This is a genomic window from Kiritimatiellia bacterium, from assembly GCA_025054615.1.
Classification (GTDB): Bacteria; Verrucomicrobiota; Kiritimatiellia; order CAIVKH01; family CAIVKH01; genus JANWZO01.
In genome coordinates this window covers 163,128-209,070 of the sequence record JANWZO010000002.1, presented here as the reverse complement: position 1 = coordinate 209,070, position 45,943 = coordinate 163,128, and the positions used below count along the sequence as shown (strand labels likewise).

Genomic DNA, 45,943 nt, shown 5'->3' with positions numbered 1-45,943 from the left:
CCGACTGGTATTTTGAGCATCCGTTCCAGCATGAGACCATTGTGGTGGAAGATGGCACACTTCGGCTGGCGGGCGGTGCGACGATTAACGCCAGCAATCGGCTGCTGGTGGCGGAAGGCGGCAATGCGGTGTTTGACATCAACAACCGGCCGGTGACGGTGGCGAGCCTGCGGGGCGGCGGTCGGATCGAGCTGGGCAGCGCCGGCTCGCTGCGGGTGGCGCATCGCTTCTCCATGTACAACATGACGCAAACGATTGAGACGATTTTGATCCCGTCGCGTTGGCGGGGCACGATTGCCGGGGGGACGGCGGGAGCCACATCGCTGGTTTTCAGCGCTGGGCCAAACTCGTTCCATACCTGGCTGGGCGGCAGCAATGCGCATGCGGGGGTTACGCTGATTGAGGATGGCATGCTACAGGTTGCACACAGTTGGGCGCTGGGGCAGCGAGGGGCGGGCAACGAAACGCTAGTACGCACCAATACGTCGTTGCGGCTGGTGGCGGGGGGCATGAATGTGCCAGAGGACCTGATTCTGCTGGCCTCCGGCAATGGGCGGCCGTTGGTGAACGCGGAAGGTGACAACGAGTTGTCGGGCACGCTTCGGATCACAACGGTGACGACCGGCGCGAATGTGGACATTTACCTGGCTAATGAGGCGTCGAATCGGCTGTTGCGCTTTAGCGGGGTTTTGACAGGGATGGACAACCCGTCTGAGACGAACCTGCAGGCGCGAATTTTCCTTGTTGCGGCGCCGGGGGCGACGGTGGAGGTGTCGGGAGCGGTGGCGAACTTTACCGGCGGCGTGACGCGACTGTTTTTGCGGCGATCGAGCAATGACGCGCCATCGCGAGCGACATTCCGGCTGTCGAGCACGAACAGCACATTTGACGGTGGGCTGACCCTGCTGAACGGGACCCTGTTGGTGGGGGCGGACGCGCTGGCGAGCGGGCCGGGTGCGTTTGGGTCCAACAATTTGGTAGTGGGGGCGTCGTGGGCGGCAGTGGCCAACGAGAATCTGGCGGTGTTGATTGACGGGCCGTACACGGTGGGTCGGAACCTCACCGTGAATAATGTGAATACATCCGGGATCACCACCTTGGGGGGAATCGGAGCGCATACGTCGGTGTTGTCTGGGACGGTGACCTTTGGGGGCAGTCGGGAAATTCGGCTGACGGCGGGCAGTGGGGGATATGTGCGGATTACGGGTCGGCTGAACGATGGGACCAACACGGTGTCGTTGCGGAAGGTGGGGGCTGGGGTTGTTACGCTGGAGCGGGCGGCGGGCAACGACGTGGACGGGTCGGTGATCGTGGAGGAGGGAACCCTTCTGGTGTCCAACACATCGGGGTCTGGGACGGGGACGGGTCCGGTTCAAGTCCGGACCAATGGGTGGCTGGGTGGGACGGGGATCATTACGGGGTCGCTGTCGGTTGCGGGAGGGTTGACGTTTGAGCTATCGACGCCGCCGGCAAGCCATGATCGGCTGGATGTGCAGAGCGGACTGGTCTTTTCGAATGGGGCGAAGGTGCGGGTGGCAGTATTGGGGGGAGCAACGACGGGAACGTATGTGTTGGCGAATGCGGTGGGGGGGGTGAGCGGTCCGTTGCCGGCGCTCGAGCTGACGGGGACGAGTTGGAGCGGGGTCCTGAGTATGGCGGGAACAGAATTGCGGCTGGAGTTGATGGGTGCGGGGGGCGCCCCGCTCACACCGTATCAGGCGTGGGCCCAGGCGCGAATCACCAACGGGCTGACCAACGAGCTGGATGATGCGGATGGCGACGGAGTGGCCAACTGGGAGGAGTGGGTGGCCGACAGCGATCCGATGGTGACAAACGCAGCGTTTGGGGCAGTGGGGATTCAATTGGATGGTGGGAACCTGGCGGCCTTGTTCATCAGTTCGACGCAGCGGTTGTATACGCTGGAATACACGACGAGCCTGGAGGGGAACTGGTGGTCGAATGTGCCGGGCCAGGTGGACATTCCGGGCTCTGGCGGGGTGACGAATCTTTCGATGCCAGCCGTGACTAACGCCGCCTTCCGCCTCCGCGTCCGCGTACCGGAGAACTAGGCAACGCTGAATGGTTGGCCTTAAGTGCAGATAGTCGGTCCCTGAAGCCTTCGCGGATCGGCGAATTCATCGAGTCATACCCCGCTTTTTTTTGACACACCCTCGAGTGTGGCGCATAGTGTTTGAGGTTGCGAGGGCGGATGAGTACGACCAATGTCATCGAATCGGGGTTGAAAGATACGCGTCAGCGGATTTCGCGCGCCCTCGAAAACACGGTCTTGCGCAAGTTGACAGACGACCCTGCCGGTCTGATCGCCGGGGGGAAGATGTTACGTTCGCGCCTGATTTTTCACGTCGGACCCGCCGCAGGGGTACCGCACACCACACTGGTCAGCGCGGCCGCAGCGGTTGAACTGGTGCACGGCGCGAGTCTGCTCCATGACGATGTGATCGACGGCGGATATCTTCGCCGCGGTGCACCTACCTTCTGGGTCGAACGCGGAATTCCCGCCGCCATTCTTGTCGGCGACATGTTGCTCTTCAAAGCGGTCGAGGTGATTTGCGAGGTCGAAGAGGGACGCCTGACGCCGCTCTTGGTCAAACTGACCGGTGAAGTTTGCGATGCGGAATCCGAGCAGGAGCTCCTGTTGCGCGGCGCTCCGGCGACCCTTGAAGCCTGCTTGCGCATCGCGCGGCGCAAGACAGGTGCCCTTTTCGCCTTTTCCGCCGGGGTGTGCGGCGGTTTTGACCCCGAGTTGACGGCCGCCCTAATCGAGTCGGGCTATGCCGCTGGCACCGCTTACCAGTTGGCCGACGATATTTTGGACTTCAATGGATCCGAATCCGAATCGGGCAAGAGCCTTGGCAGCGATGAGGCCCGCGGAAAAACCACGGTCGGCGCCCTTCGTCCTCAGGAGCAGTCAGAAGCCATGGCTCTGATTGACTCCCTGTGCCGTCAGTCCGAAGAATTATTGCGCTCTTGGCCGTCGGTTTATCAAGCTTGGAGGGCGTTCATGGATTCTGACATGCGCCCCGCCCTGAAGAAGAATCTTTCCGTCGCTGTAAAGTGACGGCCAGTCGCGGAATCCTATCGCGAGCTTCACCACAGCAGTCTTGAACACCCTGCTCTAGTGGGCCGCTAAGGACCCATTGAAGATCTGCAGCAGGGCGTTCTGCCGATAGACGAATATGTCGCGAACATCCTTTTTCACGAACAGGCGATGAACCCATTCTCCCCCGGGAACTTTGTAGTCCACCCGATCCCGGCACAAGGTTCCGCCATCGCGCTCTTCAAAGGTGTGTTCGTGAATCCACTGGCGATAAGGTCCTCGTAGCTGCGTATCCACGAACCGAAATGGCGGTTCCCATATGGAGATCTCCGTTCGCCATCGAATCGGCAGGCCTCGGAGACGGATCCTGTAGTCAATCAACGTCCCACGTCTCATTTCGATCGGCCGGGGCGTGAGAATCTCAAATCGCAGATATGGCGGGGTGATTCGCTCCAGATTTTCGGCGCTCGCAAAGAACGGGAATACCTCGTTCACCGGCCGAGGCAACCACAGCTCTGCGAGCAGCGTGTAGCCTCCACTCGGATTGCGTGCAATTTCAACGTTCATGTCTCGCTCCGGACATCGCTTGAATTTCGCGAGCGCATCGTGTTACCTTTCAACAAACAAGGGACTGTTTATGAATTTTCTCCGTCGATCGTTCACCATCATGTTCGCATGTTTAGCGGGATGGCTTTCGGCTCTCGAGGCCCCAGGTTATACCCTCCTCGTCGCGCCAGCCCGCTATTCGGTCATCCAGGTGGCGCAGGATGTCTTGCAGCGCGTGCCCGCCGTTTTGGTTGCCTACCAAGGCAATGCGACGACAGCGGAGCCGATCCTGCACGCTTGGAATGGTACGGAGTGGGTCCCGATCACGCTCAAAGATTTTCGAGAAGTGAATTTCCTCCAGAAAATGCCGTCCAGAACGATATTGATCGGCAGTGATGATGTGCTTCCGAAAACCCTCATGGAAGCTTCCTCCTGGTCTCCCCGACTCGACCGAATTACCGACATGACGACGGGCGCGCTCATAAACGATTTGGGCCGGCTCCTCGATTGGGGCGAAGATAACTGGGTATGGTTCGCGCGGAGATACAATCTGACACTGGTTGACGAGGCGGCGCCAAGGCGATCGCGCAGTTGGTTCGATCAGGCAGGTCCCTTGCCTGACCGGCCCCGTCTAGGGCCAATCCCCGGAATTCGGCCGGTCAAACCGGTGGCATCCGAGCCCGCTGAACCACCGCCCGCACCCGTCGCTGATGCGCCATCCACTGAACCGGCCCCCTGAAAAGTCGGTGGCCGTCCTTTTCGCCGCCGCGTACTTGGCCTGTCTGCTGCCTATAGCGGGTTGTAAAACCGTGCGGGTAGAGGAGCAGCCCTACTCCGCCGTGACACTCATGGTGGCACGGAATCCGGATGAGGCAGTTCTGACCTGGTCCTCGCGCAAAGGTGAAGTGTACACCATTTTATTTGCAGAAAGCCGAGGTTCAGGCGCCCGCTGGCAACCTCTCCCTCAGGCCTCGCGTGTCATCGGGACTGGTGAAACAATCACTGTTCGCGACCGGATCCCCGCCGATCAGCCGCGTTATTATCGGATTCTGGCCCGTCCGGCATCTGGTCGGCGGCCTTGAACACCGCGACAACGGGCCGGTGGTCGGAGCCAACCAACATCCCCGGCACTCGTGGCAGGTAAGACTTTTCCGCAACCCATTCGGGCCGCATCGCCGCGCTAACCAGAATGTAGTCGATGCGCGAGTACGTCTCCTGAAACTCCCAGAAATGGGTCCATACGTCTCCCAAGGCGTCAGCGGGTCGTGTGTCGCTCAGATACGGCGGGCTGCCGATCACCTCGCGCAAGGTGGATGATTGAACGCCGTCATTCAGATCGCCTACGACGACGAGGTTCAGATTGCGGTTCCGGTCCAGCATGCGGCGCACGTGCTTGTTGAGCAGTCGGGCTTCATTCCGTCTCATTTCGGACTGTCCTGCGGGGTGAAAGCGCTTCGACTTGAGATGTGCATTGATGAGCCGGAATGTATACTGAGGATTTGCCTGGAGATCGACGACCAGAAAACCGCGCTGAACCGGCAGTGTCTCGCCGCCGACGGTATAGGTTTCGTTGGTGATATGCATCCGCCGGACAATTGGAAAGCGGGACAGCAAGCCGAGGCCTATTGTGGCATGGGGAAGAATGAAATAATCCGTGTGCGGATACACCAAGCCGGCGTCTGACAGGCGGCGTCGCAAGATGTCGAAGGAGTCCGCATCCCCCACCTCTTGGACGGCCAGCACGTCGGGATTGACGTGCGCAATGACGGATACGACCGCGGCAATCTGCTCTTCCGGTTTGAAATTATCGCGCTGGCCGTCTTGATCGCGGTCTTCGTAAGAAAACCGCATCAGATTGTAGGTCATCAGTTTAAACTCACCAACAGAGCCAGCGGGACCGGCCCATACCCCATCCACCCCGCCAACCAAAACGACCAGAAGTGCGCAGATGAACCACCTGCCGGCGCGGGGCGATCGCACGGTCGCGCCGTTCATGAGTTTTTGCGATAAGTTGATTCGATTTTTGCCGCGACGTCTCGGTAGCCGATGTCGACGGCATAGATTTCCTTGAAGTAGGAGAGCGCCCGGTCCCGGTTGCCAAGCAGCTCGTGGAGCGTGCCGAGCTCGTACAGGACATCCTTTTTCGTTTCGTCCATAACCTGTAGTTCGCCGTTCGCCTTCTCGAGCTGCTCGGCCGCGATGTCGTACTGGTTTTTTTGCTTGAAGCAGAGGGCCAGATAATACAGCGAACGGACACGGCGCTGAGGGTGCTGCTGGGCGCGCTGGAATTGCTGGATAGCCTCGTTCAGCATACCGCGCTCATAGAGCAACACCCCGTATTCATACTTGAACTGCAGGTCGTTAGGATAGCGGTGCACGCGCTCTTCCGCGTCCTTGAAGACGAAATCCGCCCGCTCTTTGCGCTTGGCCTCCGCGCCCGCCTCGTCGCCGGCGGCCACAAGCGCGGCGATTTCACGATCAAATTTGTCGAGACGGATCTGGCTGGCCAGACGGGCCAATTGCGGGTCGGCGCCGCCGGTGGCCTGCTGCGCTTCTATCAACACGGCGATGGCCTCGTCGTGCCGCTCGGCCTTGGCGAGCAATTCCGCCAGCGATCTCTTGTAATTGATGTTCTGAGGCTCCCGCTCGATTTTCTCCCGCGTCTCGGCGATGAGGTCTTCGACATCGCGTGAGGTTTTGACAGCCTTTGATTGCTGCTCCAGAAGGATGGCTTCCTTCTTGTCCTTCATCACATCGCGGTACGATTGCGCTTCGGTCCACCCGCCCCGCTGCATCGTATCCAGCGCCGTCGCATCTTTGAGTTTCTTGATCGCCTGCTGGTCGTTGGGACGGAGCCGGACCAATTCCTCATACATCATCCGAGCATCGTGGAATCGTTTGACCTCGGTGTACAGCTCGCCGAGCCACTCGACGGTTTTTGCATCCTTCGCGCCGTGCTCTCGAGCGATTTCCAGGTTCATGATGGCTACTTCGGGATACCCTGCGGCGACGGCTGCCTGGCTGGCGATGTTGATAAACGTCGGGTTGAGGGGATCCTTGCGGAGCAAGTCCTCCGCCTCGCGCATGGCACGCTCTGGCTTGGTTTTGATCAGCGACTGGATTTTGAGGAGGGTGCCGGAGCCGCTCAGGGTTCCCAGGGCGCGGCTGAACACGTTGGATTTCTGAGATTTCGCCTTCGCGATTGCCGCGGCCCGAAAAAATTTTCGGGCGCGGAGCAGTCCGGGGCATGCATCCAGCGCGAGAAGAAACATGTCCATTGCATAATCAAAATTTCCCCTCTCAAACGAGGCCATGCCCTTCTCGAAATGTTCCCGCGCTTTCCGCGGCGCCTGCTCCAAAGAAACTTCTGCCATAGAGTGTCGTAACTCCGTGAAGATCTAACACTAGTATCTCACAGCCGGCGGGTCAAGGCAACCATCGGCGGATGTGATCCTGCCTCCATAAAGTGTCCCCTTGCTCATTCGAAAGAAGTTCGCCTCATAGCAAATGGAGAACTGTCGCGATGAGAGAATTTCAAAGGATTCAAAATGAGCCCACGAAACTGGTGATCAAGGCGCGGGTCCAGCGGAATATGGGCCGAGGCGACGCGGATGGGCGAGCGTCAACAGTAACGGCAACGATTGTGGAGGGCGTCGTTCCACCGGCACCAGTTTCAATTCCCTTGGAGAGCCCGGTTCCACTCGGGCCATTACCAGTCGGGATGGAACCTGAGCCCGCAAATGTTGAATTGGTCGGGGTGGAACCTGTCACTCCAAATGCGGTCGACGTGGAAGTCGGCCCTCGAGCGAGACTGTAGGGCGCGGTTCCACCTGCGCCAACGATTTCGGACCGTGTATAACCTGCCCCACCGGTTTATAAAATTCGCGATCACCCGGGCGCGGGATCGCACAGGGCCGGAGCAGCAGTCCCATGTTAATCAAGAGCTACGGAGCAAAGGCGGGCGCTCGCAATACGGATAGAAACCTCGTCGTTGAGTGAAGGAGCGATTAACCAACACACCGCATGCAACGAGGCAAAGCGATCGGAAATTCCCCTGGCGGCCGCGCGGCTGGGCTGAGGGCTAAGCCTCGCTCTGGACTACACTCGCCGGCGTTCTGAAAATTGCATCGTTCCTGAAAATTTTGAATCTCAACCTTCGACGCTGCGAGTGGATCGTGGAGATGACGGAACGGATCAGTCGAGGGAAGCGGATCGCCACCAGACGTGGTATTTCTCGTCCAGCTCGTCGGGCGAGGGAAATTCGTAGAATTTGACGCCGCTCTGATCCCCAACGAAGAATCCGCGACGTATGGTCCGATAGAACGCGATCAACTTGGGATTTCGCTCAACTGTCTTCGCGCCCTTCTCCGCCACGGCCACATCGTTTATGCAGTCAACAATGTGGTCCGGGTTGGTATAGGGCAGATAACCTGCGAGACGACCGTCGGGCTCGCGGTCGAGAAGGGAGTCGACGAAAAAGATGCGCGGGACGTGGACCGGGTTCTTCGGGTCCGTGATGAATTTCACGAATTTTCCCGGAGGCAGGAAGGACACCACGCGGGGCGTAACCGGGGCTAGCTCGGTGTAGAAATTCGGACCCCGATGCTCGGGAGGATCGTCGTAGGGTCGGCCGTCCAAGCCCATCACGCGGCCATCTCGCGTCACCAGGTACAGTCGGCCGAGAGAGGCCAGCGGCAAGTGCTCCAACACGCGGTAAATGGATAGGTATTTGCTGCGCCGAGGAGAGCCATCCGGGTGGGGAACGCACCGAGCTTCCATTTCAGCGACCACGGGCATCGTCCTTACGGCCTCAGCCGGGTCAACCTCAAAAAAGATCACATTCCCGGACGTGTGTTTGCGCGTGCCCACGGCCATATAGGCCCCGAACGCGTCCGGATCCAGGTGCGAAGCGACGAGCGCTTCCGTCTGGTAGCACATAAAATAGAGATGCGTCTTCATCGAGCCCGTCCTCCCGTCAATGGCCGAGATTCAACCAATGGCCGATCGCCGGCGCATACTTCACTATGAGCCCCGCGAACACGATGCTGACCATGGTCATCAATTTGATCAATATGTTGAGCGAGGGACCGCTGGTATCCTTGAAGGGATCGCCGACCGTGTCCCCAACCACCGCGGCCTTGTGGGCCAGCGATCCCTTCCCGCCCAAGTGACCCGCCTCAATAAATTTTTTCGCGTTGTCCCAGGCCCCGCCCGCGTTGGCCATGAAGACGGCGACCGAAAAGCCCGCGCACAATCCGCCGACAAGGAGTCCCAAGATCCCGGACACGTTGAGGAGCAGTCCGGTCAAGACGGGCAGCGCGATCGCCAGAATCGATGGCAGCAGCATCTCCCGCTGAGCTCCCGCCGTGGAGATGGCCACACACCGCGCGTAGTCTGGCCGCTCGGTTCCCGCCATGATCCCAGGACGCTCGCGGAATTGCCGGCGCACCTCCTGCACCATCGAGAATGCGGCTCGGCCGACCGCCTTCATCGTCAGGGCGCTAAACACGAACACCGCCAGAACACCGATAAAGACCCCCACCAGTACCTTTGGGTTCATGAGGCTCACATCATAGAGCGACATGAAATCTTTCAGGGAGGCCTTCTTCTCTGCGAGTCGCCGCCCCCGAAGATCTGTGGCAGGATGCGATTTGACCAACTCGCCGATCTCGTTGATGATCAAGCTCCGTTCGACGCCTTCCTCATCCACTAGCAGCACCGCGTTTGGCCCATTTCCCTCGAATGCGCTCATCGTGTGGAACGCCTTGGATTCGCGGTCTTTCGGATCGGCGCCCGGAAAAAACAGCGCCCATTTTCGGTTGTAATCCGCCCCGATGCTCTTGAGAACGAAGGGTGCACTTCCCGATGGCGAAACGTACTCCGCCGCGGCCTCTCGGTGAATGCCGATCCGGACCTCCTCGATGTAGCTGGCTAGCAGTGCGAGCGCGGTCAGCGCAGCCGAGCCGATGGCAAAACCTTTTCCGATGGCTGCCGTCGTATTGCCCAGCGCATCCAGCGCATCCGTGCGCCGGCGCACCTCCTTCGGTAGCTCGCTCATTTCCGCATTGCCACCGGCATTGTCTGCGATCGGGCCGTAGGCATCGGTCGCGAGTGTCAAACCTAGGGTGGACAACATCCCAACGGCCGCAATTCCCACGCCATATAGCCCGGCGAGAAGGTCGGCAAACCCGTCCATGACGGCAAAACTCAGCAGCGTACCCACGCAAACTGAAACCACCGGCACCCAGGTTGAGAGCATGCCCTCCGCGATTCCACCAATGATGACCGTCGCCGGACCTGTCGCCGCCTGATCCGCAATGAAACGCGTCGGCTTATAATCCGCCGCAGTCGCCCACTCCGTACCCTTCCCGATCACGATCCCCAGCACCACCCCGATGAAAATCGCCCAAAATACGCCGATCGGCATGTTGAGAAGCTTCACGAGACCGAACGCGCCGACGATGATCAGCGCACTGGAGGCATAAATGCCGCGGTTAAGGGCCGCTAACAGGGTTTTCATGGAGGCGTCCTCCCGCGTGCGGACCAAGAAAATCCCGAGAATCGAGAGTATGATGCCGATAGCGGCAAGTAACATCGGCGCGGCAAGAAACGCGAACATTTTGTCCGCATTCCACCCCCCCACCGTGGCGGCAGCCACTCCGAGCGCTGCAGTCGCTAGAATCGAACCAGCATAACTCTCATAAAGGTCCGCGCCCATCCCCGCCACGTCCCCCACATTATCGCCGACATTATCTGCGATCGTCGCGGGATTGCGGGGATCGTCCTCCGGAATCCCGGCTTCGACTTTGCCGACGAGGTCCGCGCCCACATCGGCGGCCTTCGTATAGATTCCACCGCCCACGCGCGCGAATAACGCCTGCGTGGAGGCGCCCATGCCGAAGCACAACATCACCACCGTGATCGTTTCCAGGTTCATCGGGTGGCCGCCGACTAGCTGATGGTGGAATTTGTAGAGGTAGAGAAACCAGGCGGTGATGTCGATGAGAGCCAGACCCACGACCGTAAGGCCCATGACCGACCCTGCCCGAAACGCGATAGTCAGTCCTCGGTTCAGCGATTCGCTGGCACCCTGCGCGGTCCGCGACGACGCCATCGTCGCCGTTTTCATCCCGATAAAGCCGGCCAAGCCGGAAAACAGCCCCCCTGTGAGAAAGGCAAATGGGACCAACCGGTGCTGTACGCCAAGGACAAACGCCATGTACGACAACAACACGACCAGCACGAGAAATACGATGCCGACCACCTTGTACTGACGCTTGAGATAGGCGTACGCGCCTTCGCGGACGTAACCGGCGATTTCCCGCATGCGCGGCGTGCCCGGGTTCGCCGCGAGGATCGAACGGTAGAAGAAAAAAGCCGTCGCCAGGGCGAGAACCCCAGCCGCCGGCGCCAACCACCACCAGCCCGGCAGTGTGCGCTCGGCGTCCAGTTCAGACGCTTCGGCCAATCCGGCCACCACCGTCAACAAACATGTAACGAGAAACCCGGAAGATGCCCAGCGGCGCCGAAGGCCCTTTGCTAGTGTCTTCATGGACAATCACCTCAATTGCCGAATCGATCCGGCATTTGGACGCCATGATCACCAATAGACTCTCCGCGATTCAATGGCGAAGGCCGCTTGGAATTCATTTTCAGGTTTTCCCCGATCTTTTAATCAGGGACTGCCTTAACCGCATGACAAATCCGTAAGTCCGAATTCGAAAACCCCGTAGTCCTGCGATCTTCCAGATCCGGCTCCCGAAATACCGCCCTTGCCGGAGCATGAATTCGCCATACCTTGATAAGCGGGGAAATCCGGGATTCGTTCGTCCTACATCAGATGCTCTCATATTTGCAGAATCCTTTGTAGAGAATCGGCCTCCTTGATGGCTTTATGATCGTAAGGTTTTTATGCAAGCAAGCGACTTGGGCGAAGCTTTAGCGTTTTCAAAATTCGATTAGGTCCGCCGTCATGATGACTCGACAAACGGTATAGCGAGATCCAAAGGTTTATGTTCCCGCATTGCGTACCTATTATCGGGCACGATCACTACGATCTAATACATCTCCCTCAGCCATCGCTAATAAGATCTACGGATCTCCCATTACGGCTGCTGTTTGGCATAATTTCAGCGCAAGAGCCTTGACGGCAACCTTTAGGGTCGTACGCAATTTTCTCGTGTAGCGCCGGGGAAGAATCGTTCAGATCGTGAAGTTGGTTTTCGGACAGCTCAAACAAATCGCCGTCCCGATGGGGGTTGTAATTGCGCCTATCCGCTTGGGGAAGACGCCGTCGAAATCCATTTCCATTATGTAGCGTAGAACTTCTTCAAATGCTGAAATCGGAATTGCCGATTGCCTTCCTTCCGTGCGTCATCTCCTGATATGCGCATGGCCTGACTGAATATGATCAAATACTGGATTTCCCTTCTTTGCGTAGTTGTCGTTTTTTCCTCGGCGGAATGGCTCGCGCGCCACATGCTGCCGACGGTTCCCCGCTCCGAGGACGTTCCACGCAATCCGTATCGGTTTCGCGGGTGGCCGGAATTTACCCGGCTTGGGCCAGCCCCCGACAACCATGCGCGGATCGTTTGGCTATCGAATTCTCAGGCCTATGCGGGTGAACTGCCGGCAAACCGCATATATGTCGACAAACTCGAGCGAGCGCTCACGAAGGACCATGTTGGCGGCTTCAAGAAAATTGAGGTGCTCAACTGGTCATTCGACGGCGTAACATCCCTCGAGTTGACAATTCTGGCGGCTTATCTTCATTCCGCGTCGCCCGATCTGGTGGTTGCTGCTGTTGGAGCTGCTGATTTTAGTTCACTGAATTTCCACCGCCCGATCTCGGAAGTACGGACAGACATCCCGCGGCTGATCACAGATTCCGCGGTTAGGCGCACACTGCCCCCTTCATTCCGAAGACGTCACATGCCATGTAAAGATGTTCTGACCGAATGGGCAAGGGACCGCTGCGCGCTGCTGCGATTCCGTGAATTCGCATGGTCGTGGTTGGATCAGCGATGGAGTGGGCTACTCGTGGGCCTCTACGCTCCATCGCTCAACTATCATCCGTGGAAATTGGATCGCGTTTCACGCCGCGCCTCTCTCGGCTCGCCCCCCTGGCGAAAGCGCATGCCTTATCAGATCGATTATGGCATCCAGTCGCGGGAACTCCTTGCGGAGTTTCTCGATTTGTTCGCGGCGATTCCGGCCCGAAACCACTTGGTGATTTTGACGCCGCGATTTCTCGAGCATTCGGATCCAAATCTGGCGATGGACATTGCTTTCGGTCAGGATATCCAAGTGATAGCGCAACACCGTGGGATACGGGTGTGGGACGATCGACACCTTTTCGGTCGCGAGGCGTTTTTTGACGGTCTACACTTTCACCCGCCCTTTCATCAGGAATATTGCGACCGCCTGATGAGGGATCTTCCTTCTGTGCTTCAGTAGAGCCAGGGCTGAACTTATGTTGTTCCACACCTACACATACGCTGTTTTCCTGCCGATCGTGCTCGCGCTTTATGCGGCGCTCAATCCGCGCGGTCGACAGATAATGCTTCTGGCCGCTAGTTATGTTTTTTATTGCTGGGTAACCCCATGGTACGGATTTTTACTTTTGGGCTCGACCTTATTGGATTATTACGTAGGGCTCCGTATCGAACAATCCCACCATCTCAGAAGGCGCCGATGGTGGCTGATGGTAAGCCTCGTCGGGAATCTCGGTGCGTTAGGATTCTTCAAATATTCTAATTTTATCGGGGAAAACGTTTTTGCCCTCGCCTCCTTGATGGGCAGCCCTCGGCAGTGGGAACCCCTGGATATAATCCTGCCGGTCGGCATATCGTTTTACACTTTTCAGACCATCAGCTATTCGATTCAGGTCTATCGGCGGCAATATCCCGCAGAGCGGGATTTTGTCGCATTTGCCCTTTACGTCTCCTTCTTTCCTCAACTAGTGGCGGGACCAATCGAGCGCGCCACTAATCTTCTGCCCCAGCTCAAGCGCTTTGAGCCTCTTCGGTGGGACAATATTCAGGCGGGTCTCGCGCGAATTACGATCGGTCTGTTTCGCAAACTTGTGATCGCCGACCGCATGAGCATCGTAGTCGACGGAGCATTCGGCGATCCGGCCTCCTGCTCACTAGGCGTTGTCTGGCTCGCCCTCTTTTGTTTTTACGGGCAACTCTATTTCGATTTTTCAGGTTACGCAGACATCGCCATTGGTTCTGCCCGCCTTTTGGGCATTCGGCTGCAGGAAAATTTTCGGCGGCCGGTCGCCGCATCCAGCGTCATCGACTGGTGGAATCGCTGGCACATGACGCTGACCGGCTGGTTTCGAGACTACCTCTTCACCACCCTTGGCGGATTTAAACGCGGTCGTCTCCGCGCAGCACTCAACGCCGCCGTGGTGATGGCGCTATGCGGATTGTGGCATGGCGCTGCATGGCACTTCGTCCTCTGGGGACTTTGGTGCGCTCTGTGCATCTCAGCAAACTATGCCGTTCGGACGTATTTCCCTAAGCGAAGCGACTTACGCGCAAACATATTCATCCGTGCTTCCCGGTTCATAGCGGCGAATGCACTCGTAAATCTTCTCGTCATCATAGCGTTGTTATTGTTTCGATCTCCCGACTTTGAAACGATGCTTACCTTTGCGTCTGCAATGATAGATTTCAATTCTTCGGGGAAAACATTTCCACCCTACTTATGGATTTATGTTGCGTTCCTGTTTGTATGGTATGCGGTCGAAATTCTGCTCGATCGCACCTCAATAGCGAAAATCTTGACGCGTCTCCCCCTTCCCATCCGAGCCATCGGCTGGGCTCTGCTCGTGATCGTAATCGCGCTAGGCTCCGTAGACCTAAGGACTCCCTATCTCTATTTCAAATTTTGACCGATTCCCGAATTCAGACAGAGGATCCCTGCGAATTTAAGAGATCGACATTTGCTCGCCAGAAGCCGTGATACCAGCTTGAGCCACTGGCAAAGCCCATCGTCACTCATTCGAGAGATCCTGGTATGGATCCATCCATGCACGTCCGGGCCAAAGGGAAAGCCTCAAAATATTGATAACGGATCCATTTATCGGTGCGATTCCCTTTTCGGCTCTTTCTCTGCACCCCAATTCCCCTCGCAGCGTCAAATCCATTCGACCTAAATTGATAACGCATACGGCCACGAATCGACTTTCGCATATGACATCAAATTCGTGAGCGCGAACGTCATCGATTCGATCGCCACTCGTTTCCCGCACCGAGTGTGCAGGGGGCGGCTCAAGGGGGTTCGGCGGTCACTCTCAAAAACAGCACTGGGCCGGTAACACCCGATAGGTCATAAACATTCGTGGGTGGAGTTCCGGAGAGGTTCGTCGTCAACGGCCACCACGACGACGATCCCAAGGCTGATGCACCTTCGACGCGATACCACACATTCGTCTGGCTTTCCCACCGGAGTCGCCAAGTTCCGGATATATGTTCGAATCCGGCGATCTGCGGCGGCTCAAGGGCCGAGGGCGCCGTCACCACCGCCAGCGTGTTCGAGAACCCCCCAGAGATCGTCCTAACGCGCGGGAGCCAAGACGGCACATCGCGTTCGCCCCGGCCGTTAGAGCCCCATCCTCGCACCGTATGATTTGTAAGAATTGCCCATGTATGGTACTCCCCCGCTGCCAGTCCGATCGCCGGCTCCAGATCGAGCGGCACGTTGGACTGCCCTTCGTTCGAGCGTCCCCACGCCACTACCGCGCCGTCGCTTCGCAATGCGGCGCTGTGAAGGCCGCCCGCCGCGATGGCCACCGCGCCTGTCAACGAGGAGGGCACAGTGGATTGGCCGAATGAATTCTCTCCCCACGCATAGACGACCCCATTGGACGTCATCGCAAGCGAATGAAATCTTCCGGCCGCGATCGCGACAACCTGGCTAAGGCCCGAGGGCAGAGTGCTTTGGCCATAATGATTCCACCCGGATGATCCATTCGTCCCCGCGCCCCACGCCACGACAGTGCCATCTCCTTTGAGCGCCATGGAATGAAATCCGCCGGCCGCTATGGCGACAACTCCGGACAACGAGGGAGGAACCGTACTCTGTGCGTAGTGAGGCCAAATGTCCTGTTGCCCACCACTGCCGGCACCCCAGGCAACCACCGTGCCATTTGCGCGGAGTGCAAGGGTGTGGTAGTCGCCGGCCGCAATGGCAATGACATTCGTCAGGTCGGATGGCACATTGGTTTGCCCATAGAGGAAGTCACCCCACACCATCACTGACCCGTTTGCGCGCAAAACGGCAAAGTGCGCGCCTCCCGCCGAAACGGCCACCGCATCCGTCACCGAGCCCGGAATGAAGACCTGCCCGTGCGTATTCCATCCCCATGCCACGAGCGAACCATCCGCTCGAAGCGCCACGCTGTGATCATCGCCTGCTGCAATACGGACGACATTTGAGAGAGTCGGCAACACCTGCGATTGCCCAAACAATGATCTCCCCCAAGACACAACGGTCCCATCGGACTTCAAGGCCAAGGAATGATAACCGCCCCCTGCGATATCGACCACGTTGCTCAAGCCGATCGGCACGGTACTCTGCCCGTAGTTATCGGCCCCCCAGGCCACGACGGTTCCATCAGACCGAAGAGCCAGCGTATGATTGCCGCCCGCCGCGATTTTCACGACGGCGGTCGCCGTCGCTGGCACGTTGGTCTGGAAAAACCAATTATTTCCCCACACGAGCACAGTGCCGTCGTAGCGAAGTGCCACCGAGTGATTGGCCCCGGCGGCGATTGCCACGGCGTTCGTCAAGCCCGGCGGAATTGTACTTTGGCCCGAAAAGTTGGCTCCCCACCCCACGATTGTGCCGTCTGAGAGGAGCGCCAGCGAATGATGATGACCTGCAGCAACCGCCACAGCATTTGTTACGCCGAACGGTACCGTACTCTGGCCATAAAGATTGTCTCCCCAAGCCAAGACCTTGCCATTGGCCTGAAGCGCCAACACGTGGTGGAGTCCAGCCGACACCGCTACGACCTGTGTCGCGGATACAGGAATCTCACATTGGCCGAATCCATTATTGCCCCAGGCAGCGATGCGCCCATCCCGCGTGAGGACGACGGTGTGCGAGCCACGCGCTGCGACATTCGAAATCTCCCCAACACTCAGAGGAAGGATTCGATTCCCCCAAAAAACCATCACGCCGCGATTGGTCAGAGGCAAACGCCAGTATGGCAAACCCTCCTGAGCGATTGCTGAAAACGACAAACACAGAATGATCGCACAAACAGCCCTGATCCATCGAAAGCCAGATTTCACACAATCCCCCCTCGCGCACGCGAATCTTCCGCAACTTAGCCGCTACTAAAAATTACTAACTTGTCTACAGGGATAAAGTCAACATCGTAGCTACCCAAACGACCAAAAGTTGTCCGTCGCCTGATCAGATTACTGGCTTTGTGCGAGGATTGCTTTATCGGTATCCGATACCCCTAAAATGCGAGCTTGGAAAAACCCGCCCCTTCTGATATCAAGGTCCGCTTCGCATGTCTTCGACGTTCGCCATTCGAATTGGACCCGTTGAAATCGGAGGGGGCGCCCCGTTGGCGTTGATCGCCGGACCCTGCGTAATTGAAAGCCGAGGGGGATGCCTTTCCCTCGCCAAGCGGTTGGCAAAATTGGCGGAGGAGGAAAAGATCCCTCTCATCTTTAAGGCCTCCTATGACAAGGCAAACCGTTCGTCGGCAGCGTCGTTCCGAGGTCCCGGACTGGAAAAAGGGCTCGAAATCCTCGCCGAGGTGAAGGAGACCACCGGCCTGCCGGTTCTCACCGATGTCCATGACCCTCTTCAGGCCGAGCGGGCAGCAGACGTGGTTGATGTCCTCCAGGTGCCAGCGTTTCTGTGCCGACAGACAGACCTCCTGCTCGCGTGCGGTCGAACCGGACGGGTAGTCAACGTGAAAAAGGGCCAATTCCTTGCGCCGGAGGACATGGCCAACGTCGTTGCCAAACTGGAAGGCACCGGAAACCGGCAGATCATGCTCACTGAGCGCGGCACCACCTTTGGTTACCATAACCTCGTGGTCGACATGCGGGCGTTGCCGGTGATGCGGGCGTTCGGCTACCCGGTCGTCTTCGATGCCACGCACAGCGTTCAGAAGCCGGGCGGCGGCGGGACCTACACGTCCGGAGATGCATCGATGGCGCCTGTGCTCGCCCGCGCAGCAGTCGCCGCCGGGGTAGACGCCATATTCCTGGAAACGCACGTGAATCCCCAGAAGGCCCTTTCAGACAAGGACAACGCGATCCCTTTCTCCCGGATCCGAGAGCTTTGGCGGGTGTTGAGGAGGGTCCATGACGCGGTCGCCGGAAGCTAAGGCCGCAAGGATCGAGGCCATCGCCTTCGACGTTGATGGTGTCCTCACCCGTGGCGAACTCGTTTACGGGCCGGAGGGCGAATTGCTGAAAATATTTGACGCGCGCGATGGCCTCGGGTTTACGCTGGCGCGGGACGCCGGAATTCGGCTCGCGATGATTTCCGGCCGGACCGGCCCTGCCCTTCGCCGGCGCGCCGACGACCTGAAGGTCGACCTGCTCATCGAGGGCGCTCTGCAAAAGGCGGACGCGCTGCTTGAATTTTGCGAAAAAATCGGTGTCGAACCAGATCGGGTCTGTTATGTCGGCGATGATCTCATCGACCTACCCGCAATGCGGGAAGCCGGGCTTGCCGTGGCCGTCGCAGATGCCGCCCCGGAAGTCCGCGCGGAGGCCGATTGGGTGACTGAGCGGCCCGGCGGCGCCGGTGCAGCGCGGGAAGTGATTGAACTCATTCTCAAAGCGAAGGGCATGTGGGACCCGATTGTCCAAAAGCTGGCGAGGGGAGAGGAATGAAGCGAGTCCGGAAGCAGTTCGCCGGAATCACCGCTTGGGCGCTTATCCTGGCGGTCCCGTCATCAGGACAATTACGACAGGCGGAAGAGCAAACCATCACCGGATTCCGGGTGCCGACCTACGACCGGGAGGGCAACATGACCTCCCAGGTATTCGGCGACCGCGCGCGAATCCTGCCGAACGGCCTCGTCGACATCGTTGAGCTGAAAATGGAATTCTATGGATCCAACACCGCAGGGACAACCAATCGCAACGTGGAGATGCGAATCTCCTCTCCGCGCTGCCTGTACCACCGCGGGACGGGCATTGCGACTTCCGATGCCCCCGTCCGGATCGCCCGCGAAAACATGGTCGTCACCGGTGTCGGCTTCCAATGGTTCGGCGATGCGCAGCGCCTTGAGATTTACAATCAGGCCAAGGTAGTGTTGAAGGACATCCGGCGCGGAGCCGAGACGGAGCTGTTGCCATGAAGCGGATTTGCCCGCTGTACTTGATCCCCCCCCTCGTATTTGCCCTCGCCACCGGAGCATTTGGTCAAACCGCGCCGGAGGCCGAGGACAATCTCACGGTCATCACCTCCGACCGACTGACGTTCGACTACCAAAAACAGTTCGCCCTGTTCGACAAGAACGTCGTGGTCGTTGACCCCGAAATGCGGCTTTATGCCGACCGGTTGACGGTGCGTTTCGGGCCGGACAACAAAGCGCAGGAGATCAAAGCGGAAGGCCGAGTCCATATCATTCAGGCCGACAAGGAGGCCCGCGCCGAGATCGCGATCTACAATTTGATCCAGGGCGTCATCATTCTTACCGGAAAGCCCCAGATCACCCGCGGCAAAGACGTGTTGACCGGCGAAAAGATCACTTTCTGGCGCGACCAGAACCGTTTGCTCGTTGAGCCGCGGGCCCGGTTGATCCTCCAGTCCGAGCCGGGCCAGAACCGTCCCAATTTGTTAGACGAGGCGCTCCGTGGTCGCTGACGCGCTCGTTCGAACTGAGGATCTGGTCAAGGCGTATGGCGGCCGGAAGGTTGTCAACGGCGTCAGCATCGAGGTGCGCCGCGGCGAGATCGTGGGGCTGCTCGGACCCAACGGCGCTGGCAAGACGACCAGCTTTTATATGACCATCGGCTTGGTGAAGCCGACGTCGGGGCGCGTGTTTTTCCAGGGCCGCGATGTGACGCGGGAGCCCATGTATCGACGCGCAAGAATGGGCATGGGGTACCTTTCCCAGGAGCCTTCGATCTTTCGCCGGCTCACCGTTGAGGAAAACGTCCTGGCCATTCTCGAGACCCTGCCCCTGACGCGCCGCGAGCGGCGAGCCCGCCTGCACGCCCTGCTGGATGAGCTGAAGATTAGCCATCTGGCCAAACAGAAGGCCTACACGCTCAGCGGCGGCGAACGCCGGCGGCTCGAAATCACGCGCGCGCTCGTCACAACCCCCTCCCTAATTCTGCTGGACGAGCCGTTCAGCGGCGTCGACCCCCTCGCGGTATACGACGTCCAGCAGATCATCATAGAGCTCAAGCAGCGGGGCCTTGGAATCCTGATCACCGACCACAACGTCCGGGAAACACTCGCCGTGGTGGACCGCGCCTACCTGATCGCCGAGGGAAAGGTCCTGCGCGAAGGGACCAGCGAGTTTCTGATCAACGACGAGGTGAGCCGCCAGCTTTATCTGGGACCTCGTTTCAGCATGTGAAAGGATGGCGCTGGCGCCGACAGCCCCACCGCCCAACTGACCGACTGACATGTCCATCACCGTTCGACAATTTTTTGAAGCCGGACGAGAAAGCCTCGAGCTGGAGATCGAGGCAGGCGCGGAATACCTCGACACGCCGGTCACGGAGGCAGCGCTGAATCGCCCCGGCCTCGCACTCGCCGGCCACTTCCAGTATTTCCCGGTGCACCGACTGCAGGTCATGGGCCTCGCCGAATATTCATACCTCCGGAGTTTGCCGGCGGAGGTCCAGGCAACCCGACTCGACCAGATGTTCGCCCACAAGATCCCGGGCCTGATCCTGACCCGCGCGCGCCATGCCACGGCGGAAATGAAAACTCTCTCCGCCCGCTACAAAATCCCCGTGCTGCGCACCAGTATGATCACCGGGCGTTTCATCAGCGAGGCCACCGTCTTGCTCGCCCTTTTGACCGCGCCCACTACGCGCGTTCACGGCACGACCGTCGATATCATGGGAATCGGCGTCCTGATTGAGGGGGAACCTGGCATCGGCAAGAGCGAGACCGCGCTTACTCTCATCGAACGCGGCCACAGCCTCGTGGCGGACGATATCACCGTCCTTCGCCGCACGAGCGAAAAGGTCATCATGGCCTCCGCGGTCGACATCACCCGCTACCATATGGAAATCCGCGGCCTGGGCATCATCCACGTCCCCAGCCTTTTTGGCGTCTCGGCGATGCGTCGGGAAACCACGCTCGACCTTATCGTCCGCTTGCAACGCCCCAGCCCAGAGATTGAAAATGACCGCAGCGGTCTGACCCCCCAGTTCCGCGATGTCATGGGTGTCTCCATCCCGCTGATCATCCTGCCCGTCGCAGCCGGACGGGACCTCGCGCACGTGGTCGAAGTGGCGGCCATGAATCAGAAGCTCAAAAACCTCGGTCACGACGCCGCGAAAGAACTCGACGAAAAGATTGTCAAAACGATGCTGGAACGGAGGGCGCGGCCATGACTAACCACCCGCATGGTACCCGCACGGAACGCCCTGGCAACCAGACGCTGACCCGGGAGTTCACCATCCTCAACAAATTCGGGATCCATGCCCGCCCCGCAGCTCTGCTCGTGAAGACGCTCAACCGCTTCCAGGCGGATGTCACGATCGAGCGGGAGGGCATGAAGGCTTCCGGCAAAAGCATCATGGGCCTCCTGACCCTCGAAGGTTACCAGGGCTCCGTGCTGAAGGTGACCGCGACGGGCCCAGACGCAGCGGAGGCGCTTGACGCCGTCGGCGAACTTATCTCAAAAAAATTCTACGAGGAGTAACCGGTGGATGCGGCGACCGCCAAACGAGTGGAACTGCAAGGGATCGGCGTCTCCCCGGGTGTCGCCACTGGACCGGCCTTTCTGCTGACCACCGAAGACGATCGAATCGTCGAACGAACGATCGCCGACGACGAGGTCGCGCGCGAAATTGCCCGCTTCGAAGACGCGCTCATCGAAACCCGCCGTCAGCTCCACGATATCCAGCGTCAGGTTAGCGCCGCCATCGGTCAGGAAAACGCCGGCATCTTCGACGCGCACCTGCTCGTCGTGGACGACCGCTCGTTCGTCGAGGAGGTCCTCCGGGGCCTGTACACCTACAAAAAAAATGTCGAAACAGTTCTTCGCCTCGTCTCCGAGCGCTACATCGACGCGCTGCGGAAAGCCGAGGACGACTACCTCCGCGAGCGCGCCGTAGATATCCGAGACGTCAGCCGGCGCATCCTCCGCAACCTTTCCGGCGCCGCTCCGACCCGCCTGGAACACGTGGAGCAGCCCTGCATCCTGATTGCGAACGACCTCGCGCCCTCCGACGCCGCCACGCTCAACCGCTCCAAGGTCCTCGGCTTTGCCACGGACCTCGGCAGCCCCACATCGCACACCGCAATCATGGCGCGCGCATTGAACGTACCGGCTATCGTCGGCCTTCATGACGTGAGCGTCCGCGTCTCCAGGGGCGACCCGGTTCTCATCGACGGCAACAAGGGCATTCTCATCATCAACCCTACCCTCGAGGACCTTGAGCGGTATGGCAAGGCCGAGGAAACTCGCAAATCCATCCAGTCCCTGCTGGACCGCATCCGCCACGAACCGGCGGAAACGCTCGACGGCTACCACGTCGTCCTCTCCGCCAACATCGAATTGCCCGGCGACGTGGACGCCGTGATTGCCGGCGGGGCGTCCGGCGTCGGGCTTTTCCGAACCGAATATCTGTACCTCTCCAAAAAAAACCTGCCCGATGAGGACGAGCAGACTGAAATCTACGTCAACCTCGCCCGGCGGCTCGCCCCGGCCCATGTCGTGATACGTACGCTGGACCTTGGCGGCGACAAGTTCCTCTCTACCGTCAAGATGCCGCAGGAGATGAATCCGTTCATGGGATGGCGCGCCATCCGCTTTTGCCTGGCCCAGCCTGAAATCTTCAAGACTCAGCTCCGGGCCATCCTTCGCGCCAGCGCCCACGGCCACGTCAAGCTCATGTATCCTATGATCAGCAACCTCGACGAGGTGCTGAAGGCCAACCTCCTTCTTGACGAATGTAAGGAAGAACTGCGCTCGAAGGGTATCCCCTTCAACCCCGACATCGATGTGGGCGTCATGATCGAGGTCCCCTCCGCCGCCCTCACCGCCCACCTGATTGCGCCTCACGTCGATTTCTTCAGCCTGGGCACGAATGATCTGGTCCAGTACACGCTGGCCGTCGACCGGGTCAATGAACGTATCGCATATCTTTATCAACCGACGCACCCCGCGATTGTGCGCCTGATCAAATACACAATCGACGTCGGCCATCAGCACGGCATCTGGACGGGCGTTTGCGGCGAAATGGCGGCCAACCCGTTGATGGTGCCGCTACTGATCGGCCTTGGGGTGGATGAGCTGAGCATGAGCGTGTCGGCCATTCCGCTCGTCAAGGACGTCGTACGGAAATTGCGGTTCTCCCAGGCCGAAGAATTGGCGTTCACCGTCCTCGAGCGGGAATCCGCCTTCGAAATCGCCCAGTTGTGTCGGGACCTCGTCGGGCGCGTGGCGCCGGAAATTCTTGATCTTTTGGGCTAAAACTCTACTTTCACCCCTTCGCTTGCCCACAGGAGATCACCATGTCCGTGCGCGATTTCATCTTCACCTCCGAGTCCGTCACAGAAGGCCACCCCGACAAGCTTTGTGACGGCGTCTCGGATGCCATCCTCGATGCCATTCTGGCCCAGGACCCCAAAGCGCGAGTCGCCTGCGAAACGCTGGCCAAAACCGGGATGCTCGTCATCGCGGGAGAGATCACAACCACCGCCGTCGTCGACTATGCGAAAGTCGCGCGCGACAAGGTCTGCCGGATCGGCTTCAATAGTTCCGAAGTGGGGTTCGACGGCAACATTTGCGCCGTGCTCGTCTCCCTCGACAAGCAGTCGCCGGACATCGCCCAGGGGGTGGATGCCCGCAAGGCCAAGGGCAAAGCCACCGCGGAACAGGGCGCGGGCGACCAGGGCATGATGTTCGGCTATGCGTGCGACGAGACCCGTGAGCTCATGCCCATGCCCATCATGCTCGCCCACAAACTGACCGCCGGGCTCGCCAAAATGCGACGCAACGGCAAACTCCCCTTTATCCGGCCCGACGGCAAATCCCAGGTGAGCGTCGTCTACGAAAACAATCGGCCCGTCCGTGTCGACAACGTCGTCGTCTCCACCCAGCACAGCCCCGACATCAGCCACAAGCAGCTACGTGAGGCCATCATCGAAGTGCTTATCAAGTCCGTCGTGCCGTCCCACCTGATCACGCGGAAGACCCAATTTTTCGTCAATCCTACAGGCCGATTTGTCATCGGCGGCCCGCAGGGCGACTGTGGTCTGACCGGCCGGAAAATCATCGTTGACACCTATGGCGGCATGGGCCGCCACGGCGGCGGGGCCTTTTCCGGGAAAGACCCCTCCAAGGTGGACCGCAGCGCGGCCTACATGGCGCGCTATATCGCCAAAAACATCGTCGCCGCCGGCCTGGCGCGCCGCGCCGAGGTCCAGCTCGCCTACGCAATCGGATATCCCGAACCCGTGTCCGTCCTCGTGGAGACCTTCGGCACTGGCAAGGTCGACGAAGCCCGCATCGAAAAAGCCATCCGCGCGGTCTTCGGCCTCAAACCCGCGCAGATCATCGAACAGCTCAATCTCCTGCGGCCCATCTATGAGGCGACCTCCGCCTACGGTCACTTCGGCCGGACCGAGGACCTCGACACGTTCACGTGGGAGCGCACCGACAAGGTCGAGGCCCTGAAAGCCGCAATCTGAACGATTGATCTCTCGCAGTCACCCGGTGCGGAACTCGTCTGTTACCGGGTTGAAAAAACCGGCCTCGACACCGGTTTCCTGATCCATCATCACAAAAGGTTGGAAAAGGAGACCAGGCATGACGACGATACCTCGCTGGCCGCAGCGCCAGGTTCACCTCGACTTCCACACCAGCCCTTATATCCAGGACGTCGCCACCGAGTTCGATGCGCAGGAGTTTGCTCAAACGTTCGTACGGGCCCGCGTGAACAGCGTCACGATTTTCGCGAAATGCCATCACGGCTACACCTATTTCCCCAGCAAGGCCTGTCCGCCCCACCCCGCCCTCCGCGGGCGAGACCTGCTCGGTGCGCAGATCGAGGCCCTCCACCGCGTCGGCATCCGCTGCCCCATTTACATCACCGTCGGTTGGGAGGCCCGCGCCGCCCAGGAAAAGCCCGAATGGCGCGCAATGTACAAAAACGGACGATTTGGCGACTGGCCGTCGGAAAAACCCGGCATGTGGAAATTCCTGAACTGGCTTCATCCCGAATACCAGGACCACATCGCCGCGGTCACCCAGGAGGTTCTCGACCGCTACGGGCGCGACGTGGACGGATTTTTCTACGACATCGTGTTCTTTCCAAAGGGCGCCTGCTGGTCACCCGAGTCCATCAAGTTCCGCGAGAAGTACAATCTGTGGGATGACAGCCTTGCAGGGTTCGAGCACTTCCTGGCTCGGGCGCAGGCCGCCTTCTCCGAACGCTTTTATCGCCAGATCCTCGCCGCGCGACCCGACGCCACAGTCTTCATCAACGCGGGAAGCGATTCCTTCCTCAAGCGCGGGCTCGGCGCCCGCGCCCGCTACCCGTTCATGACGCACATGGAAATCGAGTCCCTCCCCTCGGGTTTTTGGGGCTACTACCATTTCCCCCGGCTGGCTCGGTCTACCGGCCACTGGGGCAAACCTTGGCTCGGCATGACAGGGCGATTCCAAACACTATGGGGCGATTTCGGGGGCCTCAAACCCCAGCCCGCCCTCGAATACGAATGTTTCCGCTCCCAGGCCATGGGGGGCGCAAATTCAATTGGCGACCAACTGCCTCCCCGCGGCAGACTTGACGCGGGCGCATATGATTTGATCGGCGCCGTCTACTCCCAATGCGAATCCGCCGAGCCGTTCTACGAAGGCTCCTCAGCCCTTCCCCAGGTCGGCATCTACACCAGTGGAACGCCTGGCGTGGACGGCGACTTCACCAACACCATCGACGAGGGCGCCATCCAGATGTGCGATGAAGCACACTATGACTCGTTCCTGCTCGACGCCGAAGACGAGATCAACGGCCTTGACCTGGTGATCCTCGGCGACGGGTGCACCCTCACACAGGAGGTGGTCGAAAAACTCCGTGCCTACTACGCAGCCGGAGGAAAACTCCTCATCAGCCACAAGGGCGGGTTTGATGAGAGCGGGCGCTGGGCGCTCGATTTCCTGCCGATCCGGATTGAAAAAGAGATGCCCTACGCCCCGAGCTACTGGCGCGCCACCGCATCATTCTGGCCTGAATTTCGCCGAAGCGATCGCGTTGTTTACGAGCGCGGCCTGCTCGTCAGCGCGCCCGGCGTCGAGATGCTGGTCGAGCGGGTCTTCCCCTATTTCCAGCGCGACGACGTCCGTTACTGCTCACACCTTCAGACACCGCCTCGCGCGGAGGGAAGCGGCTACCCCGCAGTCGTGGCTGGCGAACGGTTCGTGTATTTCGCCGACCCGATCTTCTACGAATACCGCACCCACGGGAACATCGCCGTCCGGGACGTCTGGAAACGCTGCGTCGAACGGCTTATCGGCCCGCCGCTGGCCGGAGCGGGCCTGCCCTCCACCGTGCTGGTGGTCCCGCGCCGGCGCGGCACCGACCTGATCATCACGCTCCTCCACTACATCCCGGTGCGCAAGGCGCTGAAAATCGACATGATCGAGGAACGCTCCTCCTTCGCAGGCGAAATCCTCCGCGTCCGCGGAGCGAAATCGGCGCGAATCTTTGGCGGCGCACCGCTCAACGCGATCGGACCGGGCGAATTTGAGCTGCCACCCGCCAAGGGGCGGCTGCTTATCGAAATTCCCGGCTACTTCCAATCCGCCTGAGCCGGATATCGGCCCGTACCCCAAAAAACGAAATGCCGCCGTCGCGCGGCGCGCGGAAGTCAGGGAACCGGGAACCGCGCGGTAAGCTCGAGAACCTCGCGCCGGACGGCTTCAATTACAGATTCGTCGCCGAGCTTCTTCAGGATGCGGGCGATGAAGTCGGCGATCTGTCGCATCTCGGGCTCTTTCATCCCCCGCGTGGTGACCGCCGGGGTACCCAGCCGGATGCCCGAGGTGACAAACGGGCTCTTCGCATCAAACGGAATCGCATTCTTGTTCACTGTGATGCTCGCGCGGTCGAGCGCGGCCGCCGCGTCCTTTCCGGTGATGCCCAGCGGCGTCAGGTCCACCAGCATGAGGTGATTGTCCGTGCCGCCGGAGCAGATGCGCATGCCCGCCTCCGCCAGCGCCGCCGCGAGCGCGCGGGCATTGCTCACAATCTGTTGGGCGTATTCCCGGAAGGACGGCTGCAGAGCCTCGTGCAGGCACACCGCCTTCGCCGCAATGATGTGCATCAACGGCCCGCCCTGGACGCCGGGAAACACGAGTTTGTCGATGTCCGCGGCGTACTGCTGACGGCAGAGGATCATGCCGCCTCGCGGCCCGCGGAGTGTCTTGTGGGTGGTGGTGGTGACGAAATCAGCATACGGCACCGGATTCGGATGAACACCCCCCGCCACCAGCCCGGCAATGTGCGCCATGTCCACCATCAGTAGCGCGCCGACGGAATCGGCAATCTGGCGAAGCCGCGGGAAATCAATGATGCGGGAATAGGCGCTCGCGCCCGCGCAGATGAGCCGGGGCTTGTGCTTTGCCGCAAGGTCCGCCAGTTCGTCGTAGTTGATCTGCTCGGTCTGGCGATCCACGCCGTAGGGCACGACGTTGTAAAATCGGCCGGAAAAATTGAGCTTATGTCCGTGGGTGAGGTGCCCGCCGTGGGCGAGGTTCATCGCCAAAATCGTGTCGCCGGGCTGGAGCACCGAAAAATACACGGCCATATTCGCGGAGCTGCCGCTGTGCGGCTGGACGTTGGCATGCTCCGCGCCGAAAAGCTTTTTCGCTCGGTCGATCGCCAACTGCTCGACCTCGTCTACATGCTCGCACCCGCCGTACCACCGTTTGCCAGGGTAGCCCTCGGCATACTTGTTGGTTAGAACACAGCCGGCGGCCTGCCTCACCGCGCGGCTGGCATAATTCTCCGACGCGATCAGTTCCAAATTCCGGTGCTGGCGATCCTCCTCGCGGCGGATCGCCTCATAAACCGCGGGGTCCGTCTCAGCAACGGCATCTAACCCAACCGAGGCAGCCGCGGCGCGCTCCATCTTTTGAACACGGCGCTCGTGTCGACCTCCTTCGAAAGAGGCGCCCAGCCATGCATCGAGGATCGCGGGTACATCGGCCGGCTGGCTGAGCGTAGCTCCCAGCACCAGGATGTTCGCGTTGTTGTGGGTGCGGGCGAGACGAGCCATGTCCGCGTCAAACACCAGCGCTGCGCGAACATTCGGGAACCGGTTGGCGGTCATGCTCATGCCAATCCCCGTCTTGCAAATCAACACGCCCTGATCCGCCGCGCCTTGCGACACAAGGCGGGCCACCACTTCCGCATAATCGGGGTAATCGACAGATTCCTTTGAGTGCGCGCCTAGGTCTTCCACTTCCACGCCCCGCTCTTCCAGCGCGCGCTTGACAGCTTCCTTCAGTTCAATGCCTCCGTGGTCGGCTCCGACAACAATCTTCATGGCTGGCATCCGGCCTCCCGTCGATCTCAACTGATTGGTCTGCTCCAATATCTCCAACAGCGCATCGGCCACCGCGCGGTCAATCTGGTCCCGCGTCTTACGGTAAACCTCGAGCGATTGCCCGATCGGGTCCGGCACGTCGGCCGCGCCACGCCCGGCGCCAAATTCGGTGAGCAGCCTCACCTTACCGGCCACCTCCGGAAAGAGCGCCCGGACCACCTGCGCATGATGCGTCGTCATCACAATAATCCAATCCGCCGCCGTCGCCAAGCTGCGGGTCAGGGGGCGGCTGCGATGCCGGCTGAGGTCGATGCCCCATTCCTTCAACGCGGCCTGAGCCTCGCTGCTTGCAGGCAACCCCGGGGCGGCGGCGACGCCGGCCGAACCGATATTCCAACCGGGGCGATCACCCAGACGGTGGCGAAAAATGGCCTCAGCCATGGGGCTCCGGCAGACGTTTCCGGTGCACACAAACAAGATGTTCGGCATGCGGCCTGGCTTAGATTCAACCCTTCAGATCGCGGCGGACCGCGGCGCGCGCTCGAATTCGCGCGACTGCAACGATACCGGATGCGCCAAAAATTTCCATGCTATGTAAAAAATTTTTTTGGGGCTTCCATGCCATGGAAATTCATCCCGTTAGACAAGCGCCATCGCCTCGCATCCCGACCGTGCGCGGCTGGACCCCGCGTCGGAAGACCTCACTTCGCTCGGATGTTCAGCGCCTTCAACCCCAGCAGTACATCGAGCGCGCGCCGGAGCACTGGATCGCCGCGCACACGGCCGCGCAGGGCGCGGTCAAGCGCCTCTTCGGGCAGTTCCGTGCGGTCGGGATCCGGCGGCGGCTCGAATTCGGACCCGCCCGAATCTGCCTCAACTAGAATGTTCGGATAAACTCCGGAAGAGCCGTCGAATACCGTGCCGCTCCCCGTCACAAGCGTACGGGTGGCGACATAAGCGACCAAACTGCCGGGCAGCGCGATGCCGTCCCGGAGAAGGAGATCCCCGGCCGTCGGGCGGCCGAGCGTGAGGACCCCGCGCAAATGGTCCGATGCGATCGCCGCGAAGAGTTCCGCGGCGCCGGTAGTAGACTCATCGACCAATACCATGACCGGGATCCTAAAGGGGCGCGATTCGCCCGGCGCCAAACGCCGCTCGAGGTCATTCCCGCGGCGGTCGCGGAAGGTGTAAAGGAGCGCGCCAGGCGCGGCGAACATCGAGGCAAGACGGGCTGCAACCTCAACATCGTCACCCCCGGCCCCGCGCAGGTCAAGAATCGCGCCGGCCAATCCCGCCTCCTCCCAATCGCTCAGCACGAGGAAAATCTGTTCGGACCGATTGCTGTAAAAGCCGTTGACGCGCAGGTAGCCGATATCGCGCGGCCACGTTTCCCGTATTTCCACCGCCGGCAGGGGCTGGGCAACCCGACGGACAGACACGGTCGCCTCCGTCCCGCCCCGCAAAACCGTGGCGGCCAATGATTCGCCGCCGGGCGCGCGTAGTCGGGCGAGCGCAGCGCCGATCGAGACATTTGTGACGGGAGCCGCGTCGACCTCCAGCAGATTGTCTCCTACCTGCAGACCCGACTCCACGGGGCCAGTCGAGGCCACACGGGGGAAGCCGTTGGATATCGTGATGCGGACGTCCGGCGCAAAGACGATCCCATTCCTCTCCGCGAGGAAACGGGCCCATTCATCCGGCGCAAACAATCTTGCCCGGGGGTCCGCCTCTCGGACAACGCACCGCAGCAGCGCATTGCGGTCCGCGATTTCGCCAAGGCCCGCGCCTGCCGCCTGCAGAGTATCGAGCGCGGCCCGCAGTTCCTCCAGCAACGATTCCGCCGGCGAGGCGACCGGTACTGTCGCTGTATCAACCTGCCCTTCCCCGAGGGGCCTCGGCCGGAGGCGTCGGCTCGGCAGGAGGAGCACCGGCGAACGCGGCGGCTGCGGCCACCAGGCAGGCTGCGAAGAGGGCGGTCATGTGCGCTGCAACGCCCGCGCCCCAATGTCCGTGCGATAGTGCGCGTTCGCAAATCGGATCCGCGCGACAGCATCATAGGCGCGCGTGACTGCCTGCCGGAGCCCCTCGCCGACCGCAGTGACGCCGAGCACGCGGCCGCCATCCGTCACCACCTGGCCTCCGCGCAGCGCAGTGCCCGCGTGGAAAATCATGACGCCCGGAAGCCGAGACGCCTCGGCTAGCCCTTGGATCGGATCGCCCTTGCGGTACGAACCCGGATATCCGCCGGCAGCCATCACAACGCAGGCCGCGGCGCCTGGCCGCCATCGCACGTGGGACTCGCGAAGGCCGCCTTCGGCGCATGCGAACAACGCCGGAAGCATGTCGCCCTCCCAAAGGGGGAGAACGGCCTGAGTTTCGGGATCGCCAAATCGGCAATTGAATTCGAGGACATGCGGGCCCTGAGATGTCACCATCAGGCCGGCATACAGAACTCCGCGGTACACGATTCCACGCTTCCGCAGTTCCCGGAGGACCGGCTCGAAGATTCGCGCACGGATTTCGGCCAAGCGTTCCTGCGGGACAATCGGCGCGGGGGAATAGGCGCCCATCCCACCCGTATTGGGGCCCTCGTCGCGATTGAAGGCGCGCTTGTGATCCTGGGCGGTGGCCAGCGGCACAATCACCTCACCGTCTGTTAGGGCGAGGACCGATGCCTCCTCGCCGACGAGAAACTCCTCGATCAGCAGTCGCGCGCCAGCCTCGCCGAAGACGCCGCCGACCATCGCGTCGTGTATCGCGTTTTCGGCTTCGGGAAGCGACCGGCAGACGACCACGCCCTTGCCGGCAGCCAGACCGTCCGCCTTCACCACGATCGGCGGGCGGAGGGATCGCGCGTGGGCTCGCGCGGCGGCCGGATCATCGAACGCCGCGGCGCGGGCCGTGGGAACGCCCGCCGCCAGGAGCACCTCCTTCGCGAAAATCTTGCTGCCCTCGAGCCGGGCGGCATCGCGGGTGGGTCCGAAGACACGGAGTCCAGCTGCAATGAATCGGTCGGCAATCCCGGCGCAGAGAGGCGCCTCAGGTCCGACAACCGTCAGGTCAGGTTTGTTGGCGGTTGCCCATGCGAGCAGGCTGTCGATGTCAGTCGCGGAAATAGGAAGGTTTTCTGCGATTTCGGCCGTTCCGGCGTTGCCGGGCGCGCAGACGAGGCGCGGCTTTGAGGAATCTTGGGCCAGTTTCCACGCCAGCGCGTGTTCCCGGCCGCCGCCGCCGACGATCAAAATAAGCGGGGAATTCATAGGCGCGGCAGTGTAGAGAACGTGGCTTCGGTTGAGAAGGCACAAAGGTCGGTCGCGGATACCGGCTCAACGAACACACATCCGTCTCCGACCTGCCACTGCGCCGACGAGCCGCGCGATTTGCGGTCAGGCGCGGACCGCCGATGCCACGGGCGAGACGGGGTGAAGGCGCCAGCGGGGATGCTTTTGTTGGAAGTAGTCAAGGCTCCATTTTTCAGGGAAGAGGATGACCAGCTCGCCTTCAATGTCCTCAGCCAGCGCCACGCCGGACCCGAGGTATTCACGTTGGACTTCTGCGCGATCGATGCCGGGGTCGAACCAACGGATATGGGTAAACGGCGCAGGCTCCAGCCGCGTCTCCGCGCCATATTCGGTTTGCAGCCGATACACAAGGACCTCGAACTGAAGCTGTCCGACGGCTCCCAGCAGGACCGCATTGGAGACGCTGTTCAACAGGCGGAACTGCTGAATCACCCCCTCCGCGAGCATCTGCTCAAGACCCTGCTTGAACTGTTTGAATTTGGAAGGGTTCGGATTGCTCAACGTGGCGAACACTTCGGGAGGAAAACGCGGAATTTCGCGGTACCGGATCGATGGGTCGGTGGCGAGCGTATCGCCGATGCGGAAGGAGCGGTGCGCGACGAGGCCGACGATGTCTCCGGGATACGCCCGTTCGATGCTCTCCCGCTCAGCGCCGAACAGTTTTTGGGGATAGGCAAGGCGGAGGGGCTTGCCTGTTTCCGGGTCCGGCACGGTCATGTCCTTCTCGAACACTCCGGAACAGACGCGAAGGAACGCGACGGTGTCGCGATGTTTCGGGTTCATGTTGGCCTGCACTTTGAAGACGAACCCTGAGAAGGCCGGATGGTCCGGCGGGATGGCGGCGCCATTGGATCGGCGCGGCGCCGGTGGCGGCGCGTATTCCACGAAATAATCCAGAAGCAATTGCACGCCAAAATTCGTCATCGCGCTGCCGAAGAATACGGGGGTCATGTCGCCGTCCAATACGGCGTCGCGGTCCAGGCGCTCGCCGGCAATGTCGAGCATTTCGATTTCCTGGCGCCAGGCATCATACAGGCCGGGCGGGACAGCGTCGCGCAGCCCGGGATCATCGGGTCCGCTGACCGTGAAGGGAGCGCGGTAGGCGCCGCCAACCACGCGTTCAAAGAGATAGAGGCGCCGCGCAAGGCGGTCATAGACGCCTCGGAAGTCAGGGCCGCTTCCGAACGGCCAGGTGACGGGGAAGGCGCCAATGCCCAGCACCTTTTCGAGCTCGTCGAGCAAGGCCAGGCCGTCGAGGGCGGGCCGGTCCAGCTTGTTCATGAAGGTGAAGATCGGAATGCGGCGGAGCCGGCAAATTTCGAAGAGCTTGCGGGTCCGTTCCTCGATGCCCTTGGCGGCGTCGATCACCATGATGGCGCTGTCGACGGCCGTCAACACGCGGTAGGTGTCCTCGCTGAAATCCTTGTGCCCCGGCGTGTCGAGCAGGTTGATGCAGAACCCGTTGTATTCGAACTGGAGCACCGTGGAGGTGATCGAGATGCCGCGTTCCTTCTCCAGCTCCATCCAGTCCGAGGTCGCGGCGCGCTGGTTTTTTCGTGCGCGAACGGCCCCGGCGAGGTGGATGGCCCCACCGTAGAGGAGGAGTTTTTCCGTAAGCGTGGTTTTGCCCGCGTCGGGATGCGAGATGATGGCAAACGTGCGTCTGCGGGCGATTTCTTCGGCGAGAGTTCCCATAGGAGAGAGGGCGCTGATACGCCGTGGATCAGCGTCCGTCAAGGACTTCTCGGATCAGGGCAAGGAGCGACGCCGGCTTGAAAGGCTTTTGGATGAACTTCACACCAGGCGCGGTCTCGCTATCGGCCTGCAGCGCGTCCGACGCATAGCCGGACATGAAGAGGACGCGCAGCTCGGGAAACTTTTGCCGAAGCAGGCTGGCCAGGGTGGCGCCGTTGAGCCGGGGCATTACCAGGTCGGTCAGCAGCAGATCGATCTGGCCGCCGGCCGACTCGGCGGCAACGAGCGCCTCTTCGCCATGGGCCGCAGACAGGACGCGATATCCCTGTCGGCTGAGCAGCCGCTCGACCAGTTGGCGGAGCATGGCCTCATCTTCCACGAGCAGGATGGTTTCGTGGCCGCGGCCACAGGCGGGAGAATCCGTCGGACGCACCTCTGGTGCCCCTCCCTCGACGCGGGGCAGGTAGATCGAAAAAACGGAGCCGCAGCCGGGCGACGAGCGCACCGTAATGGCGCCCTGGCTCTGGCGGACAATCCCGTAGACTGTCGCTAGTCCAAGGCCGGTCCCCCTCCCCGCCTCCTTCGTCGTGAAAAAGGGTTCAAACAGGTGCTGTTTGACCTCGTCGTCCATGCCCCGGCCCGTGTCGATCACTTCCAGCAGTGCATATCGGCCGGGCGCCACCTCGTAGCGCTCAACGGTCAGCGGCTCGGCGAGATCGACGCGCGCTGTACGGAGCGTGAGCCGCCCGCCGTCCGGCATGGCGTCCCGCGCATTGACCGCGAGGTTGGTCACGACCTGATGCATTTGATCGATGTCGACCAGCACGAAGCCGGCGTCCGGGTCGAGTTCGGTGTGTAGCTCGATGTCCTCGCCGATCAACCGGCGCAGCATCTTCATGAGGTCAAGCAGGATCGCGTTGAGGGCATGCCGACCGACCGCTCGGGGCTGGCGTCGGCTGAAGGCAAGGAGCTGGCGCGTCAGGGACTGCGCGCGTTCCGCCGCCTTCAAAATTTCCTCGATTTCGTTCCGAATACCGCGGCTGCCCGCGGCGTCTGCCAGCAGCAGTTCCGCATAGCCCGTGATGGCGGTGAGGATATTGTTGAAGTCGTGCGCGACGCTGCCGGCGAGGCGGCCAACGACTTCCATTTTTTGGGAATGGCGCAGGAGTTCCTCGCTCCGGCGCAGCGCATCCTCAGCGCGTTTGCGCTCGGTGATATCACGCGCATTAATGATCAGCAGAGGTTGCGCCCCGGTGGCGCCCATCGGCTTGGCCGCGCAGTCAAAGATGCGCCAGTCATCGTTCCGATGCCGAAGGCGGAGTTCCGCCGTAAGAATGGAAGCGGACGGCGAGGCTGCAGACGCCAGGAGCCCGCTCCATTTTGGAACATCCTCGGGGTGCAGCCATGTCAACACTTCCCGGCCGGCCATCTCTTCCGGCGTGTGGCCGAGCGCCCGCTCCACCGAGGGGCTGAGATAGGTGAAGGCGCCCCGCAAGTCGGAAATCGCAATAATGTCGGTCACATTTTCAATAACCGTGCGAAAATGGGCCTCGCGCGTCCGAAGAGCCTCCTCCGCCGCGTGCCGAGCAACGGCCGCGCCGATCGCCCCTGAAAAGGCCTTGAGCACATCGACCTCGCTGTCACTCCACGCGCGCGCGGGGTCCGCATCCTCGAGGCCGACCATCCCCCAGAGCCGGCCATTACATACAACTGGAGCTGCCAGAATGCTCCATACCTCCGCGGGTCCCGAGCCGCCACCTTCGGACCACCGGCTCATCAGGGCCCGGATGTGCAAGCCTTCGGTGAGCGGCGACCGCCAGCCGACCGCGCGATCATCATACGCTAGCGTTGCAGGCGGCTGGACCTCCGTCGGGTCCTTCATCCACAGGGCGCGGAGCCGTAGTTCGCGGGAATCTCGCGCGGATCCGGCGACCTCCTCAAATATATGAACGCGTCGGGCCTTTGCCGCCTCGCCAATAAGCGCAAGGGCTTTCGAGAACGCGTGGTCCAGGTCCGTGGAGGAAATTAGTTCGCGTGTCGCCTGCGCCAGCCCGCGGAGGAGCCTGTCCCGCTCGTCGAGCTGTCGCTCATCATCGCATCGGGCAAGGGCGGTGCCCAGGCTGCACGCGATCGCCCGCAGGGCAGATATTTCCTGAGTGGTCCAAACGCGGGCCTCGCGGCATGCATCGAAACCCAACAGCCCCCAAAGCCGGCCTTTGACAAACACCGGCGCGATGAGGACAGATTGCACGCCTTGTGATGACAGCAACTCTCGCGCATCCCCCGACAGGTCTCGTTGAAGCTTTGCGATGACCTCACCTCGCTCTAATAGGAGAAAAAAATCGGTATAGGTCGGCGAGAGGGGAAGCCGTTTGAGCGCCGGGTTGTCGATTTGAGGAGGAATCCCGTCCCGACACCATTCGTGCGTTTGCGAGGCGAACGGAATGCCGGTCTCCTCGTCGAGGTAAATACGGAACGCGTAGCATCGATCGCTGTCCAGGGCGCCGCCCACCTCCCCCAGCAATTGTGGGAGCAGCCGCTCCGGCTCGGCCGTCGACACCAGCTCTTGCAGCGCGTGCAGGACCGCTTGAAAAAAGCGGGCTCCACAACTTCCGGTCCTGGCGAAGTCCTCACCCTCCGAAAGAATATGGCCCGTGCCGAAAAACAACGCGGTTCTGACCTCCGGATCCTGAATAGGCGTGATTGATGTGGCGACGCGCCGGAATTCGCCGTCTCGCCTTCTCAACCGGATGGGGCGAACCTCAGGCCGGTATGCAGTCGAGCCAGCTCGCATGGAGCCGAAACAAGCTTCTGCATCCTCCGGATGAACGAAATCCTCCCAAACGGAGTGCTTTCCTTCGCCGAGCGCCGCGCCGGTCAATTCGCGAAAGGCCCGGTTGGCGTAAACAAGCCGCCCCTCGGCATCAACCGCCCAAACCAATACAGACGACTCATCGAGCCAATCGGCCTCGATGCTCAAATTCCGCAGCATGGAAAGAGCTGGCGACACCTCGCTACCATTCACAAGATCCGCAGCCGCGTCCAGCCATGCGCCGAGGCGTCAGGCCAACGCTAGCGGCGGACCGCCCGCTACTCATCGACGATACAACCCACCCTGCTAATAAGCCCGAGCCGAGGGGTCCGCCGGCGAAAAGCAACCAATAGATCAGGTCTTGTCCAGCGCGGCGAGGACCTGCGCGTAGTCGGGCTCTTGGACGATTTCGGGAACCTGCTGCGCATGCACGACGATGTTGTCCTTGTTGAGGACCAGCACCGCTCGGCTCATCAGCCCCGCCAACGGCCCATCGACGATGGCCACGCCAAAGACTTTTCCAAAATCGGGCGAGCGCATCGTGGAGAGGTTGACCACGCGGTCCAATTTCTCCGAGTCGCAAAACCGCTTTTGCGCGAAAGGGAGGTCCGCCGAAATATTGATGACCACAGTATCCGGGCGAGCGGCGGCTTCCGCGTTGAACCGCCGGGCCGAGGCCTGACATACACCGGTGTCGAGGCTGGGCACGATGTTCAGGACCTTTTTTTTGCCCGCGAAGTTCGCGAGCGTCACATCGCTTAGATCGCTGCCGGTAAGTTTGAAATCCGGGCAGACTGTTCCGACCGCGGGCAGCGTTCCCGCCGTGTGAATGGGATTGCCTTTGAATGTGATCGTCGCCATGAGGCTCCTCTAATGCTAGGCCGCCACTATACGGAATCGCTATTTCTCTTCAACATCAACTTGGGAAAACGGAGCGCCTCATTCTTCAGGCCGCTTTTGGTTCGTTCGGAACGGCTCGAACACAAGGGCGGCGCTGTTGATGCAATATCGCAGCCCCGTGGGAGGCGGGCCGTCATCAAACACATGGCCGAGGTGGCCCCCGCATCGCGCGCAGTGCACCTCGGTGCGAATCATCCCATAGCTCCGATCCAACGAGGTTCCGATGTTGTTCGGGTGAACGGGTTCGTAAAAGCTCGGCCAACCGGTGCCGGATTCAAATTTTGTGGCGACGACAAAGAGGTCGGTCCCGCAGCCGGCACACTTGAAAATGCCTGCCTCCTTGGGTTTTTCGCAATACTGGCCCGTAAAAGGGCGCTCAGTTCCGTGCTGGCGAAGCACGTAAAATTGGGCTGGCGTGAGGCGCCGTTTCCATTCCTCGTCGGAAAGTAGCAGCCGCTCGACTTCGACCATCCGCCCTTCGGCTGCTGAATACACGAGAATTCGATTGGTACTCGTCATGGAATCACCCTCGCGGGCCGGCGCCCGGTCTGCCGCAAACAGCGCAGTAAAAGCCAACGTGCAAAACAGATGAGCGGGCGCAGCCATTCTTGGGTACGATACCACGACCGCTGCGAATTGCGAATTCAACACAGGATCATCTAGAGTCGTGCCGTGAATCCTGCTCGCGACGCGTTTTTTGAGGAAATGGCGATCCGAATCCAATCCGGCGGCCGGGCGCAATTTTTTTACGGCGACAACGTGGAGGGCTACTGGGAGGGATTCACCCACTCCTATGCGAAGGGTACCGGATATCTGCTAAGCCGGCAGGTCGTCTTTCGGGATTTTATGACCTGGTGCGGATCCCGCATGAACGACCGCGAGCGCGCGGAGGAGGCGGCAATCTATCCCTACGGCGTGCGCCACACGTTTGCGCTGCAGACATGGGAGGAAGGAATGCTGTTGGGCCGCCAACAGGCCATCGCTCTGCGCGTGGTCAGTCGCCGGGCGCAGCCGCTGGCAGTCGCGCCGCTGCTCGAGGCCGAAGGTCTGGCAACAGTCGAGCCGGCGGGCGACACATGGGTCCTTCGAGTGCCGGGTGCGCACTATCACGTCGGCGTTAGCGCCAGCCATCCCTTCAGCTATGCCGGCCAGGCTCGAGAGACCGGCCGGAACGCGCCGATCTTCCGCTCGCGGGACCCCCTGCGCGAATTCACCCTTTATCTGGCCTTCGGCAAATCCGTCCAAGAGGCGGCTGCCAAGGCGGCCCGATTGCGCGATCAACAGGGCGTCGAGCACCACAAAAAGCGGATCTTCGATCTGCTAACCCGGAGCGATCTGCAAAACGACCACTCGGAGTACACCAAGGCTGTCCGATGGGCAAAACTCAGCAGCCTGTTCCTCGTGACGGAGGAATACGGCAAGGGCATCTGGGCGGGTCTGCCGTGGTTCAAGGACAACTGGGGCCGCGACACCTTCATCGCACTGCCCGGAACCCTGCTGGTCACCGGCCAATTCAGTGACGCCCGCGAAGTCATCGAGGTGTTTGCCGGCCGCCAGGACAGGGACCCGAAATCCCCGGTCTACGGCCGCGTTCCCAACCGCGTCTCCGGCGAAGGGGAGGTCATCTACAACACGGCCGACGGCACGCCGTGGCTCATTCGCGAAATCGGCGAGTATGTGCAATACACCGGCGATGCGAACTTCGAAGCGACCCTATTTCCAATAATCGAATGCGCAATCGACGGCACATTCAAAAAATTCGGGGACCGCTATGGGTTTGTCACCCATGACGACGCCGACACGTGGATGGATGCCCGAATTAATGGTCAGGCCCCATGGAGCGCGCGCGGCAACCGGGCGAACGACATTCAGGCCCTCTGGCACGCCGCGCTCGGCGTTGGCATCGCCGCGGCGCGCCGGATCGGGCGGCGAACCGCCATCCCCCGATGGCGCGCGCGTGCGGAAAAACTGGCCTCGAATTTCCACCCCGCCTTCTGGGATCCGCGAAAAAAAGCGCTCGCCGATCGCCTACGGCCAGACGGCACCAGGGACCTCAAACCGCGGCCCAACCAGTTGATGTTGCTATCCATCCCTTTCGATGACGGCCTCCTTCCGCCGGACATCGAGGCGAGGGTGCTGAAAAACGCGTTTGAAGAACTATGTTTTCCATATGGCATTTGCTCGCTGAGCCCGCGGCACTCGTATTTCCACCCCTACCACCATCGCGACGACCTCTGGCACTTTGACGCCGCCTACCACAACGGCACGATCTGGGGCTGGAATGCAGGGTTCACGATCACGGCCCTCTGCCGACACCGGCAGATCGAATGCGCCTGGGCGCTTGCGCGGAATCTGGCCGACCAGATCCTGAACCTCGGATGCCGAGGCGGAATGAGCGAACTGCTCGACGCACTTCCGGACTCAAAAGGAAATATCACGCCATCGGGCACCTGGCAGCAGGCGTGGAGCACCGCGGAGTTCGCGAGAACCGCCTACCAAGACTTTGCGGGCTTTCGTCCGCGCCTTATGGAGAACCGCCTGATCCTCCGCCCGCACATCCCTGAAGAATGGCGACGCCTTCGCGCGGTCCTCCCCTTCGCAACCGACAGCTCCTTGGACATGCTGTTCCTTCGGGAAGCGGGAAAAGACATCCTGATGCTCCAACTGCGGCACGCGGGTCAGCCTCTCGAGATCGACGTGCAACACGACACCCAGAGCTGGCGCCACCGGGCAGCCTTCCAAATACGGGACGGAGAATCGGTCACGCTGGTCTTTGAGGGACCTTGTGGAACCATCGGATCAAAGGGGCGACCGATTCGAGATATTCGCGCTGTACCCCTCAAAGTGCCGCGCCCCCTTCGATTTGCGACGCCCCCCGTGAACCGACGATTCCCTACACTACTCCGTGCCCATTATCTGCAGCGCATCATCGAATCCGGCCGCTTCAAATAATCGAATTTCGCCGTCGGATGCGAACGCGTGCGGCATCGATCCACGTGTCCTTCATTCGACCGTCACACGATAGAGGCGGTGCCTTGTGGCGGGCGGGCCGAAAGTGCTGTTGGTGCCCTCGTCGTCCGTAAATGTGCGGGTTCCAGCCGCATTGGTTTCATACCACGCGCCGAAGCCGATGTTCGTGTTCGCAAACGGCAGCCATGTGACGCCGTTGGTATAGTTCGCATCGGTGTAGAAGATTCGATAAAGGCGACCCGACACGGTCGGAACCGTGATGAGCCGGCTTGGGCCGCCCGCGCCCGCGACGGTCTGCACACGGAAGTAATCGTTGCTATTGGCGGGACTGGTGCCCGATATCCATTCGGCGAAATTCGGCATGCCATCGCCGTCGACGTCTCCGCCAGGCGCGTTGGTCAGCGTGGCGAAATACGTCCACTCCCAATCGTCCGGCATGCCATCGGCGTCTATATCTTTGGGCACCACGATCGTCGTGGTGTTGGTGACTACGCTGTTCGTTTGGCCTTTTTGATCGTCGGCGACAAAGACAATCAGATTTGTCGATCCGGCCACGCTCGGCGGCAGTGCTGTCCACGAGAACACGCCTCCGCTGAAGGTTGAACCCGCCGGGCCGCTGACGAAATTCGTGATAACTGGATCGCCATCCGCGTCCGTGACGCTCACCGGGAAACTCGTGCTCGCGCCAACGGCCAGGATGTGCGGGCCGGGCAGAGAAATGACCGGCGGTTGATTCGGCGCGGAGAGCTCGACAAGCTTCAGGTATTGCACAATCGCGCCGTCGTTGGTGATCGGCTGGCCCACGTCCACGCGGAGCTCGACGTAGATCCCGTTGGTATACAGATCCAGTCCCGTGCGCGGCCAGCCGTTGGTGAAGAGCGCGTTCGGATTGCTAGAGGCCAGATTGCGCACGGTATAGAGCTTGTTCGTCGAAAGCCCGAGCTGATTCCAGACGGGTTGCAAGTTGAAGCTGTTCGCCGCGACGGTATGCCCGCCTCCGTGCTCCATGAAGCGGGTAAAGGCGAGCACGACATCGGACGTGGCGGGCCCGGCGCCGGCTGTTTCCCATTTGGCGACCGCAAAAATGCGCGGATCTTCCGGCCCGCTCATCGTCGCGAGCACGCGATGGTTGCGGCTACGCAGCGCAGGGCTGTTGAGCCGCGCATAGTTGATGCGGCCGTATAGCGTATCCATGCCGGCGGTGAACGGCGGCGGATTGGTCCAAATTTGCAGTTGGTTCCAACGCTTGAAGTGGGGGACCCATTTGCCGAAGTTCAACTCGTGATCTGCAAATCCGTCGAGCGGATTGTTGGGATTCGAAGGATCGAACAGGCCGATGCCGCGCTCCTGCCCATAGAAGATCATCGGCAGCCCCGCCATCGATGAAATCGCCGCATAGCGCGAGAGCGTGATCCAGCCGTCATTGTCCGGCATCACCTCGTCGTGCGAGGTCACGTTGAGGAGGATCGCGCCGCCGTCGTACGAGAGATTGCGGATATAGAACGCATACGACAGCGCGGAGGAATCGTTGATCTTCGATTGCGTGAACTGGAAGACGAGGTTTTCATTCAAAATGTCGAAATGGCGGTTGGAGCGATACCCCGGTTTGCCGCCGTCCAACGTTTCTGCCATGAAGACGAAGTTCCATTTCTTCGAGCGCGTGCGGTTGATGATGTACTCCCAGGCTTGCGGCGGAAGGCCCTGTCCGAAGTCGCAGCGGAGGGCGTCGATGCCCTTGTCGTCTTGCGCAAGATTCCAGGTGTTGGAACCGGGATGGCCGGTCTTGAGGAGCCAGTACTCGGGGTAATACGCAAAATAGCGCCACAAATCTTTGATGTCGGCGGTCATTCCCGCGAAGTCGTAAATGTCATCTTCGTTGAGGTAATCGCCGTTCCGCTCTGGATTGTTGCGCACGAGGGCGGAGTATTTTCCGAAATATAATTCCGCCACGTCGTTCCATTTGCCGAAATCGCCGCGGTCCGGCGCAGTAGCGAAGTCGTTCAGATACGCGCTGGTGTAGAACGTGGCGGGCAGCCCGTAGTCCGTGATCCGCGCGTACCACTGCGGGCGAAGATGTCCGATGCGATTGGTCGGCGTCGGCGAGAAGCCGAGATCCACACCGCCCTGGCCCATGACAGCGTCCCACGAGGTGTGGTTGAAGACACCATCGAGCATGATGTGAATCGAGCCGACGGAACCGGTGTACGCGTCGCATTGCGCGACAAAGTTGGTGAATTCCGCGAAGGCGCTAGCCTCCGTATTGGCGGAACCCATGACCGGCATGACGGCCCAATAATCTTTTGTCGCATACGGGCTGCCGGGCGAGTACGGCACGCCGGTATTCGGATCATTTTCCGCGCGTTCAAAGCCGTTCGGATGGATCGGCTGGAACCACAGGCAATTCACTTGCAGGAAATTGAGGTATTCGAGATTGAACGGATCGAACGCGTCGTCGTCGCCGCCCACATTATTTGTGCTCAATAGATCGCGGAAAGTGCTGCGGCCGGCGAACGTCGGAGCCGTGGCTTCGGTCGTCAGCGTGTTGAGTTCATACAGCGTCATGTCGAGCGCCTTCTTCGGCGAGACGACGATGGCGTGGTCGCGGCGTCCGCCGCCGGTATACCAGAAATAGTTCGTGTTGCCGGCAATCTGGTAGCGCGCAGTGAGCCGATAGGCGCCGGTGCGGGACACTTTGCCGGTCCAGATGTATTCCCCGGCATTCGTCGACGGCGCCATGGTCCACGCGCGGAAATAGGCGCCCGTGTCCGCGATCGTGATCAAGTTTCCGTTCGGGGGATGGATGCCGTCCGGATAGCCGTCGCCGGAAATCCACTGGTTGGTGTAATCGATGTCCACCAGATCGCGGCGGTCGAGATTGCTGAAGACTTCGACATTGGTCGCCGCGACTCCGGGTGTGTATCGGACGATGATTTCGTGTTGGTCACCTGCGATTTCATCGACGAAGAATTTCGTGGTCGTGTAATCCGCGTTGCGTCCATTCACAGTCAGCACCTGCGCGCCAACGGTCCCGAGCATGAAACTGAAGGTGTTGTTGTTGGTGCCGGCAGTGCCGTAATCCGCGAAGCGCTCGATGCTGTTCGTGTTCTTGTAGGCACCGATGCGGTATTTGATTTGCGTGAATTGCGGCAAATTGCTCGCAACACCGACCCACCACATCGCATCGCCGCCTGGATAGCTGTCCCATTCCATGTGACTGAAACTCATCGGGATCACCGTGGCGTTTGTCGATGTCCCATATGAGCCGTGTGGATTCGACCCGTCTGTGGTCAGATAAACGTGGGCAAAATCGACGAAACGGTTTGACCCGGTTCCTTCGGCGTAGCCGATCTTGACCCAAAACTGTACGTTCGACCCGCCAAGGACCACACGATTGTTGTTGTGCCAAAGAAAGGCCGCGGCCTGGCCCGTCGCCGCATCGTATCGGAATTTGAAGGTGTTGGTGCGCGCTTGCGCATCGGTCGCGTAGCGTGTGCTGAAAATGTTGTTGGTGGTGCCGAGAAAGGTGGTGTCGCGATCTGTGTAGGTGATGCGGAGGAAATACTCGATTTCATTGGTCGGCCCAAACGTGTTGGCCGGAATCACGCCACGCCAGTACTTGTTGTTGCCGACCTCGCCGGATTCCGAGTTAAAGACCATGTTGTTTGTGAACCATGCCGTATCGCCAACTCGGCGATAAATAACCTGTCCGCCCGATTGATCGCTCGCCTGCGGTCCGCCCTGGAACTGCGTTCCGTTATAGATGAACACGCCGAGATTGGTTGCCGGGTCGTTGAGCGGGTTGCGCATTGTGACCCCCGGCGGTTCGCTGTTCGACGGGATGTGCCAGCTATTGCCGAGATTGGCCGCAAATCCGCCGTAGGTGAATCGGAACGGCGCGGCTTGCGCATCGGCTTCGTTGAGGAAACGAACGTTGCCGACGCCATTGTTCGTCGTGCCGATCCATGTCGTGTTGTGATCGGTCGCGGTTGCGCGGAAGTAGTATTCCACTTCGTTGGTCGCTGCGTAAGTGTTGCCGGTGATCACGGCCACCCAATATTTATTGTTGCCCTCGGTAGAATCGAAGGTGCCGATATTGGTTGTCCATGTGCCGACGCCGGCGAGGCGATGAATCAGCCGCATGCTCGACATATCCGAGGTATTCCCGCCGGCGCCCGCGAATTGATTGCCGATGTAGAAGAACACATTCACATTCGGCGGCACCCCGTTTGTTCTTGGATTTCGCATGAACGCGCCTGTTGGCTCGGCATTTGAGGGGAAATGCCAGACGTTCATGGTGCCCGCGCGATACCCAAAATTCGTCGCGCCGGACTTGCGCCCGCGCAAGGTGCAAAGGTCGAAATTGCCGGTGATCACATTCGACGGCATCGTGGATGTGAGCACGTAATAATTCACGCGCGTGCCGTCCGCCTGTTGGGGAATCGTGGCCGCGTAATTTGTCCCGCTGCCCGTCGCAGGAACGAGGAAGCTCGGGGTGAAGACCATGTTCGTGGCAAAACGGACCCAGACCGACTCCTGCGCGCTGGGTGAGGATGAAAGCTGGATCGAGATGGACACCGAACCGGTTGACGCCGATTTCGAATTGTCGAAGACGTTGCTGATCGAAACCGGGTTGGCTGCCGTCTCCATCACCACAAACGGCCGATCCCACCAGGTCGGTTCGCCGCCGAGCCGGAAGGTGTAGAAAAAGCCGTTCGACTGATTCGCATAGGAAAGATTCGCGTTCGCACCGCCGTTATGTTTTGCCAGGCCCGGCGCCTCATTTTTCACCGCATTCGAGCCGCCGGCCGCAAGACCCCACGCGAAGGTCCAATCGCCGAAGCGATCAAATTTGAATTCTGCTGAAGCGTCGTTGGTGTAGGCCGGAATTGTCGCGGTAAAAATATTCCCGAACGCTGAATCGAGAAACATTGGGCTATTGGTTGTCCACCCATTGATTTCGCCTCGTACGAACTCGCCCTGCGCAGTATGCGTCGCGATCGCCAATCCGAGAATGATCCACCAGCGCACAAATAAATTCATGAATGCCCCCTGCAAATGATCGGATTATCTAATACCTATTTGATCCTCTGCTGCGAAGCAAAAACGGCAAAAATCGGTCCTTGCGGGTCTCTTGGTAATGTGCCGGGCCATCCACGGCGTGACCGCTCCTTAGCCCTCATTACTTCCTTGGAGACGGCCGCAGACAGATATACTCGTTGGCCTGCTTCGAAGCATTCGTCATAACTCGCTGCATAGACACAGTGTTGCGCGCGAACTTGCGCCGAGAGGAGCCCTGCGCACATTTCCGTAGCGCGTTTCTAACGGGGGTGTGAGGGCGACCGTGCGTTTCACGTCGCCGCGGCCTATGTCGCCAAATCGGGACACGCTTACACGAGGCGTCGATCGCCTACGAATTGTCAACTCAGCCAAGCGCCGGCCAAAATTTTCGGATCCGCAGGCTCTCGATCGGATACGCGGACTGCTCGCGCGAATATCGATCCAGCGAGTGATCGCGCTGACCGCGGCGGCCGGGTGCGGCGCGTGTTTCAGCGGAGTGTCCTGCCGATCATTTCGCGCTCGATTCTCGTTATAATTTCGCCGCGGATCGCGATCATCGCGTCGCAAAAACGATCGAGTTCCTCTTTGGTTTCGCTCTCGGTGGGCTCGATCATCATCGTACCGGGAACTGGCCACGATACGATTGGCGTATGGCCCCCCTGTAATTTCCGATAGAGCTGCTCCAACGTGTCGAAGATTCTTGCATTATCTTCTGCTTGATCCACAGGGGCGAATGGATTCAGCGCTGCGAATTCCGTCCGCGTAATCGGGGGCATTTCCGCGGCGGATTTCAATTTCATCGTGCACGTAACAATCGGAATCATCGCGCGTTCAAGCCCTACATCTTCTTTTCCAGCGACTTGATGT

General features: G+C 60.4%; 31 protein-coding genes and 1 pseudogene. 16 read left to right on the top strand and 16 right to left on the bottom strand.

Features of this window, described 5'->3' with window-relative positions; translation table 11 throughout:
• Both NZ740_01800 and NZ740_01795 read left to right on the top strand, forming a co-directional pair.
• Positions 1-2,069 (top strand): hypothetical protein (locus NZ740_01800; GenBank protein MCS6770742.1); only part of this gene is annotated, 2,069 nt, incomplete at its 5' end.
• 140 nt (positions 2,070-2,209) lie between these two features.
• Positions 2,210-3,079 carry a polyprenyl synthetase family protein gene (locus NZ740_01795; GenBank protein MCS6770741.1) on the top strand — a complete coding sequence of 290 codons (870 nt, stop codon included), beginning with the start codon at positions 2,210-2,212 and terminating at the stop codon, positions 3,077-3,079.
• A gap of 57 nt (positions 3,080-3,136) precedes the next feature.
• Here the strand turns inward: NZ740_01795 and NZ740_01790 are convergent, their stop codons facing one another.
• Positions 3,137-3,625 (bottom strand): SRPBCC family protein, encoded by a 489-nt coding sequence (locus NZ740_01790; protein ID MCS6770740.1) that lies wholly within the window; start codon positions 3,623-3,625, stop codon positions 3,137-3,139.
• Between the two features lie 70 nt (positions 3,626-3,695).
• Here NZ740_01790 and NZ740_01785 point away from each other — a divergent pair, with 70 nt between their 5' ends.
• A complete protein-coding gene (locus tag NZ740_01785) occupies positions 3,696-4,343 on the top strand; it encodes a hypothetical protein (GenBank protein MCS6770739.1) in 648 nt (215 codons plus the stop codon).
• Between the two features lie 260 nt (positions 4,344-4,603).
• On the opposite strand, the gene NZ740_01780 is transcribed toward NZ740_01785, so the two are convergent.
• The 4 genes from NZ740_01780 to NZ740_01765 all read right to left on the bottom strand — a co-directional run bounded on the left by NZ740_01780 (position 4,604) and on the right by NZ740_01765 (position 11,156).
• Positions 4,604-5,599 carry an endonuclease/exonuclease/phosphatase family protein gene (locus tag NZ740_01780; GenBank protein MCS6770738.1) on the bottom strand — a complete coding sequence of 332 codons (996 nt, stop codon included), beginning with the start codon at positions 5,597-5,599 and terminating at the stop codon, positions 4,604-4,606.
• Positions 5,596-6,978, bottom strand: a complete 1,383-nt coding sequence (locus tag NZ740_01775) for a hypothetical protein (GenBank protein MCS6770737.1) — start codon at positions 6,976-6,978, stop codon at positions 5,596-5,598. Before NZ740_01775 ends, NZ740_01780 begins: the two co-directional genes overlap by 4 nt.
• Before the next feature lie 820 nt (positions 6,979-7,798).
• Positions 7,799-8,563 carry a hypothetical protein gene (locus tag NZ740_01770; GenBank protein MCS6770736.1) on the bottom strand — a complete coding sequence of 255 codons (765 nt, stop codon included), beginning with the start codon at positions 8,561-8,563 and terminating at the stop codon, positions 7,799-7,801.
• A gap of 16 nt (positions 8,564-8,579) precedes the next feature.
• Positions 8,580-11,156, bottom strand: a complete 2,577-nt coding sequence (locus NZ740_01765) for a sodium-translocating pyrophosphatase (protein ID MCS6770735.1) — start codon at positions 11,154-11,156, stop codon at positions 8,580-8,582.
• 854 nt (positions 11,157-12,010) lie between these two features.
• Here NZ740_01765 and NZ740_01760 point away from each other — a divergent pair.
• Together NZ740_01760 and NZ740_01755 are read left to right on the top strand one after the other, a co-directional pair.
• Positions 12,011-13,060 carry a hypothetical protein gene (locus NZ740_01760; GenBank protein MCS6770734.1) on the top strand — a complete coding sequence of 350 codons (1,050 nt, stop codon included), beginning with the start codon at positions 12,011-12,013 and terminating at the stop codon, positions 13,058-13,060.
• Between the two features lie 16 nt (positions 13,061-13,076).
• Positions 13,077-14,504: a hypothetical protein gene (locus NZ740_01755; GenBank protein MCS6770733.1), complete on the top strand. Its 1,428-nt coding sequence runs from the start codon at positions 13,077-13,079 to the stop codon at positions 14,502-14,504.
• A 379-nt stretch (positions 14,505-14,883) separates the two neighbouring features.
• Here the strand turns inward: NZ740_01755 and NZ740_01750 are convergent, their stop codons facing one another.
• On the bottom strand, positions 14,884-16,860 hold the full coding sequence (locus NZ740_01750) for a hypothetical protein (protein ID MCS6770732.1): 1,977 nt from the start codon (positions 16,858-16,860) through the stop codon (positions 14,884-14,886).
• A gap of 278 nt (positions 16,861-17,138) precedes the next feature.
• Between NZ740_01750 and kdsA the strand changes: the two genes are divergently transcribed.
• The 10 genes from kdsA to NZ740_01700 all read left to right on the top strand — a co-directional run bounded on the left by kdsA (position 17,139) and on the right by NZ740_01700 (position 26,600).
• On the top strand, positions 17,139-17,969 hold the full coding sequence (gene kdsA, locus NZ740_01745; GenBank protein ID MCS6770731.1) for a 3-deoxy-8-phosphooctulonate synthase: 831 nt from the start codon (positions 17,139-17,141) through the stop codon (positions 17,967-17,969).
• Positions 17,947-18,483 (top strand): HAD-IIIA family hydrolase, encoded by a 537-nt coding sequence (locus NZ740_01740; GenBank protein ID MCS6770730.1) that lies wholly within the window; start codon positions 17,947-17,949, stop codon positions 18,481-18,483. Before kdsA ends, NZ740_01740 begins: the two co-directional genes overlap by 23 nt.
• Complete coding sequence (lptC, locus tag NZ740_01735; GenBank protein ID MCS6770729.1) at positions 18,480-18,953, top strand: LPS export ABC transporter periplasmic protein LptC; 474 nt, start codon at positions 18,480-18,482, stop codon at positions 18,951-18,953. The genes NZ740_01740 and lptC overlap by 4 nt, the downstream gene beginning before the upstream one ends.
• Positions 18,950-19,462: an LptA/OstA family protein gene (locus NZ740_01730; protein MCS6770728.1), complete on the top strand. Its 513-nt coding sequence runs from the start codon at positions 18,950-18,952 to the stop codon at positions 19,460-19,462. Before lptC ends, NZ740_01730 begins: the two co-directional genes overlap by 4 nt.
• Positions 19,452-20,183 carry an LPS export ABC transporter ATP-binding protein gene (gene lptB / locus NZ740_01725; GenBank protein ID MCS6770727.1) on the top strand — a complete coding sequence of 244 codons (732 nt, stop codon included), beginning with the start codon at positions 19,452-19,454 and terminating at the stop codon, positions 20,181-20,183. The genes NZ740_01730 and lptB overlap by 11 nt, the downstream gene beginning before the upstream one ends.
• Positions 20,184-20,232: 49 nt before the next feature.
• Positions 20,233-21,174, top strand: coding sequence for an HPr(Ser) kinase/phosphatase (hprK, locus tag NZ740_01720; GenBank protein MCS6770726.1), 942 nt, complete (start codon positions 20,233-20,235; stop codon positions 21,172-21,174).
• Complete coding sequence (locus NZ740_01715) at positions 21,171-21,485, top strand: HPr family phosphocarrier protein (protein MCS6770725.1); 315 nt, start codon at positions 21,171-21,173, stop codon at positions 21,483-21,485. Before hprK ends, NZ740_01715 begins: the two co-directional genes overlap by 4 nt.
• A 3-nt stretch (positions 21,486-21,488) precedes the next feature.
• Positions 21,489-23,261, top strand: a complete 1,773-nt coding sequence (gene ptsP / locus NZ740_01710) for a phosphoenolpyruvate--protein phosphotransferase (GenBank protein ID MCS6770724.1) — start codon at positions 21,489-21,491, stop codon at positions 23,259-23,261.
• A 41-nt stretch (positions 23,262-23,302) separates the two neighbouring features.
• A complete protein-coding gene (gene metK / locus NZ740_01705) occupies positions 23,303-24,481 on the top strand; it encodes a methionine adenosyltransferase (GenBank protein ID MCS6770723.1) in 1,179 nt (392 codons plus the stop codon).
• Between the two features lie 118 nt (positions 24,482-24,599).
• Complete coding sequence (locus tag NZ740_01700; protein MCS6770722.1) at positions 24,600-26,600, top strand: beta-galactosidase; 2,001 nt, start codon at positions 24,600-24,602, stop codon at positions 26,598-26,600.
• Positions 26,601-26,659: 59 nt separating this feature from the next.
• On the opposite strand, the gene rpiB is transcribed toward NZ740_01700, so the two are convergent.
• The 8 genes and pseudogenes from rpiB to msrB form a co-directional block, all read right to left on the bottom strand.
• Positions 26,660-28,339 (bottom strand): ribose 5-phosphate isomerase B, encoded by a 1,680-nt coding sequence (gene rpiB, locus NZ740_01695; protein MCS6770721.1) that lies wholly within the window; start codon positions 28,337-28,339, stop codon positions 26,660-26,662.
• Positions 28,340-28,417: 78 nt separating this feature from the next.
• Positions 28,418-28,807: pseudogene (locus tag NZ740_01690) on the bottom strand (low molecular weight protein arginine phosphatase).
• A gap of 233 nt (positions 28,808-29,040) precedes the next feature.
• A complete protein-coding gene (locus tag NZ740_01685; protein MCS6770720.1) occupies positions 29,041-30,267 on the bottom strand; it encodes a S41 family peptidase in 1,227 nt (408 codons plus the stop codon).
• 48 nt (positions 30,268-30,315) lie between these two features.
• Positions 30,316-31,599: a phosphoribosylamine--glycine ligase gene (gene purD / locus NZ740_01680; GenBank protein ID MCS6770719.1), complete on the bottom strand. Its 1,284-nt coding sequence runs from the start codon at positions 31,597-31,599 to the stop codon at positions 30,316-30,318.
• Positions 31,600-31,725: 126 nt separating this feature from the next.
• Positions 31,726-33,336, bottom strand: coding sequence for a peptide chain release factor 3 (locus NZ740_01675; GenBank protein MCS6770718.1), 1,611 nt, complete (start codon positions 33,334-33,336; stop codon positions 31,726-31,728).
• Between the two features lie 28 nt (positions 33,337-33,364).
• Entirely contained in the window at positions 33,365-36,361 is a 2,997-nt protein-coding gene (locus tag NZ740_01670) for a PAS domain S-box protein (protein ID MCS6770717.1), read from the bottom strand.
• A gap of 141 nt (positions 36,362-36,502) precedes the next feature.
• Entirely contained in the window at positions 36,503-37,009 is a 507-nt protein-coding gene (gene tpx, locus NZ740_01665) for a thiol peroxidase (protein ID MCS6770716.1), read from the bottom strand.
• A 78-nt stretch (positions 37,010-37,087) separates the two neighbouring features.
• Positions 37,088-37,567, bottom strand: coding sequence for a peptide-methionine (R)-S-oxide reductase MsrB (gene msrB, locus NZ740_01660; GenBank protein ID MCS6770715.1), 480 nt, complete (start codon positions 37,565-37,567; stop codon positions 37,088-37,090).
• 153 nt (positions 37,568-37,720) lie between these two features.
• Between msrB and NZ740_01655 the strand changes: the two genes are divergently transcribed.
• Positions 37,721-40,000: a glycogen debranching protein gene (locus NZ740_01655; GenBank protein ID MCS6770714.1), complete on the top strand. Its 2,280-nt coding sequence runs from the start codon at positions 37,721-37,723 to the stop codon at positions 39,998-40,000.
• Positions 40,001-40,051: 51 nt separating this feature from the next.
• On the opposite strand, the gene NZ740_01650 is transcribed toward NZ740_01655, so the two are convergent.
• Positions 40,052-45,058 carry a hypothetical protein gene (locus NZ740_01650; GenBank protein MCS6770713.1) on the bottom strand — a complete coding sequence of 1,669 codons (5,007 nt, stop codon included), beginning with the start codon at positions 45,056-45,058 and terminating at the stop codon, positions 40,052-40,054.
• 506 nt (positions 45,059-45,564) lie between these two features.
• Positions 45,565-45,900 carry a hypothetical protein gene (locus tag NZ740_01645; protein MCS6770712.1) on the bottom strand — a complete coding sequence of 112 codons (336 nt, stop codon included), beginning with the start codon at positions 45,898-45,900 and terminating at the stop codon, positions 45,565-45,567.
• Between the last annotated feature and the right edge of the window lie 43 nt (positions 45,901-45,943).

Coding starts and splice junctions, on each gene's coding strand:
- NZ740_01795 (MCS6770741.1), top strand. CDS start 2,210: ATGAGTACGACCAATGTCATCGAATCGGGGTTGAAAGATACGCGTCAG.
- NZ740_01790 (MCS6770740.1), bottom strand. CDS start 3,625: ATGAACGTTGAAATTGCACGCAATCCGAGTGGAGGCTACACGCTGCTC.
- NZ740_01785 (MCS6770739.1), top strand. CDS start 3,696: ATGAATTTTCTCCGTCGATCGTTCACCATCATGTTCGCATGTTTAGCG.
- NZ740_01780 (MCS6770738.1), bottom strand. CDS start 5,599: ATGAACGGCGCGACCGTGCGATCGCCCCGCGCCGGCAGGTGGTTCATC.
- NZ740_01775 (MCS6770737.1), bottom strand. CDS start 6,978: ATGGCAGAAGTTTCTTTGGAGCAGGCGCCGCGGAAAGCGCGGGAACAT.
- NZ740_01770 (MCS6770736.1), bottom strand. CDS start 8,563: ATGAAGACGCATCTCTATTTTATGTGCTACCAGACGGAAGCGCTCGTC.
- NZ740_01765 (MCS6770735.1), bottom strand. CDS start 11,156: ATGAAGACACTAGCAAAGGGCCTTCGGCGCCGCTGGGCATCTTCCGGG.
- NZ740_01760 (MCS6770734.1), top strand. CDS start 12,011: ATGATCAAATACTGGATTTCCCTTCTTTGCGTAGTTGTCGTTTTTTCC.
- NZ740_01755 (MCS6770733.1), top strand. CDS start 13,077: ATGTTGTTCCACACCTACACATACGCTGTTTTCCTGCCGATCGTGCTC.
- kdsA (MCS6770731.1), top strand. CDS start 17,139: ATGTCTTCGACGTTCGCCATTCGAATTGGACCCGTTGAAATCGGAGGG.
- NZ740_01740 (MCS6770730.1), top strand. CDS start 17,947: ATGACGCGGTCGCCGGAAGCTAAGGCCGCAAGGATCGAGGCCATCGCC.
- lptC (MCS6770729.1), top strand. CDS start 18,480: ATGAAGCGAGTCCGGAAGCAGTTCGCCGGAATCACCGCTTGGGCGCTT.
- NZ740_01730 (MCS6770728.1), top strand. CDS start 18,950: ATGAAGCGGATTTGCCCGCTGTACTTGATCCCCCCCCTCGTATTTGCC.
- hprK (MCS6770726.1), top strand. CDS start 20,233: ATGTCCATCACCGTTCGACAATTTTTTGAAGCCGGACGAGAAAGCCTC.
- NZ740_01715 (MCS6770725.1), top strand. CDS start 21,171: ATGACTAACCACCCGCATGGTACCCGCACGGAACGCCCTGGCAACCAG.
- metK (MCS6770723.1), top strand. CDS start 23,303: ATGTCCGTGCGCGATTTCATCTTCACCTCCGAGTCCGTCACAGAAGGC.
- NZ740_01700 (MCS6770722.1), top strand. CDS start 24,600: ATGACGACGATACCTCGCTGGCCGCAGCGCCAGGTTCACCTCGACTTC.
- rpiB (MCS6770721.1), bottom strand. CDS start 28,339: ATGAAGATTGTTGTCGGAGCCGACCACGGAGGCATTGAACTGAAGGAA.
- purD (MCS6770719.1), bottom strand. CDS start 31,599: ATGAATTCCCCGCTTATTTTGATCGTCGGCGGCGGCGGCCGGGAACAC.
- NZ740_01675 (MCS6770718.1), bottom strand. CDS start 33,336: ATGGGAACTCTCGCCGAAGAAATCGCCCGCAGACGCACGTTTGCCATC.
- tpx (MCS6770716.1), bottom strand. CDS start 37,009: ATGGCGACGATCACATTCAAAGGCAATCCCATTCACACGGCGGGAACG.
- msrB (MCS6770715.1), bottom strand. CDS start 37,567: ATGACGAGTACCAATCGAATTCTCGTGTATTCAGCAGCCGAAGGGCGG.
- NZ740_01650 (MCS6770713.1), bottom strand. CDS start 45,058: ATGAATTTATTTGTGCGCTGGTGGATCATTCTCGGATTGGCGATCGCG.
- NZ740_01645 (MCS6770712.1), bottom strand. CDS start 45,900: ATGATTCCGATTGTTACGTGCACGATGAAATTGAAATCCGCCGCGGAA.